Raw genomic sequence first — 56,780 nt, forward strand, 5'->3', positions numbered from 1 at the left:
TGACCCAGCAGCGCGTCCTCGACCCGGCCGGCGACCTCGGCGGAGACGTGCGCCAGCACGTCGGCCAGCGCGCACGCCCGCCGCTCGTCGATCTCCCCGGCGGCCAGCGCGGCGAAGGCGGCCGGCAGCTTGTCCCGCCAGGTCAACGCCCGCGCCACCTTGATCGCCGCGGTGCCGCGGCCCACGTTGAGCACCGTGGCCAGCTCCGCGGTGAAGAACTCACTCACATCGGCCGCGGGCTGGCTGGTCCAGCCCGGCCGGCGGGCACCCGGGGTGTCCGGCGGCGGGTCGGCGGTGGCCGGCCGATCGTCGGCCAGCGCGAGGATCAGCTCCGCCTCGTAGGCGCTGTCCATGGCGCGGCGCTGCTGCACCCGCTGCAGCTCGACGGCCTTCTCCTCGTCGGTCAGCCAGCCGACCGGTAGGCGCGGAGCAGCGACCTGGTGCTGCCACACCAGGTCGATCTCCAGCTCACCCGCGCTCTCGTGCCCGGATCGAACATGCGATCGACCACTGACAGTTCTCGCCGTGCGCCGGAACCGCCTCGGCCAAGGCATCCGGCGGATGGCTGCGGTCATCGAGTCGCCTCCGCGGCTGGCCAGGGAGCCAGCGAGGCGTCCTTTGAGGAGCTCGCGAGGTCCGGCGGGCGGCGGAACTGCACCTCTCTGTCGGTTGTCGCCGCTACGTTGCCCGCCATGTTGGACCACATCGGACTGCAGGTTGCCGACGTCGAGGCGTCCCTGGCCTTCTACCTCCGTGCCTTCGAGCCCGTCGGGATGCGGGAGGTCATGCGGTACCCGTCCGGCGAGTCGTTCGTCATCGGCCTGGCCGGTCCCGACGGCATGCCGGACTTCTGGCTCAGCCCGGCCGAGGGCGGCGAGACCCGGGAGATCCACCTGGCGTTCCGGGCGCCGGACCGCGCTGTCGTGGACGCCGTCCACGAGGCCGCTCGGGCCGCGGGAGCGGAGGTGCTGCACGCGCCGCGGGAGTGGCCCGAGTACCACCCCGGCTACTACGGCGTCTTCCTCCGCGACCTCGACGGGCACAACGTCGAGGCCGTCCACCACGGTGAGGGCGGCTGAGGGGTCAGGACGGCGGGCGGGGGCGCCAGCGCTTCCAGTGCGCGACCGCGCCCGCCCGTGGCTTGCCGTCCCAGCGCAGCTCGACCTCGACGGTCATCGCCGACTCGTCGGCCGACGTGACCACCGCGACCAGGGACAGCGGCTCGCCCAACGGCGCCGGCCGCAGGAAACGGACGTCGAGGCCCGCCGTCACGTAGGGCAGCGCGGCGCCGGTCAGCGGGCTCCATCCGCGGCGCTCTGCCTCGTCGAGCACGGCAGCCGCGGAATGGCAGTCCAGCACCGTGGAGATGATCCCGCCGTTGAGGTAGCCCAGCCCGTTGTCGTGCTCGGGCCACGGCGTGAACACCGCGGTCGTCCCCTCCTCGCCGGAGAAGCTGCGCAGCTGCAGCCCGCGCGGGTTGGCCGGGCCGCAGCCGAAGCAGGTAAGAGCAGGGACCAGGCGCTCCTGGATGCTGGGCCCGGCCGTGGCGGAGGTCATGCCGGGCAGCATGCCGGTCACGTCCAGTCGGTGCGCCGCAGCGGCGGCTGCTCGCCGCCGGTGCGCTGGAGCAGCACCTGGGCGACGCCCATGTGCCCGGCCTCGAAGGCCAGCGCGCAGGCCGCCATGTACAGCCGCCACACCCGGGCCCGCCCCTCGCCGGCCACCGCGACGGCGCCCTCCCAGTTCTCCTCGAGCCGCTGGACCCACGCCCGCAGGGTGAGTGCGTAGTGCCGGCGCAGCGACTCCACGTCGAGCACCTCGAGGTCGGGGGACTCCAGGACACCGACCATCTCGCCGAGGCCGACCAGCTCGCCGTCCGGGAAGACGTAGCGGGCGATGAACGTGTCGGGGTCCCACGTCTTCGTCCCGGCGTTCCACGCGATCGCGTGGTTCAGCAGCCGGCCGCCCGGACGCAGCAGGTCACGGAGCCGGGCGGCGTACTCGGGCAGGTGGGCCCGGCCGACGTGCTCGGCCATGCCGATGGAGCTGATCGCGTCGAACGGACCGTCGTCGACGGTGCGGTAGTCCTGGACGCGGATGTCCACGCGGTCGGTCAGCCCGGCCTCCGCGACCCGCTTCGCGGCCCGCCGGGCCTGCTCCCCGGACAGCGTGATGCCGACGACGGTGGCGCCGTACCGCTGCGCCGCGTGGATCGCCAGGCTGCCCCACCCGCAGCCCACGTCCAGCAGGCTCGAGTCCTCGGTCAGGCCGAGCTTGCGGCAGACCAGGTCGAGCTTGGCCTCCTGGGCGGCGTCCAGGCCGGTCTCCGGGGAGGCCCACACCGCGCAGGAGTAGACCATCGACGGGCCCAGGACGAGCTCGTAGAAGTCGTTGCCGACGTCGTAGTGGTGCGCGATCGCCGCCGCGTCCCGCCGCCGCGAGTGACGCAGCCCGCGGCCGAGGTCGGCCTCCTCGGCCGGCGGGGCCGGTTCCGGGCCGACGGCCCCCAGCCGCAGCGCGAGGCCCAGCAGGCGCAGCCGCTCACGCGGCGTGGGCGCGGCCATCGGGCCGGTGCCGGCCAGCCGGCCGGCCGAGCTGAGCGCCGCGAAGGTCGCGAAGACGTCGCCCTCCACGTCGATCTCGCCGGCGACGTACGCGCGGCCGAGCCCCAGCTGGCCGGGTGACCACAGCAGCCGGCGCAGCGCCTGCGGGGAGCGGACGTCGAGCACCGGGGCCCCCACGGGTCCGGCCTGCGAGCCGTCCCACCCGCGCAGCCGCAGCGGGACGTCCGGCGTCCCGAGCACGACCCCCAGGGTCGCGGTCAACTGGTCGGCGACCGTCCGCTGCGGACTCATCCCACGCTCCTCGTCTCGGGCGCAGCCCTCCGCCCGGGTGCCGGGAACAGGTCAGCACCGCCGGGCGAGCAGATGATCATCCCGCGGCGGGAGGGAGTTGGGGAGGGGGCGCGGTACGGCGTCAGGAGGACGCCGCGGCGTCCTCGTCGTCCTCGGCCAGCGCGACGGAGGTGATCCGGTGGACGGCGAAGGTGCGGTTCTCCCCGCGCCCCTCGTCGTAGCCCTGCAGGAACCCGCCCACCAGCGACACCGGCTGCACGATCCGCTGGCTGCCCGAGCCCTGGGCGTCCACGTAGCCCAGCCAGACCGACAGCCCCTCGCGGACCGCCCTGGACAGCAGCTCCAGCGTGCCGGCGGTGGTCACGCCCGGCACCTGGCGCACCGGCTCGGTCCGGCGGGCGGCCAGCGCGGCGTCCCCGGCCCGGATCTCCCGCACCGTGGCCGCGACGTCGTCCGGGCCGAGCGGGCGCGGCCCGGACGCGGAACCCCCGACCCGGAGTGCCCGGCCGGCCGCGCGGGGCGGCGCCGCCGGCCGGGTGAGCACCGCGCCGCCGGCGTTCTCGCCGGCCGGTGCGTACCCGGCCGCGCGCAGCACGGTGAGCACCTCCTCCGGCGGCAGGCCGCTGACCAGCACCCCGGGAGCCAGCCGGCGCAGCTCGGCGTTGGCGGTGCGCCGGTCGCTGAGGACCTGGGACACGAGGCCGTGGTCGTCGGAGCGCACGTAGCACTCGATCGCGCCGACCCGCAGCCGGCCGTGCTGGCGGGCCACGTCGTCGACCAGGTAGTCCAGGGCCTGCGGCACCGGGGTGCGGGAGGCCCGGGTGAAGAAGTCGTGCAGGTCGGTGGCCGACCACCCGGCGTCCAGGGCGCGGCGGATGCTGCCGTCGGACACCCGGTACACCGTCGCCCCACCGGAGGACTCGACGTCCGCGACCAGGGCGAGGGTGCCGGCCAGGTCGGCGACCAGCGGGCCCGGCGCGATCAGCGAGAGGTCCGGCTGGGCCAGCACGTGGTCCAGCGGCTCCGGCAGCAGTCCGCGCATCCCGTCGGCGGCGGCGTCCTCCCCGCCGGTGAGCAGTCCGCGCCCGCCGGTGCTGAGCACGCCGCGGACGGCGATCCCCAGCCGCTCGGCCTCGGCCATCAAGGCGGGCACCGGCGACAGCCGGTCCGCCCGCCGCGGGGTGCGCCAGCGCAGCAGCGCCACCAGCTCGTCGGCGGGCAGCCCCTGCCCGGGCGGGTACTCGGCCAGCACCATCAGCGCCGAGCGGCGCAGCGCCGGGGCGGTCTGCCGGACGACGTCGGGGGACAGGACGTTCACCGCCTTGCCCGCCACGTCCCGCTGGCCGACCAGCGAGAGGAGCCGGGTGCTGGTCAGCCAGCCGTCGGCGAGCACCGCCCAGCGGTCGGGGAGGTCCTGCTCCCGCCACGCGTCGTAGGCGCGGGTGGGCAGCCACTCGTCGCGCTGCGCGCCGCCCACGTCGAGCAGGCCGGCGACGTGCGCCACCTCGATGAGGAACGCGACGTCGGCCTCGCCGACCCGCAGCTCCTTGGCCAGTCGCTTCTGGTCGCGCACCCCCAGGCCGCCGCTGCGCAGCAGTCCGGCCGGCTCCTCCTCCAGCGCGGTGAGCAGGTCGGCGACCCGGCCGAGCACCTCCAGAGCGGCACCGGCGGCCTGCTGGTCGACGACGGCGGGCTCGCGTTCGGTGACCGGGGGCTCGGGCCGCACCCGGGGTGGGCCGAGCGGCTGGTCCCCGCGCAGCGCCAGGCCGATCTCGCGGGGCAGCTCGACGTTCACCGCGTCGACGCGGGCGAGCATGCCCCGCTGCAGCAGCCGGCGCGCGGGACCGGCCGGACCCGCCGCGGTGGTGTCCGGGAGGTGGCCGACCGGCCGGTCGCCGGACAGCCGCTCCAGCACCGCGCGCTCGTCGGCCGCCAGCTCACCGAGCGCCTCCGGCAGGTCGGCGGGCAACGGGACGCGCAGGTCGGCGGCCCGCCGGCCCAGCCCCGCCGGGTAGCGGACGGCGCGGCGCACCGGCTCGGGGGCGTGCAGGACGTCGTCGCCCCACAGCAGCGCGCGGGTGGTGAGCGTGTCCAGGCCCGCCTCGAGCACGTCGCGCGGCACCTGGGGCAGCAGCTCGGGCAGCTCACCCCGGGCCACGCCGTCGGTGGGGGAGAGCAGGACGGCGTCGAGCACCTGGAGGGTCGCGGCGTCGAGCTCGTCCAGGGCGCGGTCGACCGAGACCGGGACCGCCAGCCGGGTGGCCAGCCCGACGACGTCGGAGGGGGCAGGGCGCGCGACGTCCGGCCGCGCCGCGAGCAGCGCACCCAGCTCCTCGTCGGAGCGGGTCCGCAGCCAGGCGGCGAGCGTGGCGGGCTGGTCCGGAGGCATCCGGTCCACGTTACGTCGGCGCGGCACGGTGGCGTCCCCCCGGCCGGGGAGGACCGCCCGACCGGACGACGGGCTCTGCCACGATCGGGAGGTGTCCGCCCTCGACGACCCGCAGACCCGCACGGCCCTGGCCGCCCACCGGGTCGGCGCGCTGCGCTGGCTGGGCGGCGGGGTGTCGGCGATCGTCCTCGGGTTCCTCCTCGCGGCCGCGGTCGTGCGGATAGTCCGCGACACCGGGGTCCGGCCGCCGTTCGGAGGCCTGCTCGTCGTCGTCCTCGTCGTCGTCGGGCTGTGCGCGGTGCTCGTCGGCGCGGGCGCACTGGTCCGCACCCAGCGGTGGGCCCGGGCGCTGGCCGGCACGTCCTGGCGGCGCGGCGTGCTGCGCGTCGCCAGCCCGGCGGACCTGCACGTGGAACCGGCGGGCTACGACGAGCTGACCGACGAGCCGCTGCGGCTGCGCCTGCTCTCGACGGCCGTGTGGCGCACCCGGGCCGTCGAGCAGCTGGCCGACGCCGAGGTGTCCTACGCGCCGGCCGGCGGCCGGGAGTGGCTGCTCACCGCGGACGGCGCCGGCACCGTCTACGGCGCGCGTGAGGTGCGCCGCCGCTGACGGCCGGGCCGCTGCGTGCGACACCACTGGTGTGCGATGCGTGTCACTGCCAGGGTGCACGGGAAGATGACCGGTGAACGCCCCGGCGGACCGAGCCGGGCGCACCGCACACGGAGGCGACAGTGGCCAAGCGCAACGAGAAGCACGCCCACCTGGTGGAGCCGACCTGGGGCCGGATGACCGATGGCGCCCCGCCGGTCACCGAGTTCGCCAGCGACGTCGCCGGCGGGCTGTCGCCGTTCGGCGAGGACCACGACTTCCCGATCCCGGCGGACCGGCTGCGCTACGCCCACCCGACCGACAAGCCGAACCGCGCCGGCCTGATGGCGGGCGAGGGGCGGTGACACACCCCGCGCTGCCGTCGTACAGCAGCGGCACCTCCACGGTGCCCCTGCTCGGCGACACGATCGGGGCCGACCTCGACCGGACGGCAGCGCGGGTCGGCGACCACGAGGCGCTCGTCGAGTGCGCCACGGGCCGCCGCTGGACCTATCCGGAGCTCGTCGCCGACGTCGACGCCTGCGCGCTGGGCCTCGACGCGCTCGGCGTGGAGAAGGGCGACCGGGTCGGCATCTGGGCGCCGAACTGCGCCGAGTGGGTCTTCGTGCAGTACGGCACGGCGAAGCTCGGCGCCGTCCTGGTGAACATCAACCCCGCCTACCGCACGCACGAGCTGTCCTACGTGCTGCGCCAGGCGGGCATCTCCGTGCTGGTCGCCGCACCGCAGTTCAAGACCAGCGACTACCGCGCGATGGTCGAGGAGGTCCGGCCGGAGGCCCCGGCGCTGCGCGAGGTGGTCTTCCTCGGCGACCCGGAGTGGGAGCAGCTGATGGCCACCGGCCGCGCCGCGGACCGCGGGCGGCTGGTCGAGCGGGCGGCCCTGCTCTCGCCGGACGACCCGATCAACATCCAGTACACGTCGGGGACGACGGGCTTCCCGAAGGGCGCCACCCTCACCCACCACAACCTGCTCAACAACGGGTTCTTCGTCGGGGAGGGCTGCGGTTACACCGAGGCCGACCGGGTGTGCATCCCGGTGCCCTACTACCACTGCTTCGGCATGGGGATGGGCAACCTCGGCTGCACCTCGCACGGGGCCACCATGGTCATCCCGGCCCCGGCGTTCGACCCGGCGGCGACGCTGCGCGCGGTCCAGGAGGAGCGCTGCACGTCGCTCTACGGCGTCCCCACCATGTTCATCGCCGAGCTCGCCCTGCCCGGCTTCGCCGACTACGACCTCTCCAGCCTGCGCACCGGGATCATGGCCGGCTCGCCGTGCCCGGTCGAGGTGATGAAGCGGGTGGTCGGCGAGATGGGCATGACCGAGGTGACCATCTGCTACGGCATGACCGAGACCTCCCCGGTCTCCACCCAGACCGGCGCGGACGACGACCTGGACCGGCGCACCTCCACCGTCGGCCGGGTGCACCCGCACCTGGAGGTCAAGGTCGTCGACCCGAACACCGGGCTGACCGTTCCGCGCGGCACGCCGGGGGAGTTCTGCACCCGCGGCTACTCGGTGATGCTGGGCTACTGGGACGAGCCGGAGAAGACCGCCGAGGTGCTCGACGCGGCCCGCTGGATGCACACCGGCGACCTCGCGGTGATGGACGACGAGGGCTACCTGAACATCGTCGGCCGGATCAAGGACATGGTCATCCGCGGCGGGGAGAACGTGTACCCGCGGGAGGTCGAGGAGTTCCTCTTCACCCACCCGGACGTCGTCGAGGCGCAGGTGATCGGCGTGCCCGACGAGCGCTTCGGTGAGGAGCTGGTCGCCTGGGTGCGGCTGCGGGAGGGCGCCGATCCGCTGACCGCCGAGGCGCTGCGGGCGTTCTGCACGGGCAAGCTCGCCCACTTCAAGATCCCGCGGTACGTCAGGATCGTCGACTCCTTCCCGATGACGGTCACGGGCAAGGTGCGCAAGGTGGAGATGCGCGAGGTGTCGATCGACGAGCTGGGGCTGCAGGCCGTTGCCGCGGTGCGCAACGCCTGACCTCAGCGCAGCCGCGTCAGCAGGTCGGCGGCCAGCCCGCAGACGGCGACGAGGACGACGAGCGCGGTGGCCAGCGCGGCCGAGCGGTGGGCGCGGGCGTCGCCGGCCGCCGCCGCGGCAGCTCGGCCGGCCCGGTGACGGCGGGGCACCAGCACGCCCAGGACGAGGAGTCCGGCGAGCGCGGCCACCGCGGTCGGCACGACCAGCAGCAGGTCCTCCGCGAGCACGGTGCTGCGCGCCAGCAGCCCGGCGACCAGGAGCATGCCCAGCCCGGTCCGCTGCCAGGCCAGCGCGGTGCGGGCCGGCTGGGTCTCGACCGGCGGCGTCACCCCCGGACGACCTCGGCGACCACCAGCACCAGCAGCGCCACGACCAGGACGGCGACCAGGCCGGTCACCCACCGGGCGGCCACGCTGGGCGGCAGCGGCTGGTCCGCGGCGATCGCCCGCTCGTTGCGGACGTAGCGGCGGTACCCGGCCAGCGCCGTCCCCAGGCCGGCCAGCAGCAGGCCGACCGACACCACCGACCCGCCGGCGGGGAAGCCGAGCTCCGGCACGAACTGCGTCATCGCCACCCCGCCGGCGACGAGCGCCAGCCCGGTGCGCAGCCAGGCGAGCAGGGTGCGCTCGTTGGCCAGGCTGAAGCGGTAGTCGGGGTGCGTCGGGGGGCCCGCGGGGGACGGCACGGCGGTCAGCGTAGGGCGAAGATCAAATGGGCGGCGGACGGCGCCGGGCGGCTACTAGCCTGGGGGTGAGGCGGCCGGCGACCGGCCGCCGGGACCGTGACGAGTGACTGAGGGATCGACGTGCCCAGCGGCAAGGTGAAGTGGTTCAACGCGGAGAAGGGCTTCGGCTTCCTGGCCCGCGAGGGCGGTCCGGACGTGTTCGTGCACAAGGACGCGCTGCCGGCCGGCACCGCCGAGCTCAGGCCCGGTCAGCGCGTCGAGTTCGGCATCGTCCAGGGCCGCCGCGGTGACCAGGCGCTGCAGGTGCAGGTGCTCGACCCGCTGCCCTCCGCCGTCGCCGCCAGCCGGAAGGAGCCGGACGTGATGGTCCCGATCATCGAGGACCTCATCAAGCTGCTCGACTCCACCTCGGCGAGCCTGCGCCGGGGCAGGTACCCGGACCGGCAGGTGGCGGGCAAGGTCGCCGCGGTCCTCCGCGCGGTCGCCGACGACCTGGACGCCTGAGAGGACCCCGCTGCCGCCCCACCGCTCGCAGGCTCGCGGCGGGGCCCTGCAGCAGGGCCGTCAGGGCGTGGTCGGGGCGCCCGTGGGGGCGCGGATGAAGCCGACCGGCCAGGCGCCGGCCAGGCCGCTGCACTCCTCGGTGTCGGCGTCCTCGACGACCACCAGGTAGAAGGTCGGCGGGACGACGTCGGAGCTGGTGATCCCGTCGAACTCCGCCGCGCCCCGGTCGACGTCGACGTCGCCGATCTTCTCCTGCAGCTGCTCGTCGAACACCTGGACGCCCCAGCCGGCCTCGGCGACCGACTCCGGCACCCGCAGCTCGATGGGGGTGTCCGGGGCGACCTCGATGATCGGCGGCGTGACCTGGTAGCGCTGCCCCTCCCCGGACAGGCAGTACTGGGTCGGGTCGACCTCGGTCTCGTCGCCGCCGGCGCGCACGGTGACCGGCGGCGCCGTCGACTCCGCCGAGCCGGCGCCCCCGCACCCGGTGAGCACCGCCAGCCCGCCGAGCAGCGCGAGCGCGGTCGCCGTCCTCACGTCCGGTCCTCCCGGTCGTTCGTGGTCCGCGACCGGTGGCTGCGCAGGCTCACCAGGACCAGGCCGACGACGAGCGCGAGCAGCGCCGCGGCGACGGTGAAACCGAGCCAGCCGGTGGGGGGCAGGGCCACCCCGAGCGCCCCGCCGGCGACCCAGGCCAGCTGCAGCCAGGTCTCCGAGCGGGCGAACGCCGACGCGCGCTGGGCGTCGGGCACCTCCCGCTGGACGATCGCGTCGAGTGCCGCCTTGCCCAGCGCGTTGGCGACCGCTGCCACCCCGGCCACGAGCGCGGCCATCGGCAGGCTGAAGAAGAAGGCCGCGACGACGGTGACCACCGCGGCGGCCCCCGCCGCCATGAGGACCACGGCGTCGGGGCCGGCGGTGTGCAGCCGGGAGCCGATCGCGGTGCCCAGCAGGCTCCCCGCGCCCGCGGCGGCTGCGATCGAGCCCAGCGCGAGCGTCGCCGGCCAGCCGCCGGACACCGTCGCCTGGACCAGGAACGCCGAGAAGATGGTCAAGAACCCGCCGAGGCCGCGCAGCGCCGCGGTGGCGCGCAGCGCCGTGACGACGTGCCGCGTGGTGGAGCGGCGTCGTCCGGGCGTGCCGATCGGCGCCGTGCGCAGCACGTCGACCGGCTCCTCGCCGACGGCGACGTCCACGTGCGCGGGCAGCCGGACGGCGAGGACGGCGGCCGCGGTGAACAGCGCGGCGGTGGCCCCCAGCTCCCAGCCGAAGCCGAGCAGCGCGGCGACCCCCGCCGCGAGACCGCCGCACACCCCGCCCGCGGCCAGGCCGAACACCGAGAGCCGGGCGTTGGCGGAGGTCAGCGACATGGCGGAGGGCAGGACACGGGGCACCACCGAGCCCCGCAGCACGTTGAAACCCTTGCTGAGCACCAGCACGCCGAGCGCGGCCGGGTACAGCGCGAGGCCGTCGTGGTGGACCGCCATCACCACCGCCAGCGCGGCACGCCCGGCGAGGCTCCCGGCCAGTGCCCAGCGCCGGCCGCGCTGCAGCCGGTCCAGCGCCGGGCCGATCACCGGGGCCACCACGGCGAACGGCACCATCGTCACCAGCAGGTAGAGGCTGACGTTCCACCGCTGCGCGTCCGCGGCCGCGGCGAAGAAGAGGGTGCCGACCAGGGACACGGCGATCATCGCGTCGCCGGCCATGTGCAGCGCGTTGACCCACAGCAGCCCGGACAGGCCGCTGTCCCCGGCGCCGTCGGCCCGGCCCGCCGCGCGGACCCGGCGCACCGCCGCCCCGGTGAGCTCGCGGCTGCGGGCGGCGGCGACCCGGGTGACGGTCACCTTCGGCGGGCGCGCACCCAGACCAGGGGCCCCCTGGTCAGCGGGCCCGGCCGCGGCGGTCCCGGGCACGGGCAGCGGCCGGGTCTGCGTGCGCCGGATGCCCATCGGGGAGGTCTCCACCCCGGGGTCGGCCGCGCCCCGCGCGGGCCGCCGGCGCAGGAACACGCGGGGACCGGGGGAGGCGGGCACGGCGACCATGGTGCCGCAGCAGGCTGTGCGACCGGGCCGGCGCGGTGTCCCGGACGGTCGCCGGTGCGCGGGCGAGGGCATCGAGGATGATGGGTGCCGTGTCCGACTCCGCCTTCGCCGCTGCCCCTGGCTCCACCCCGGACGACGTGCTGGCCGCGGCGGTCGAGCAGGCCCGGGCCGCCGCCGTGGACGTGGCCGCGGACCCCGCCGCCGTCGGCCCGCACCTCGGGGTGACCGCGGAGCCGCTCACCGATGAGGGCCCGGCCGGCCCGGAGCTCGGCCTCGTCGCCACCCACTCCTTCGCCGCCGCGCTGCCCGGCTACGACGGCTGGCACTGGGCGGTCACGCTGGCCCGCGCGCCGGACGCGGACGACGTCACCGTCGACGAGGTCGTGCTGCTGCCCGGCGACTCGGCGCTGCTGGCGCCGGCATGGGTGCCGTGGCACGAGCGGCTGCGCCCGGGTGACCTGTCGGTCGGCGACGTGCTGCCCTCCACCGAGGACGACCCCCGCCTGGTGCCCGCCTACCTGGCCGACGACGACTCCGCCGACGACCCGGCCGGCCGGGTCGTCGCCGAGGAGCTCGGCGTCGGGCGCGAGCGGGTGCTCTCCCCGGAGGGCCGGGCCGCGGCGACCGAGCGCTGGCGGGACGGCGACTTCGGTCCCCGCTCGGCGATGGCGCGGAACGCCCCCGGCCCGTGCGCCAGCTGCGGTTTCTGGGTCCCGCTCGCCGGGTCGCTGCGGCTGTCCTTCGGCGTGTGCAGCAACGCCTACACCCCGGCCGACGGGCACGTCGTCACCGCGGACTTCGGCTGCGGCGCCCACAGCGAGGCGACGCTGGAGCGCAGCACCGGCGGGCCCGCCGAGGTCGTCACGTCCGCCCGCTACGACACCGCCGACTTCGACGTGCTCTGAGCGGGTGCCCCGCCGCCCGGCCCGGGGTCAGCGGGGTCGCCACCGCCGGCGGACGGTCCACACGAGCGGGCCCGCGGCCAGCACCGCGCACCCGCCCACGGTGGAGGCCGGCGGGAGGCTGACGGCGACGACGAGGCAGCCGATCAGGCCGAGCACGGGAACGAGCCTGGTGCCGCGGTCCCGGCCGAGGGTCAGCGCCGAGGCGTTCGCGATGGCGTAGTACGCCAGGACGGCGACCGAGGAGAAGCCGATCGCGCCGCGCACGTCGGCGACCAGGACGACGGCGGTGACCACGACCCCGACGGCCAGCGTCGCGCGGTGCGGAACGCCGTGGCGGGGGTGGACGGCGTCGAGCAGACCGGGCAGGTGCCGGTCCCGGGCCATCGCGAACGCCGTGCGGGACACCCCGAGGACCAGGGCGAGCAGGGAGCCGAGCGCGGCGACCGCAGCCCCGGCGCGGACCACCGGAGCCAGCCAGTCCCACGGTGTGGCCTGCACGACGGCGACCAGGGGAGCGCTGGTCCCGGCAGTGCCGTCCGGGCCCAGGACGGCGAGCACGACGACCGCGAGGGCGGCGTAGACGACGAGCGTGATGCCCAGCGCCAGCGGGATGGCGCGGCGGATGGTGCGCGCCGGGTCGCGGACCTCCTCCCCGAGGGTGGCGATCCGGGCGTAGCCGGCGAACGCGAAGAACAGGAAGCCGGCTGCCTGCAGCACCCCGGTGATCCCGTGCCCGGTCGACGGGGACAGCTGCGCGGCCCGCGGGTGCCCTCCCGCCCATCCGGCGACCACGACCGTCGCCAGGACGGCGAGCACCACACCGACGACGAGCCGGGTGGCCCGGGCGCTCCGGTGCACCCCGCAGTGGTCCAGCGCGGTCACCCCGGCCACGGCGGCGACCGCGATCGGCCGGGCCAGGCCGGGAGCGGTGTGGTACCCGACGGTCAGGGCCACCGCCGCGCAGCTGGCGGTCTTGCCCACGACGAAGCTCCACCCGGCCAGATGGCCCCAGAACTCGCCGAGCCGCTCACGGCCGTACACGTAGGTGCCGCCGGACCGCGGGTAGAGGGCGGCCAGGCGCGCCGATGAGGTCGCGTTGCAGTAGGCGGCGGCGACGGCCAGCCCGAGCAGCAGCCCGGCACCGGCGACCTCCGCGGCCGGCGCGAAGGCGGCGAAGACGCCGGCGCCGAGCATCGACCCGAGGCCGATGACCACGGCGTCGCCGACCCCGAGCCGGCGGGCCAGCGGAGCCGGTCCCGCAGCGGCGGGCGGTGACGGGCGTGGAGCGGGCCCGGCGCCGTCCGGGCGGGGGCTCGGTTCGTCCATCGGATGGTCCTCGCGCTCTCGGTCCCGGCTCTCAGCGGCCCGCGGGCCGGGTGTCCAGCCGTGGGCCGTGATGCATCAATCCATCTTGATGCACTGGGTCCGGCGGCGGTACCGTCCGGTGCATGGCGCCCCCCGGGCTCCCCGCCGCTCCACCGGTCTTCGTGCGACTGGCCGCGCACCCGCTGCGCTGGCGGTTGCTCGCCGAGCTCGCGTGCAGCGACCTCCGGGTCCGCGAGCTGGTCGCCCAGGTCGACCAACCGCAGAACCTGGTCTCCTACCACCTGCGGCTCCTGCGCGACGGCGGCCTGGTCACCGCCACGCGCAGCAGCTCCGACGGCCGGGACAGCTACTACCACCTGGACCTGGACCGCTGCGCGGAGGAGCTGACCGCCAGCGGGGCCGCGCTGCACCCCGCGCTGCGCGGGCCCGGGGCGCCGCCGAGCCAGCCGGCGCCCCGACGTCGTGCCGTGCTGTTCGTCTGCACCGGCAACAGTGCCCGTTCGGTCACCGCCGAGGCACTGCTGCGCCACCACACCGACGGCACCGTGGTCGCGGCGAGCGCCGGAACCCGCCCCAGGCCGGCCCTGCACCCGCAAGCCGTCCGGGTGCTGCGCGAGCGGTTCGGCATCGACGTCGCCGACCAGCGACCCCGCCACCTGGACGACCTGGCCGGGCGCGCGTTCGACCAGGTCATCACCTTGTGCGACAAGGCCCGCGAGGCGTGCCCGGAGCTCCCTGGCCACCCGCGGCGGGCCCATTGGAGCGTTCCCGACCCGGCCGCGGCCGAAGACACCGGCGATGCCGGCCGGGCCGTCTTCGAGCGCACCGCCGCGGACATCGACACCCGCGTCCGACACCTGCTGTCCGTCCTCGCCGTCCCCGCCACCAGGAGGAACCGTCGTGACCCCACCTGAGCAGTACGCCAGCGTCCGGTACCTCGTCACCGACGTCCAGGCGGCGATCGACTTCTACACCGGCCACCTCGGGTTCACCCTCAACGGTCGCGGCGGGTCCGCCTTCGCCGACGTGGTCCGCGGCCCGCTGCGGCTCCTGCTCTCCGGACCCGCCAGCTCGGGCGCCCGCGCCACCCCCGACGATGCCGCGACCGCGGGCCGCAACCGCATCCACCTCGTCGTCGACGACCTGGACGCCGCGATCGAGCGGCTGCGCGACGCCGGTCTGCCCTTCCGCAGCGACGTGGTCACCGGCCCCGGGGGGCGCCAGGTCCTGCTCGCCGACCCCGACGGGAACCTGGTCGAGCTGTTCCAGCCCGCCCGACCAGCCACGACGTGACCACACCGACGTGAGCATGCCGACGTGAGCGACCCCGGCAGGTGCGACCGCCGTGCCCAGGCGGGCGCGCCCGGTCAGGCCGCGGCAGCCGGTCGGCCGGGCATCAGCGGTGGCCCTGCCAGCGCATGAGGCCCAGCCCCAGCCCGGCCAGCACGATCGCGCAGACGCAGGTCCAGGTCCACACCCGGTCCACGCGGTCACCCAGCACGAGCAACACCACCAGGGCCACCGCCCACAGCAGGGCGCCGAGCTGCACCACCCGGGCGGTGTCGACCTGCAGCGGCGGCGGCGAGGGGCGGGACGGCGCGGGCACGACCCGACCCTAGGCCCTGCGGCGCAGGTCACGGCGCTGCGACAGCTGATCTTCCTCCTCCTGTGTGGCACGCTGTCGCCGCTCGCAGCCACCCACGCCGGGCGGTCGGCCGGTGCCCGAGGCCCCGCGCCCACCCCGGCCGCGTCCCGAGGGGTCACCCATGCCCGACAGGTCCCGTCCCCACCGACCGTCCCCGTCGGGAACGCAATCGGCCGGCGACACCAGCGGCGAGGCGGTGCTCGACTCCTCGGCCCCCCGGCGCAGCCCCGGCCCGACGATCCGGCCGAAGAACGGCCTGGACCGCTACTTCCAGATCAGTGCGCGGCGGTCGACGGTCACCCGTGAGGTCCGCGGTGGGCTGACCACGTTCTTCACGATGGCCTACATCGTGGTGCTGAACCCGATCATCCTGTCCGGCGCGGACATCAACGGGACGACGCTGTCCTTCGCCTCCGTGGCCGCCGTGACCGCCGTCGTCGCCGGTGTGCTGACCGTGGCGATGGGCGTGATCGGCCGCTACCCGCTCGCCCTGGCCACCGGGCTGGGCATCAACGCGGTGGTCGCCGTCTACGCGGCGACCCAGCTGTCCTGGCCGGAGATCATGGGCCTGGTCGTCCTCGAGGGCCTGCTGATCATGGTCCTGGTGCTCACCGGTTTCCGGCGGGCCGTCTTCGAGGCCATCCCGCCCCAGCTGAAGACCTCCATCGCGGTGGGCATCGGTTTCTTCCTCACCATCATCGGGTTGGCCGACGCCGGGATCATCCGCCCCGGCAACCCGCTGATCAGCTTCGGTGACAACGGCGTGCTGGCCGGCTGGCCGATGCTGACCTTCGTCGTCGGCCTGCTGCTGACCAGCGTGCTCGTGGTGCGCCGGGTCAAGGGCGCCCTGCTCATCGGGATCATCGCCACCACGGTGTTCGCGATCGTCGTCGAGGCGATCGCCGGGGTCGGCCCGCGCTTCGGCGCCGACGGGGCGACCAACCCGCGGGGCTGGGCGCTGCAGGTGCCCACCTGGCCGGACACCTGGTTCGCCCTGCCGGACCTGTCCCTGATCGGGCAGTTCTCGCTGTTCGGCGGCTTCGACCGGATCGGCGTCATCGCGGCGCTGCTCATCGTCTTCTCGATCATGATCGCCGACTTCTTCGACACCGTCGGCACGGTCACCGCCGTCGGCGCCGAGGCCGGTCTGCTGGACGAGAAGCGCAACCTGCCCCGCTCCCAGCCGGTGCTGGTCGTCGACTCGCTGGCCGCGGCGGCCGGTGGCGCCGCGAGCGTCTCGTCCAACACCACGTACATCGAGAGCGCCGCCGGTGTCGGTGACGGTGCGCGCACCGGGCTGGCCAGCGTGGTGACCGGCATCGTCTTCCTGGTCGCCGCCTTCTTCACCCCGCTGGTGCAGGTCGTGCCCTCCGAGGCGGCCGCACCGGTGCTGGTGATCGTCGGCGCGATGATGATCAGCCAGGTGCGCGAGCTGGTCCTGGACGACATGTCCCTGGTCATCCCCGCGTTCCTGACGATCGCGCTGATGCCGTTCACCTACTCCATCACCAACGGCATCGGGGCCGGGATCGTCAGCTACGTGCTGCTGCGCGTGGCCACCGGACGCGGCCGGGACGTGCACCCGCTGATGTGGGTGGTGGCGGCCGTGTTCGTCGTCTACTTCGCGCTCGACCCGATCCAGCAGCTCTTCTGAGGAAGGACCCCCTGCCCGCCCCGGAGGAGCGGGGCGGGCGGGGGGCCGGTCGTTAGGTAGGCTACGGAGCGTGGGCAGGACGACGCTGGACACCGCGGTGCTGGCCCATGACCTCCGGCTGGCCGTCATGCGGTTCTCCCGACGGCTGCGCAACCAGCGCGTCGACACGTCGGTGACCCTCACCCACCTGGCCGCGCTCTCGACGCTCAAGCGGCACGGGCCGATGAGCCCCGGTGAGCTCGCCGGCCACGAGCGGGTGCAGCCGCCGTCGATGACCCGCGTGGTGGTCGCGCTGGAGTCCAAGGGCCTGGTCACCCGGACGCCGCACCCGACCGACGGCCGGCAGGTCGTCATCGACCTCACCCCGGCGGCCGAGGAGCTGCTGGTCGAGGAGGTCCGCGCCCGGGAGGCGTGGCTGACCGGCCAGCTGCAGCAGCTGACCGCCGAGGAGCGCAGCACCCTGCGCGAGGCCTCGACGATCATGGACAAGCTCGCCAGTGGGTGACCCCCACGCCCGCTGAGCCACCACCCCGGCGGACCGGCATGTTCCGGTCGCTGAGCGTCCCCAACTTCCGGCTCTACGTCTCGGCCAACCTGGTCAGCCAGATCGGCACCTGGATGCAGCGCATCGGCCAGGACTGGCTGGTGCTGCAGCTGTCCGAGGACAGCGGCGTCGCCCTGGGGGTGACCACGGCGCTGCAGTTCGGTCCCACCCTGCTGTTCAGCTTCTACGGCGGCGTGCTCGCCGACCGGTACGACAAGCGCCGGATCCTGCTGCTCACCCAGACCGTGATGGGCCTGCTCGCCCTGGGGCTGGGCCTGCTGGTCGCCGCGGACGCGGCCGCGCTGTGGCACGTGTACGTGCTGGCCGCGGCGCTCGGCGTCGCCTCCTCCCTCGACACCCCGGCCCGGCAGTCGTTCGTCTCGGAGATGGTCGGCCCCGAGCACCTGGCCAACGCCGTCAGCCTCAACTCCACCGCCTTCAACGCCGCCCGGCTGATCGGCCCCGCGGTGGCCGGCGCGCTGATCGCGGCCTCCGGCGGCGACACCGCCCCGGCCTTCCTGGTGAACGCGGGCAGCTTCGCCACCACGATCACCGCGCTGCTGTGCATGCGCACCGCCGACCTGCGGCCCAGCGCGCCCGTGCCGCGGTCCCGGGGGCAGCTCCGCCAGACCGTCGCCTACACCCGGCAGCACCCCGACCTGCTGCTGGCCATGCTGCTCGCGTTCACCGTGGGCACCTTCGGCTTCAACTCCCAGATCACCATCGCGCTGATGGCGCGCGAGGTGTTCGACCTGGGCGCCGGGGCGTTCGGCCTGCTGTCCACCGCGTACGCCGTCGGGTCGCTCAGCGGCGCGCTGCTGTCGACCCGGCGCAGCCGGCGGCCCCTGCAGCGCTTCCTGGTCGTCTCGGCCGTCGTCTTCGGCGTGCTGCTCGTGGTCAGCGGGCTCATGGGCACCTACTACGCGTTCGCCGCGGTGCTCGTCCCCACCGGCGCGGCCGCGCTGGTGTTCAGCGTGGCCTGCAACAGCTTCGTCCAACTGGGCGTCGAGCCGCAGATGCGCGGCAGGGTGCTCGCGCTCTACTTCATGTGCTTCATGGGCGGCACACCCGTCGGTGCGCCGCTGATCGGCTGGGTCTCCGAGCAGTTCGGCGCCCCGTGGGGCCTCATCGGTGGCGGGCTGGTCTGCGTGGTCGTGGCGGCCGGCGCCGGCGCGGTCCTGTCCCGCGGCCGGCACGTGCGGCTTGAGCTGCACGTCGTCCCGCCGAGCCTGCAGCTGCACGTCGCCCCGGCGGGTCCGGACGGCGCGACGGCAGCCCTGGCCGACGAGGCCGACGGCGAGGTCCCGGGCGAGCAGCCGTCCCGTGACCGGGTGCGCCGACCCGCGAGGTGACCGGTTGCGTTGAGCCGGTCACGTTGTGATCAAGGTCCCGGGAGTCGTACGGTCCACCCGTGCCCTCGGGAGGGTGGGTCTCCGCGGACGTCGGGACGTCGCTGCTGCGTCTCGGCGGTTCTGGCGCGCTCGTGATCGGCGGCTGCGCGGTGCTCGTGCTCGTCCTGCGGTGGCTGACCGGTGAGCTGCTGCGCCAGTGGGCGCGCCGGCGCCGCCGTCGCTCCCTGCCTCGCCACCCCGAGCGCCACCCGTCGCCCGCGCTCGCCCAACGCCGCGCCCGGCACCCCTCCGCGCACCACTCGACCGGTCCGCAGCCGGTGGCCCCTCCGCAGACCGGCCCGCGGCCGGTGTCCCGGCCGCGCCGCCCCATCGAGGTCGTCGCCGCCGACCTGCGCCGGCTCACCCGCGAGCTGGCGGTCGTGCCCGGCGGCGGACCGATGACACGGCGCAGCGGGCTGCTGGCCGCCTACGACGACGTGCTCGCCGAGGCCGCCGAGCTCCTGGAGGTCGCCGAGCAGCTCAGCACCTCGCCCCCGGCCGCGCGGGAGCCTGAGCGGCGCCGGCTGCTCGCCCTGCTGTCAGCCCGCGGGCTGGTGGTGGGCGACTGAGCAGCTCCGCCGTCCCGGCGTCGGCGGGCCGGCTGTTCCTCGCCGTCGACCCCTCGCCGGCGGCGGTGGCGGCGCTCGACTCCGCGCTGGAGCCGCTGCGCGCCGTGCCCGGTGGTCCGCGCTGGACCCCGCCGGAGCGCTGGCACCTCACCCTGGTCTTCCTCGGCGACGTCCCGGCGGCGGCGCTCGAGCCGCTGGTGGGCGCGGTCGCCCCGGTGGTCGCGGCGACGCCGCCGCTGGCGCTGCGGCTCGCGGGGGGTGGGCGCTTCGGCTCGCGCCGTCGTCCGGCGGTCTTCTGGGCCGGGCTGGACGGCGACGTGCGGCTGCTCGCCGACCTCGCCCGCCGCCTCGCCACAGCGGTGCGGGGCGTCGGCCTGCCGGTGGAGGAGCGGCCGTTCCGGGCGCACCTCACGGTGGGCCGCTGGCGCCCGGGGCGGCCCGCGGACGGCGACCTGCCCGAGCGGCTGGCCGGCACCCGCGGACCGGCATGGCCGGTGACCGAGGTGGTGCTCTGGCGCAGCCGGCTGGGCCCGGCGCCCCGCTACGACCGGGTCGCCGCCTGGCCGGTCGGCTGAGTCGTCTAGGACCAGTCGCCCAGGACCGAGTCCTCACGGCTGGTCTCCCAGCCGGCGTCGATGGTGCCCAGGCACAGCCGGGCGACGGACAGCCCGCTGCGCCCCGGGTGCGGCTGGTCCAGGGGGCGAGCCTGGCACCCTGTCCGTCGTGCCGCAGACCGCCCCGTCCACCGCGTTCGACACCGCCACCGCCGTCACCCGCTCCGCGGGCGGAGGGCTGGTCGCGGAGCTCGACCCGGGCTGGGACGTCGGCGGCGGCGTGCTCAACGGCGGATACCTGCTCGCCGTCGCCGCCCGGGCAGCGGTGCTCGAGTCCCCGCACGTGCACCCGGTCGCGCTGTCGGCCAGCTACCTGCGTGCGCCGTCGGCCGGGCCCGCGTCGCTCACCGTCGTCCCCGGCCCCGCCGGCCGCACGCTGGCGCACGCCTCCGTCGTCCTGTCCGACGCGGCCGGCCCGGCGCTGACCGTGCAGGCGACGACGGCGACGCTCGGGGACGACGCCCCGTCGTACGCCGCGCCGATGCCGGCGGCCACCCCGGTCGAGCAGTGCGTCTCGATCGCCGGCAACGCGCACCTGGCGCCGTCCGCCGTCAGCGTCCCCGGGCTGTCCCGCCGGGTGGAGACCCGGCTGGACCCGCTGACGTCGGGCTGGGCCGTCGGCCGGCCGGGGGAGGAGCCGCTGATGCGGGCCTGGCTGCGCTTCGCCGACGACCGGGAGCCCGACCCGCTCGCGCTGGTGACCTTCGCCGACGCGCTGCCGCCGACGAGCTGGGCGCTGGGCCGGTTCGGCTGGGCGCCGACGGTGCAGCTGCAGGTGCTGGTGCGGGCGCTGCCGGCGGCGGGCTGGTGCCTGGTCGAGGCCCGGGCGGGGGAGATCGCCGGTGGCTGGCTCGACGAGGACTACCGGATCTGGGACGCCACCGGCCGGCTGGTCGCGCAGAGCCGACAGCTCGCCCGGGCGCCGCGGTCCTGACCGGGGTCGGGCCGGTCCGCGGGCGAGGTCAGGAGCGCACCGGCTCCGGCCGGCCGGCCGGCGAGGGCGCGCTCTCCCAGGTGCCCGCCGCCGGGTGAGGGCCGGCGAGCCGCCGCGCGAGGACCAGGGCGGACACGAAGAGCCCGAGGGCGAAGGTCAGCTCCGGCCACTCGCCGAAGGTGACGACCGGCCCGATCTCGACCGAGGACACCCAGATGAAGCGGATCGCCCGGTAGGCGAAGAGCAGCCCGAAGCAGGTGGTGACGAACAGCGGCGGGGACAGCAGCCGCAGCACCCGGGCGCGCACCAGCGGCCGCTCCGTGCGGGTCAGCCACGGCAGCACGAGCCCCGCCGCGCCGAGGACCAGCTGCAGCCAGTTGCCGATCCGCTGCACCGGGAACGCGGTGATGTTGTGGAGGTTGGTCTCGTTCTGGTGGTTCACCGCGGCCAGCTCGCTGGGCGTGCTCCAGTCGAAGATCCGCTGTCCCCAGGAGATCTCCTCACCGGCGATGCCGAAGATCCCGAGCGCGCCGATGGCCAGCAGCAGGCAGCCGACCCGGTCCCCGCGCCGGGCCGACCGCCAGCCGGCGACGGCGAAGAGCACCGAGGCCAGGGCGAACAAGGTGACCTGGACCCACTCGAGGGGCCCGTCCTCCCGCACGAGCCCGGTGAACAGCGGGCGGTGCAGGAGGGTCGCCGCCACGACGACGGCGCCGACGACCGGCAGCCAGAGGACCGACCGGGAGATCCGCCGGTCCACCCCTTCGACCCGGGCGTCGCGGTCGACCTCCCGCAGGGTCGTGTGGGTCAGCGTGGCGATGCTCGTCACCGGTGGTCTCCTCAGGTCCGTGCCACCCGGAAAGCGTCGTGTGCATCGAGCAGCGCACAAGGATGTCCACCGGCGATCCGGCGGGAGAAGTGCTGCCCGGTCCACGCCACCCGCCCGGGTGATCGGCGGGGACCCGGCAGGAGGAGCGCCCCTCAGGCGTCTTGGCGCAGGACGGTGGCCGGGTCGGCCCGGTCGGCGGCGCGCTGCGCGTAGAGCGCCGCGAGCGCCGCGACGGCGAGGACGACGACGGCGCCGCTCGCCACGGCCGCCTCCGGCAGGTCGAGCAGCGGGGTCGGCGGCCGCAGCAGGTCGACGTCCAGCCGCCGGTACACCAGCGTCACCGCGGCGGCGGCGAGCACGTTCCCGAGCACCAGCCCGGCGACCGCCACGCCGGCGAGCTCGGCTCCCAGCGACCGCAGGTGCGCGGTGCGGGCCAGCCCCATCCGGCGGGCCATCACGTAGCCCGAGACCCGGCTGCGGGAGCGCGCCTCCAGGTACAGCAGCAGCCCGCCGACGGCGATCACCCCCACGAACACGGCCAGCGCCGAGAGGTAACCGAAGGTCCAGGTGATGCCGAGGAAGTTCGCGTTGGTCTGGACGAGCCCGGGCTCGATCTGCCGGCTCACCCGGCCGCCGGCGTCGACCAGGGCGTCGATCGCCGGCCCGGCCGGGCCGTTGGTCCAGATCTCGGCGACCGGCGCGGCCCCGGCGGTGCGCTGCACCTCCGGCAGGCGGTCGGCCGCGACCAGCACCACCGGCCCGGCGCCGCGGTCGCCCGGCAGCACGCGGGCCCGCGCGACCACCTCCGCGGGCACCGGCAGCCGGCCCAGCCGCAGGTCCGGATCGCCGGCGGGCAGGCCGGCGGCGACCACGGGGACCCGGCCGTCCACCGCCGGGCCGTCGAGGGCGGCGGCGAGGTCGGTCAGCGGCTCGTCGGCGAACGAGTCGTCCCAGAACGCGGTCCCGGCGAACGTGCCCGGGTCGACGGCGAGCACCTGGACGTCGGTCCGGCGCCCCTCGACGGCCGCGCTGCCCGCGTAGCGGACCACGTAGGTGCCCACCGCGGGGACGGCCGGCGGCGGCGCGAACCGGGAGACCGAGGTGACCGCCCGGGCGGCCCCGATCTGCACGCCGACCTTGGCGTCCAGCGTCGCCCGGGAGCTCGTCGTCAGGGTCGCGGTGTACCCCAGGACGGCGACCGGCAGGGTCACCGCGACCAGCAGCGTCGCCGTGGCCAGGCGGGCGGCGGCCAGCCGGTTGACGGCGAGGAAGACCGCGGGCGAGCGGCGCCCGGCCCACCGGCGCAGCCGCGGGAGCAGCGCGGTCAGCAGCCGGCCCAGCAGCACGGCCGCCCCGGCCGTGGCCAGCAGCGGGAAGGCGACCAGCAGCCCGTTGACCTGGGCGACGCCGCCCTCGCTGACGACGGCGTCCCGGTCCTGCAGGAGCACCCAGCACCAGGCGGCCGCACCCAGCAGCGCCAGTTCCCAGGGCACCCGGGCCGGCCAGTGCGGGCCGTGCCCCAGCGGCCGCTCGGCCGTGCTGCGGGCCCGGAGCCCGGCGACGACGGCGGCGGCCCCCAGCCCGACGACGAACGCGGCGACCCCCGCCCAGGCGGCGGCCGTCGTCGCGGAGGGGTCGAGGTCGTCGGCCGGGCCAAGGGCCGCGATCAGCAGCCGGGACCCCGCCCAGCCCAGCGCGGCGCCGGCCAGCGCGGGCAGCCCGAGCTCCAGCGCCGCCTTGCCGGCCAGCGGCACCGGCCCGACGCCGCGGGCGGCCAGCAGCCGCACCTCGGCGGCCCGGCGGTCGGCCCAGAAGCTGCCGGCCGCCGCCACGAGCACCAGGGCGAGCAGTGCGCCGGCCACCGCGACCGGGACGACCGGCCCGCGCAGCCCGGACTCGATCCGCTGCCCGCCGTCCAGGGCCGCGGCGAGCCGGTCGTCGACCCCGCCGCCGGTCCAGGTCGGCGGGGGAGCGGCGGTCGCGGCGACCAGCGCCCGGTCCGCCTCGTCGAGCAGCTCCCGGGTGCGGGCGGCGGTCAGGGACGCGGCGTCGGTGGGCACCTGCTCGAACACCGTGAGGAACCCGGCGCCGACGGCGACGCGGGAGAACGTCGCCTCGTCGGTGGCCAGCGCCAGGGCCGGCGGGGGGACGTCGCTCGAGGCCCGGTTGAGGAAGAGGTCGTCCCAGTCGCACCAGTAGGCGCCCGGGTCGGTCTCGAACAGGTCGGTGTAGATGCCGGTGACGGGGACCGGCACCCCGGACAGGGTGATCTCCTCGCCGACGGCGGCGTCGGCGGCCGTGGCGTAGGAGGCCGGCAGCCACACGCCCGGGCCGGGCGTGGAGTCGAGCACCTCGACGTGGCCGGGGACGTCGGGCCGCCACAGCAGGGTGGCCGGCTGGCTCACCGCCTCGCCGGTCGGCGACCGGACGAGCATCCCCGACTGCTGGTTGCCGCTCACGCCCAGCGACCGGTCGACGAGCAGCACGCGCCGGCTCTCCCGGCCCTGCGCGGCCCAGCCCCGCCGCAGCACGTCGGCGTCGGCGGCGACCTGCTCCGGGGACCGGCCGGCCAGGTCGCTGAGGCTCCCGCCGGTCGTCCGCCAGCCGGCCTCTGCGCACTGCGGCGCGAGCTGCTGCTGCAGCGCGGCGGAGCGGGCCGAGGAGAGGAAAAGCGGCGCGGACGCCAGCGCGCAGGCGAGGATCGCGGTGGTCACCACGACCGCGACCACCGCGGCCGGCTGCCGCAGCCCGAGCAGCGGCGCGCGGGTCCAGGGCGCCAGCCGCCACAGGGCGGCCCGCCGTCCTGCCGACCCCGCCGTCGTCCCGCTCCGCCGCGAGCGGGTCAGCTCGCTCACCGTGGTGGGCCCTCGGTGATCCGCCCGTCGCGCATCGACAGCACCCGGTCGGCGCGCGCCCAGGCGATCTCGTCGTGCGTGGCGACCAGCACGGCCGCGCCGTCCCGGGCGGCGGCGACGACGGCGTCGAGCAGCCGGTCGGCGGAGTCGCGGTCCTGGTGGGCGGTGGGCTCGTCGGCCAGCAGCACGCCCGGGCGCAGCAGCAGCGCGCGGGCGACCGCGGCCCGCTGCTGCTCGCCGAGTGAGGCCTGGGAGGGGTAGCGGTCGGCGAGGTGGTCGAGGCCGAAGTCGGCCAGCAGGGCGGCGGCGCGTCCCTGCTCCGCGGCGGCGGTGCCGCGCAGCCGGGCCGGGAGCAGCACGTTGTCCAGCAGGCTCAGCTCGGCGACCAGGCCCAGCGCCTGGGGGACGAGCGCCAGCTCGGGCCAGCCGAGGGTGTCCGGACGGCGGTCGGCCGGCAGCCCGGAGTACGCCAGCCGTCCCGCGTCGGCGGTCTCCCAGCCGCACAGCAGGGCCAGCAGCGTGCTCTTGCCCGAGCCCGACGGCCCGACCAGCGCGACGAGCTCCCCGGCTGCCACGGTCAGGTCCACGCCGGCCAGGGCATGGACGGTCTCGGCGTCGCGCCGGTACCGCTTCACCAGGCCGGTGCCGGTGAACCCGCCGGTCACCCCTCCACCAGCCGGCCGTGGTCGAGGCGGACGAAGCCGTCGGCGATCGCCATCACCCGGGGGTCGTGCGAGGACAGCACGAAGCCGACGCCGCTCGCCGCGAGGTCCTCCATCGCTCCCAGCACCCGCTCGGCGGCCGCGGTGTCGAGCTCGGCCGTCGGCTCGTCGGCCACCACCAGCGCCGGGTCGCCGACCACGCCGCAGGCCACGGCGAGGCGTTGCTGCTCGCCGCCGGAGAGCTGGGCGGGGTGGTGGTCGGCCCGGTCGCGGAGACCCAGCCGGTCGAGCAGCGCCAGCGCCGCGTCGGGGCCCACCGGTGCGCCGCGCAGCTGGGCCGCCACGCGGACCTGGGCCACCGCGTCGAGGTAGGGGAGCAGGTTGTCCCCGGGCCGCTGGAACAGGTAGGCCACCTCGCGCCGGCGCAGTCGGCGGCGCGCCCGCGCGCGCAGCCGGTCGACCCGCTGCCCGGCGACGAGCACCTCGCCCCGGTCGGGGGAGTCGATGCAGGCGAGCAGGCGCAGCAGCGAGGACTTGCCCGAGCCGGACGGCCCGACCACGACGGTGACCCGGGCCCGGGGGACGGCCAGCGTGACGTCGTCGAGCGCGGTCACCGACTCGGTCGCCGTCCGGTAGGTCTTCCCGACGCCCCGGCACGCCGCGGCCGGGGTCAGGTCGGCCGGAGCGGTGAAGACGGGGGCGGCCAGCGGGTCGTCGGCCAGGCGGAACCCCTCGGGACCGGTCATCGAGCGGAGCTTAGGGCCCGCCGAGCCACGTCCCGGGGCACCTCGACCCGCCGGTCCCGGCACTGCCGGGACGAGCCGGGTCCGTCAGCGCAGGGCGGCCGCGAGCGCCGAGCCGAGGGCGTCGCCGGACCGCCAGGCCCCCTCCACCTTCGACGGCGCGGACCAGCCGTCCCCGCAGAGGCCGATGCCCCCGTCGAGCGCGAACGGCGCCTCCCGGGGCGCCGTGGGGCGGGCGTGGCTCCACCGGTGCACGTGGGTCCAGGCCGGCTCCTCGGCGATCCCGAGCATCCGGCGCACCGCTCCGGCCACCTGGGGCCCGGCGGCACCGGGGTCGTCGAGGTGCCGGGCGGCGAACGCGGCGGTGGTGTGGGCCACGAGCACGGGCGCGCCGTCCCCGCGCCGGTCGCCGTCGTCGGCGACCCACTCCAGCACCGGGTGGTCGTGCACGAAGGCGCCGTGCAGGTCCGCGGGCCACTGCCGGGCCGGCCAGCCCAGTGCGACGGCCAGGGCCGGCTGCCAGGAGCCGGGGTCCAGCGCCCGGGCCACGGGGGCGCCGGGTGCGAGCAGCCGCGCGGCCTGCGGGTCGGGCATCGCGAGGACGACCGCGCCGACCGGCTCCGCGTCGACGGCGGGGCCTGCGGTCACCGTGGTCACGGCGCGTTCCTGTTCGACGTCCAGTTCCCGCGCGAGGTCGACGACCAGCGTGCGCAGCCCGCCGGGCGTGCCGAAGCGCAGCGGGCCGGTCGTGGTCCGCTCCAGCCCGTCCGGGCCGGCGACGGCGAACGTGTCGGTCCAGGGGGCGGCCAGCCCGCGCCGGACCCAGTCCGCCACCACCGCCTCGAACGGGGAGCCCGGGGAGGCGGTCAGGTACGAGGCGCCGAGGTCGACCGGCCGCCCCGCCAGGGTCCGGCCGCCCATCCGGCCCCCGGGGCGGCGGCCCCGGTCGACCACCCGCACCGGCACCCCGGCCGCCCTGAGGGCGCGGGCGCAGGCGACGCCGGAGATGCCGGCGCCCACCACGGTCGTCGTCTCGTCGCCCACGGCTCCGATCCTGCGGGTCCCCGTCCGGTACCGCCCGCCGGGCGACCGGGATGATCGTCGGCGTGCCCGTCGAGCCCGAGCTGATCACCGACCCGGCCGACGAGCGGGTCGCCGACTTCCGCGACCTGGTGGCCGGGGACCGCCGTCCCGGCACGGAGCGGGGCACCGGACCGGTCATCGTGGAGGGCGTGCCGGCCGTGCAGCGGCTGCTGGCCTCGCCGTACCGGGTGCGCGCGGTGTTCGGCGTCCCCGGCCGGGTGGCCGCGCTGGACCTGCCCGACGGCGTCCCGGCCTACGAGGCGGACAAGTGGGTGGTCTCCGACGTCATCGGCTTCCGGCTCACCCGGGGCGTGGTGGCCTCGGCCGACCGCCGCCCGCCCGCCGACCTGGACGCGCTGCTCACCGGGCCGGACCCCGCCGCACCGCGGCGACTGGCCGTGCTCGAGGCGCTCAACGACCACGAGAACCTCGGCTCCATCGCCCGCTCCGCGGTCGCGCTGGGGGTCGACGGGCTGCTGCTGGACCCGCAGTGCGCCGATCCGCTGTACCGGCGGGCGGTGCGGGTCTCCATGGGGCACGTCCTGGCCCTGCCGTTCGCCGTCCTGCCGGACTGGCCGGGCGGTCTGGCCCGCCTGCACGCGGCCGGCTACCTCACCGTGGCGCTCACCCCGGCCGAGGACGCCGTCGACCTGGCCGCGGTCGACCCGGTGGCGCACCCGCGCACCGCCGTCCTGCTCGGTGCGGAGGGGCCGGGGCTGACCCCTGAGACCCAGGCCGCCGCGCGGGTGCGGGCGCGGATCCCGATGAGCAGCGGCGTGGACTCCCTCGGTGTGGCCGCCGCCGCCGCGGTCGCCTTCGCCGCCCTGCGGTCGTGACGTGCTGGAGCGGCCCCCTTGCAGGGTCCCGCCGCGAGCGTGCGAGCGGTGGGGGGCAAGGGGGTCCTTCATCAGCCGCGGAGCGAGAGCCGGGCGAGCGCGGCGCGCGCCTGCTCGGCGAACTGCGGGTTGCACATCAGGTCGTAGCGGGCGGCCACCACCTGGCTGGTGCTGGTGAAGTCGCGCCGGCCGCGGGTGGCCGAGTAGCCGACGGCGCCGAACACCGCGCCGAACACCAGACCGATGAGCAGGCCGGTGACGACCGACCCCACCCAGCTGCTGCCGTCGGGGGCGAAGATGCCCAGCAGCAGGCCGACGAACAGGCCGAACCAGGCGCCGCTGGCGGCACCCGCGCCGATCGCCCGGCCCCAGCTGAGCCGGCCGGTGACCCGCTCGACCATCCGCAGGTCGCTGCCGATGATCGTGACGTTCTCCACCGGGAACTTCTCGTCGGACAGGAAGTCGACCGCTCGCTGGGCTCGCTGGTAGTCCTCGTAGGAACCCACCTGCACGCCACCGAGGGGCATGGACACCGAAGCTGACACGTCCGTCTCCGTTCGCAAGGGTCTGGCGGGACGACCGGAGGACCCGGCCGTCGCCCTGCCACCTGGAACGACCACCGGGAAGGCGCTGTTCCACCGGCTCCTACAGCCGGGTCGGTCGGCCTCCCTGCAGGGTCCCGCCGCGAGCGTGCGAGCGGTGGGGGGCAAGGGGGCCTTCCTCAGACCAGGCTGTCGACCCAGGCGCGGTGCAGGTCGGCGAACCGGCCGCCGCCGCCCACCAGCTCGGCCGGCGGGCCGTCCTCGACGATCCGCCCGGCGTCCATCACCAGCACCCGGTCGGCGATCTCCACGGTGGACAGCCGGTGCGCGATGATCAGCGCGGTCCGGTCGGCCAGCAGCGTCTGCAGCGCCCGCTGCACCAGCCGCTCGCTGGGCACGTCGAGGGAGCTGGTGGCCTCGTCCAGCACCAGCACGGCCGGGTCGGCGAGGAACGCGCGGGCGAAGCCGACCACCTGCCGCTGCCCCGCCGACAGCCGCCCGCCGCGCTTGTGCACGTCGGTGTCGTAGCCGTCGGGCAGCGCCCGGATGAAGGTGTCCGCGCCGATCGCCCGCGCCGCGGCCTCGATCTCCGCGCGGCCGGCGTCGGGCCGGCCGAAGGAGATGTTGTCCGCGACGGAGCCGGTGAACAGGAAGCCCTCCTGGGTCACCATCACCACGGCCCGCCGCAGGTCGGCGTCGGCGATCCGGTGCAGCGGGACGCCGTCGAGCCGGACCTCGCCCTCCAGCGGGTCGTGGAAGCGGGCCGCCAGCCGGGCCAGGGTCGACTTGCCGGCCCCGGTGACGCCGACCAGCGCCACGGTCTGCCCGGCCGGGATCCTCAGGTCCAGCCCCGGCAGCACCGTCGCCCCGCCGTAGCCGAACCGCACGCCGTCGAAGACCAGCTCGCCGGCCGCGTCCCGCACCGGCACCGGGTCGGGGGGCTCGGGCACCGTCGAGCGCTCCTCCAGCACCCCCGACAGCTTCTCCAGCGCCGCGTTCGCCGACTGGTAGCTGTTGTAGAAGATCGCGATGTCCTGCAGCGGGTCGAAGAACCGGCGCAGGTACAGCAGGAACGACACCAGGACGCCGACCGCCAGGTCGCCGTCCATCACCCGCAGCGCGCCGTGGCCGAGCACCGCGACGGTGACCAGGTTGCCGATCAGCGTCACCGCCGGCATGAACACCGCCACCAGCCAGAAGGCCCGGTGGTGGGCCTGCCGGTTGTCCTCGTTCAGCGCGGCGTGCAGCTGGTCGTTGCGGCCCTCCCGGCGGAACGCCTGCACGGCCCGGATGCCGCCGAAGGTCTCGGTGAACTGCACGATCAGCGCGGCCACGGTCTGCCGGGTGCGCCGGTAGGCGACCGTCGAGCTGCGCTGGAACCAGCGGGCGAGCAGGAACAGCAGCGGGAAGCCCAGCAGCGCGACCAGCCCCAGCGGCAGGTCGAGCACCAGCAGGACGACGCCGATCGCGAGCACGCTGAACAGCGCGGTCAGCAGCCCGTCGAGCCCCTCGTCGAGCAGCTCGGCGAGCGCCTCGACGTCACTGGTCAGCCGGCTGATCGTCTTCCCCGAGGTGTACCGCTCGTGGAAGGACAGCGGCAGCTGCTGCACGTGCCGGAACACCCGCCGCCGCAGGGTCAGCAGCACCTCCTGACCGACCCGGCCGGAGCCCATCAGGAACACGTAGCGGAGCCCGGTGTCGGCCAGCGCGGCGCCGACCATCGCCAGGGTCACCCAGACCAGCGGCCCGGCGTCCCCGGCCAGCAGCGCCGGGACGGCGGAGTCGATGCCGACCCCGACGAGGAACGGGCCGGCCAGCCAGGCCAGGTTCTGCGCGGTCAGCACGGCCAGCAGCGCCCACAGCGCGCGGCGGTGCGGGCGCAGCAGCTCGCCGAGCAGCCGCCGGGACCGGCCGCGCAGGAAGGAGCTCGCCGAGGCGCTGAGCTCGTCGGCGTCCTCGGTGGCGACGCCCCGCCAGTCGGCGTGCGCGTCGGCCGGCGCGCCGTGCCCCGTGGTCCCGGCCGCTCCGGAGCCGGGCGTGGTCATCCCCGTCCTCCCTCGCCCGCGCCGGCCAGCTCCGACTGCGACGCCAGCAGTTCCCGGTAGACCGGCACCTCGGCGAGCAGGTCCGGATGCCGCCCGACCGCGGTGATCCGGCCGTGCTCCAGCAGGGCCACCCGGTCGGCGAGCAGCACCGTGGAGGCGCGGTGGGCGACCACCAGCGCGGTGGTCGCGGCGAGGACCTCGCGCAGCGCCCGCTCGACCAGGGCCTCGGTGTGCACGTCCAGCGCCGACAGCGGGTCGTCGAGGACCAGCACCGACGGCCGGCCGAGGACCGCCCGGGCCAGCGCGAGCCGCTGGCGCTGACCGCCGGACAGCGACAGGCCCTGCTCGCCGATCCGGGTGTCCAGCCCCCAGGGCAGCTCGTGCGCGAACTCCGCCTGGGCCACCCGCAGCGCCTCGGCGACCTCCTCCTCGGTCGCGTCCGGCCGGCCGAGGGCCACGTTCTCCCGGACGCTCATCGAGAACAGCGTCGCGTCCTCGAACGCCGTCGCGACCACGCTGCGCAGCTGGGCGAGCGGCAGGTCGCGGACGTCGTGCCCGTCGAGCGTGACCCGCCCACCGGTGACGTCCTGCAGCCGGGCGACCAGGGAGGTCATCGTCGTCTTGCCCGAGCCGGTGGCGCCGACCAGGGCGACCGTCTCACCGGGGGCGACCTCGAGGTCGACGTCGGTGAGCACCGGGGAGCCCGCGCCGGGGAAGCGGAAGCCGACGTGCTCGAAGCGCAGCCGCGCCGGGGTGCCGACCGGCCGGGGCACCGCGCCGGGACGGTCGGTGACGGTCAGCGGGGCGTCGAGCAGCTCCCCGATCCGGTCGCAGGCGCTGGCGGTCTCCTGCGCCTGGGCGAGCAGGAAGCCCAGCGACAGGATCGGCCACAGCAGCACGGTGAAGAGCGCGACGAAGCCGACCAGCCCGCCGACGGTCAGCGCTCCGCTGCCCACGGCCAGCGAGCCGCCGACCAGGATGACCGCCAGCGTGACCTGCGGGTGGAACTCGAACAGGCACCAGATGAGCGCCAGGGTGCGCACCTTGCCGAGCTCGAGCTCGCGCAGCCGGACCGCCTTGCGGTCGTACCGCCCGAAGACCAGCCCGCTGCGGCCCAGCGACCTGACCACCCGGACGCCCTGGACGGCCTCCTCCACGTCGGTGGCGAGGTCGCCCTGCTCGTCCTGCACCCGCCGGGACTGCTCGTTGTACCGCGCCTCCCAGCGCGACCCGACGAGCACCAGCGGGAGGCTCGTGGCCAGCACCGCCACGCCCAGCGGCCAGTGGGCGAGCACCAGCATCGCGCTCACGACGACGCAGGTGACCAGGTTGACCACGAGGAAGACCGCGCCGAACCCGACGAACCGCCGGACGGTGGTCACGTCGGAGGTCGCCCGGGACAGCAGCTGCCCCGAGGACCAGCCGTCGTGGAAGGCGACCGGCAGCCGCTGCAGCCGCCGGTACAGGGTGTCGCGCAGGTCCCGCTCGATCTGCAGGCAGCTGACGTTCATCGCCCAGCGGCGCAGGAAGAACAGCGCCGCCTCGGCCAGCCCGAAGACCAGCGCCAGCGCCAGCAGCGGGACCAGGCCGGCGCGGTCGCCGTCGGCGATCGGCCCGTCGACGACCGCCTCGGTGACCAGCGGGACGACCAGCTGGGCCAGCGTGGCCAGCAGCGCGCCCAGGAAGGTGAGCAGCAGCAGGCCGCGGTAGGGGCGGGCGAACGGCCAGAGCCGCGCCAGCGCCGAGAGCCGCCCCCGCACCCTTCCCGGCGGGGCGGCGGTCTCGGTCATGGTCAGCCGAGGCTAAGCCGGGGGAGGCGACGGTCCGAACGAATTACGCCGGTGGCCTCCCTGCAGGGGCCCGCCGCGAGCTTGCGAGGGGTGGGGAGCAGGGAGGTCCTTCAGCGGTGGCGACGCACCCCGAAGACGATGTCCTCCCACGCCGGGATGCGGGCGCGGGGGTCCTCCTCCTCGACGTCGGAGAGCCGGCCGAGCACCACGGTGTCCTGGGTGTCCGGGTCGACGCCGTCGTAGGGGGAGCCGTACGGGTCGGGGTGGTCGAGGCCGCCCTCGGCCGGCTCGACCGGGGTGCCGTCGGAGGGGACGACGTCGGTCACGTCGTCCGCGGAGCCGAGCTCCTCCTCGACGAGGTCCCCGGCCTCGGTGACCTCGGCCGGCGCGCCCAGCACGGAGATGCCGCGCCGGTGGACCGGGGCGGCCGGCAGCCCGGCGGGGACGTCCGGGACCACCCGGACCAGCCGGGTGCCCTCGGCGAAGTCGGACGTCGTCGCGTCGATCGGCGTGACGGTCTTGGCGGGGATGTCGTAGCTCCAGCGGGTGGTGCCCGACTTGTGGCCGCCCCGCCAGGCCGCGCGCACGTGCCAGGTGCCGTCGTCGCTGCGGTGCGCGTCCCAGCTGACGGCGTCGAGGTCGGCCCCGAGCAGCCGCAGCCGCTCGGCCATGAACTGCTCCAGCGGGACGCCGGGGGTCCCCTCGCTCAGCCGCACCCGCGCGTCGCGGGCCTGCTCGGCGACCCGCTCGCGCTCCTGCAGCACCGGGTGGGCGAAGCGCATGATCCGCTCGACGCTGGTGCCGGACGCGGCGGCGACCTGCTCGGGGGTCTCACCGGCGCGGATCCGGGCCTGGATCAGCCGCGGCGGCAGCGCCTCGCTCGACTCCGGGGAGGGCCGGCCGGGCTTCGGGTCGACGCGCAGGGTGGTCCGCAACCGGTCGTCGACGGGCAGCTCGAACCGCTCGCCGTCCTCGTCGGACCCGGGCTCGTCGAGGGTCAGCACCAGGCGCCGGCCGTCGTCGGAGAGCGCCACGAGGCGCAGAGCGCGCATGAGCGGGCGACCTCCAGCAGTGGCTCGGTGCGGACCGGGAAGGCGGACCAGCGCCCACGCTATCGGCGCGCCGTCGACCCGGGCGGCCGACACGCCCGGTGCGGCGCGTCGGCTCGACAACGGGCGCCCCGCCGTGCCGGACGCCGGGCGAGCGCGCGGTCGCACGGCGTGCGGGCTCCCGAGACAATGGCCACCTCCGGTCCCCGGGACAGGCCGGAGGTCACGTGCCGGAAACACCCACGGTGGATGGTGGGACCGATGTCCGGCGCAGCGCGGCGCCGCACCAGGACGAGGAGGAGTGCTCGTGTGCGGCATCTCCGGTGAGATCCGGTTCGACGGCGGCGTCGCCGACATGGCCGCCGTCGCGGCGATGTGCGACCAGCTGCAGCGGCGCGGACCCGACGGCTCCGGCGGGTGGCAGGCCGGCCCGGTCGCGCTCGGCCACCGGCGGCTCAAGATCATCGACCTGACCGACGCCGGCGCCCAGCCGATGGTCGACGCCGAGCTCGGGCTGACCATGGTCTTCAACGGGATCATCTACAACTACAAGGAGCTGCGGGCGGAGCTGCAGGGCCTCGGCTACCGCTTCTTCTCCACCTCCGACACCGAGGTTGTGCTCAAGGCCTACCACCGCTGGGGCGCCGCCTGCGTCGAGCGCCTGCTCGGCATGTTCGCCTTCGTCGTGGTGGAACGGGCCACCGGCCGGGTGGTCCTGGCCCGCGACCGGTTCGGCATCAAGCCGCTCTACCTCAGCCGGGGCCCCGGCCGGCTGCGCTTCGCCTCCTCGCTGCCGGCGCTGGTCCGCGCCGGCGGCGTCGACACGAGCATCGACCCGGTGGCGCTGCACCACTACATGTCCTTCCACGCCGTCGTCCCGGCGCCGCGGACGATCCTGCGCGGCGTCGGCAAGCTGCCCCCGGCGACGGTGCGCACGTACGAGCCCGACGGCCGGGAGTCGAACTGGGAGTACTGGCGCCCGGTGCACGAGCGGCGTCCCGACCTCGCCGGCCTCGACCCGGTCGAGTGGCAGGAGCGGGTGCTCGAGCAGCTGCGGATCGCGGTGCGCCGGCGGATGGTCGCCGACGTCCCGGTCGGGGTGCTGCTGTCCGGCGGCCTGGACTCCAGCCTCGTCGTCGGGCTGCTCGCCGAGGAGGGGCAGCGGGGCCTGGCCACCTTCTCCATCGGCTTCGAGGCGGTGGGGGAGCGGTCGGGCGACGAGTTCGTGTACTCCGACGTCATCGCCGAGACCTTCGCCACCGACCACCACCGGCTGATGGTGCCCAGCGCCGACGTGCACGCCGGACTCGACGGCGCGATCGGCGCGATGAGCGAGCCGCAGGTCAGCCACGACGCGGTCGCCTTCTACCTGCTGTCCCAGCAGGTCAGCCAGCACGTCAAGGTGGTGCAGAGCGGCCAGGGCGCCGACGAGGTGATGGCCGGGTACGACTGGTACCCGCCGCTGGACGGCGTGCCGGTCGAGCGGGCGGTCGACGCCTACACGGAGGTGTTCGTCGACCGCCCGCACGACGTGCTGGCCGGCATCCTGTCCGACCGGTGGCTGACCGGGGAGGACGTCAGCCGGCAGTTCGTCGCCGAGCACTTCGCCCGGCCGGGCGCCGAGACGACGCTGGACAAGGCGCTGCGGCTCGACTCCACGATCATGCTGGTCGACGACCCGGTGAAGCGGGTCGACAACATGACGATGGCGTGGGGGCTGGAGGCGCGGGTGCCGTTCCTCGACCACGAGTTCGCCGAGCTGGCGGCCGCCGTCCCCCCGGAGCTCAAGCTGGCGCACGGCGGGAAGGGCGTGCTCAAGGACGCCGCCCGCGCGGTGATCCCGGCCGACGTGATCGACCGGCCCAAGGGCTACTTCCCGGTGCCGGCGATCATCGACCTGCAGGGCGACTACCTGGAGACGGTGCGCGCGGCGCTGCACGCCCCGGAGGCGCAGGAGCGGGGCCTGTTCCGCGCCGACTACGTCGAGCGGCTCCTGGCCCAGCCCAACGCCCACCGCACCACGCTGGGCGCCAACCAGCTCTGGCAGATCGGGCTGCTCGAGCTCTGGCTGCAGCGGCACGGGATCCGCTGACGTCGACAGTGCCGGGGCGGACCTGTCAGGCTGCCGCGCCACACTGCCGATCCCGACGGACGACGACGTCCTCCCGAGGGCTCGTGGGCCCATCCCGAGACGAGGAGGTGCCATGACCGACCTGGTGGCCGACCACCCGACCTCCGCCGCGCGCGCCGCCGGGCTGTCGATGGAGGTCCGCCTCGCGATCGCCGAGATCGCCGGCGCCTCCGGCGCCTGGTGCCCCACCCTGGCGCCCACCGGCGACCGGGTCGCCTACGTCAGCGACCGGTCCGGGCTGCCCCGGCTGGAGCTGGCCACGCTGGAGCAGCAGACCCCGCCCGCGGTGCTGTCCGGACCGGACGAGGAGGTCGTCTCGGTCGCCTGGTCGCCGGACGGCGAGTGGCTGGCCTACCTGGTGAGCCCCGGTGGCTCGATCTGCGCGCAGCTGTGGGCGGTGCGCCCCGACGGCAGCGACCGGCACCTGGTGGCCGGGGCGGACCCGCGGGCCACCGTCTTCGCCGGCGGCTGGACCGCGGCCCCCGGCCACTACGTCTGCTCGATCGCTCCCGGCGACGGGCCCGACGCCGACGTCGTGCTGGTCGACGTGGCGAGCGGGCGCCAGCGCACGCTGGCGTCGGGCGGCTTCCTCGCGGTCACCGCCGTCTCCGCCGACGAGCGCACCGTCCTCGCCCGCCGCGGGACGCGGGGGCACCGGCACGTGGTGCTCATCGACGTCGCCACCGGGGAGCAGCGGCCGGCCATCCCGCCGGGCGCCCCCGGCGGAGCGGCGTCCGAGGACGGCCGGTTCGCCCCCGACCTGCGCTCCCTGTTCCTGCGCGCCGCACTGCCGGCCCGGCCCGGCCTGCCCGGCAGCGACCGGGCCGGGCTGGTGCGGGTCCCGCTGGACGAGCACCGGGTGCCGGGACCGGCCGAGACGCTGGTGTCCCGCCCGGACGCCGACCTCGACGCCTACGCGGTCCGCGCCGACGGCACGGTGCTGTGCGTGTGGAACGCCGGCGGCGTCACCGAGGTGGAGGTGCGGGACCTGGCCGACGGGTCGCTGCGGCACGCGGTCCCGCTGCCGCAGCCGGTGATGCCCGGCTGGTCGCTGTCCTCCGACGGGCGCACGCTGCTCGCCGAGCTCACCGGACCGGGCGCGCCGCGGGCGCTGTGGCCGGTCCCGCTGGACGACGCCGGAACCAACCGCGCCCCGCTGCCCTCGACCCCGCGCTGGCCCGACCCCCGGCTGCTGGTCACCCCGCGGTTGAAGCGGTACGCCGCGCACGACGGCACCGAGCTGGAGGGCTGGCTGTACACCCCGCCCGGGGTCCACGGGCCCAACCGCACGGTGGTCACGTTCCACGGCGGACCGGAGGGGCAGGAGCGGCCGGACTTCCACCAGGTGGCCCAGTCGCTGGTCGCCGCCGGGCTCACCGTCTTCGGGCCCAACGTGCGCGGCTCGGGCGGGCGGGGCCGCGCGTTCATGGCCGCCGACGACCTGGCCGCGCGGGAGGGGTCGTTCACCGACGTCGTCGCCACCGTCGAGCACCTCGTCGCCGCGGGCATCGCGCTGCCCGGCCGGATCGGTGCGCACGGCTGGTCCTACGGCGGCTACCTCACCCTGGTCGCGCTGACCCGCTGGCCGGACCTGTTCGCCGCCGGCGCGACCCTGGCCGGGATGAGCGACCTGCGGACGTTCTTCGCCGGCACCGAGCCGTGGATGGCCGCCGCGTCGGTGACCGAGTACGGCGATCCGGTGACCGACCGGGATCTGCTCGCCGGGCTGTCGCCGATGACCACCCTGGACCGGATCACCGCGCCGGTGCTGCTCACCCACGGCGACCGGGACACCAACGTGCCGGTCCTGGAGTCGGTCCAGGCCCACCAGTCGCTCGCCGCCCGCGGCGCTCCCGCCGAGCTGCTCCTCCTGCGGGGGGAGGGCCACACGATCGTGGGACGCGAGAACCTGCTCGCCCTGTCCGAGCGGGTCGTCGAGTGGTTCGATCGCTGGTTGTGACCCCTTCGGCCCGATCGCGATGACCGACGCGGCCGGTGTCTTCGCCCGGTATCCGGGCGCCGCCCGCGACGAGGCCGTCGACGCCGACGGCCGGGTCCGCGCGGCCTACGGGCCGGTGGCCCGGGTGCTCCAGGAGCTGGGCGGGGTCGGCCTCACGGCGACGTCCGGCGCGATGGCCCAGGAGCGCCGGGTCCGCGGGGTGGTCTTCGGCTCCTTCGTCGACGGCCGGATGGTCGAGCGGGCCTTCCCGCTCTGCCCGGTGCCCCGCGTGGTGCCGGCCGAGGACTGGGCGCACCTGTCGGCCGGGGTCGAGCAGCGCACCCGGGCGCTGAACGCGTTCGTGGCCGACGTCTACCGCAAGGGCGGACGGCGGCGCACCGACCCGGACCCGCACGCGGACATCGTCCGGGCCGGGCTGGTGCCTGAGCGGGTGGTCACCGCCAGCCCCGGCAACCGGCCGGCCGCCGTCGGGTTCGCCGGGCCGGGGCAGCAGCGGATCACCGTCGCCGGGCTGGACCTGCTGCACGGGCCGCGGGGGTGGGTGGTGCTGGAGGACAACCTGCGGGTCCCCTCCGGCATCGGCTACGCGCTCGCCAACCGGGACAGCGGCCGGGCGGCGTTGCCGCAGCTCTACGGTCCGGCCGAGGCCGCGGGCCTGGTCGACCCCGGTGAGGCGGTGGCGCTGCTGCGGGCCGCGCTCGCCGACGCGGCGCCTCCCGCGTGCACGGGCACCCCGCAGGTGGCGCTGCTCAGCGACGGCCCGGGCAACACCGCCTGGTTCGAGCACCGGCTGCTCGCCGAGGCGATGGGCGTGCCGGTCGCCACCCCGTCGACGCTGTGGCCCACGCCGAGCGGCGGGCTGGCCGTGCAGGTGGCGGGGGAGCGGCTGCCGGTCGACGTCCTCTACCGGCGCTTCGACGAGGCCGACCTGGCCGCGCACCTGACCCCGCTCGGAACGCCCGTCGACGTCCTGCTCGCGGAGGCGGTCCGGGCCGGCCGGCTGGCGGTGGCCAACGTCCCCGGCAACGGCGTGGCCGACGACAAGGCGGTCTACCGCTACGTGCGGGAGATGATCCGCTTCTACCTCGGCGAGGAGCCGGTGCTCGCCGACGTGCCGACCTGGGTGCTGGCAGACGACGGTGACCGGGCCGAGGTCGCGGACCGGCTGCACGAGCTCGTGGTGAAGCCCGTCGACGGCTACGGCGGCGCCGGGGTCGTCTTCGGGCCGCACTGCTCCGCCGCCGAGCTCGCCGAGCTGCACGCCCTGGTCGCGGCGACCCCGCACCGGTTCGTGGCGCAGGAGCCGGTCGACTTCTCCACCGTGCCGACCGTCGTCGACGGGGTGGTGGTGCCGCGGCGCGCGGACCTGAGGGTCTTCGCCGTCGCCGGGCGGACGGCGACGCGGGCCCTGCCCGCGCCGCTGACCCGGGTGGCGTTGGAGGAGGGCTCGCTCCTGGTCAACTCCAGCCGCGGCGGCGGCAGCAAGGACACCTGGATCCTGCCCGGGTGAGGAAGGACCCCGTCCTCCTCATCCCTCGCAAGCTCGGGACGAGCCTCGGGACGGGGCCTTACAGCTTGCCGACGACGTGCTCGATGCAGGCGGTCAGGGCGCTGACGTCGTCCGGGTCGACCGCCGGGAACATGCCCACGCGCAGCTGGTTGCGGCCGAGCTTGCGGTACGGCTCCACGTCGACGACCCCGGCGGCGCGCAGCGTCTTCGCGACCAGCGCCGCGTCGACGGTCTCGTCGAAGTCGATCGTCCCCACGACCAGGGACCGCTGCGCCGGGTCGGTCACGAACGGCGTCGTGTACGCGGTCTTCTCCGCCCACTCGTACAGCCGGCCGGAGCTGTCCTGGCTGCGGGCGACCGCACCGGAGAGCCCGCCGAGTCCGAGCATCCACTCGATCTGGTCGGCGAGCAGGAACAGCGTCGCCACCGCGGGGGTGTTGTACGTCTGGTCCTTGCTGGAGTTGTCGACGGCGATCGACAGGTCGAGGAACCCCGGGATCCACCGCTCCGACGCCTTGATCTCGGCGACCCGCTCGAGCGCCGCCGCGGACATCAGCGCGACCCAGAGGCCGCCGTCGGAGGCGAAGGACTTCTGCGGGGCGAAGTAGTAGGCGTCGGTCTGCGCGACGTCGACCGGGAGCCCGCCGGCGCCGGAGGTGGCGTCGATGAGCACCAGGGCGTCGCCGTCGGCCCCGGCCGGGCGGACGACGGGCGCCATGACCCCGGTGGAGGTCTCGTTGTGCGCCCAGGCGTAGACGTCGACGCCGGCCTCCGCCTCGGGCAGCGCGAGCGACCCCGGCTCGGCCTTGGCGACCACCGGCGACTCGAGGAACGGGGCCTCGGCGACCGCGGAGGCGAACTTGGCGGAGAACTCGCCGTAGCTGCCGTGCGCGCTGCGCCGCCGCACCAGCCCGATGGTCGCGGCGTCCCAGAACGCGGTGGACCCGCCGTTGCCGAGCACCACCTGGTACCCCTCGGGCAGGTCGAACAGCTGGGTCAGGCCCTCGCGCACGCGCCGGACCAGGCCCTTCACCGGCGCCTGGCGGTGGGAGGTGCCCATCAGCGCGGCGCCGTCGGCCGCGAGGGCCTGCAGCGCCTCGGGCCGGACCTTGGACGGGCCGCACCCAAAGCGCCCGTCCTTCGGCAGCAGGTCGGTGGGGATGGTGATGCTCATGGGGGGTTGCCTCTCGATTCGTCGGCCCCACTGCAGGGGCCCGCCCCGAGCTCGCGGGGGGTGGGGGCAGGGGGTCCTCTGTCAGGCGGGGGTGGGCGCGCCGACCGGGTGGGTCCCGATCGTGTCCCAGCCCGGTACGTCCTGCGGTGCGCGGGGCGGCGGTCCGACGTAGCGGGCCGAGGGCCGCACCAGCCGCCCGGTGTCCTTCTGCTCCAGGATGTGCGCGGACCAGCCCGCGGTGCGCGCGCAGGCGAACATCGCGGTGAACATCGAGGTCGGCACATCGGCGAAGTCGAGCACGACCGCGGCCCAGAACTCCACGTTGGTCTCGATCGGCCGGTCGGGACGGCGCTCGCGCAGCTCCTCCAGCGCCGCCTGCTCGAGGGCGAGGGCCGCCTCGAAGCGGGGTGCGCCGAGCTCCCGCGCGGTGCGGCGGAGCACCCGGGCTCGCGGGTCCTCGGCGCGGTACACCCGGTGGCCGAAGCCCATCAGCCGTTCCCCGCGGTCCAGCACGTCCCGCACGTACCGCGTCGGGTCCCCGCCGCGCTCGATCCCGTCGAGCATGTGCAGCACCCGGGACGGCGCGCCGCCGTGCAGCGGGCCGGACATCGCGCCGGTCGCGCCGGAGAGCGCGGCGGCGACGTCGGCGCCGGTGGAGGCGATCACCCGGGCGGTGAACGTGGAGGCGTTCATGCCGTGCTCCGCGGCGGAGGTCCAGTAGGCGTCGACGGCGGCGACGTGGCGCGGGTCGGGCTCGCCGCGCCAGCGGACCAGGAACCGCTCGACGATCGTCGCTGCCTCGTCCACCCGGTGCTGCGGGACCGCCGGGACGCCGAGGCCGCGCGCGGACTGCGCGACGTAGGACAGCGCCATGACCGAGGCGCGGGCCAGCTCGTCCCGGGCCTCCTCGGCGGAGATGTCCAGCAGCGGCCGGTAGCCCCAGATGGGGGTGAGCATGGCCAGCGCTGCCTGCACGTCGACCCGCACGTCGCCGGTGTGCACCGGGATCGGGAACGGCTCGGCCGGGGGCAGACCCGGGCAGAACGCGCCGTCGACCAGCAGCGCCCAGACGTTGCCGAACGGGACCCTGCCGACGAGCTCCTCGATGTCGATCCCGCGGTAGCGCAGCTGACCGCCGTCCCGGTCCGGCTCGGCGATGGTGGTCTCGAAGGCGACCACGCCCTCCAGACCCGGGATGAAGTCGTCGGCCATCTCGCAGGCTCCTCTGCGCGCGGTGGGGCGGACGCTCGTCAGCGCATGACGGAGCACAACTTAGGCGCACGCCCGCGCCGGCTCCCAGCCGGGCGGCGGCTGTGACGGGCGCCACGTCCCGCCGGTCGCGGCGCGGCGACCGGCGGCGCGGTGTCAGGATCAGGCCGTGCCCGACCTGATCCGCATGCGCAGGGACTACGACGCCGAGGGCTTCTCCGAGGCGACGCTGGCGCCGACCTGGGTGGAGCAGTTCGACCGCTGGTTCGCCGACGCCGTCGCCGCCGAGCTGCCGGAGCCGAACGCCATGGTCGTCGCCACGGCCGACGCCGACGGGGCGCCGGACGCGCGCATCGTGCTGATGAAGGGGTACGACGCCGACGGCCTGGTGTTCGGCACCAGCTACGCCTCGGCGAAGGGCGCGCAGCTCGCGGTGAACCCGCGCGCGGCCCTGGTGTTCCCGTGGCACGCGCAGCAGCGGCAGGTCCGGATCACCGGCTCGGTGGAGCGGATCGGCCCCAGCGCGTCGGACGCCCTCTGGGACCCCCGGCCGCGCGGCTCGCAGCTCGCCGCGGCGGCCTCGCTGCAGTCGACGGTGGTCGACGGCCGGGAGGAGCTGGTCGAGCGGGTGCGGCTGCTGGACGCCGAGACCCCGCCCGGTCCGGTGCCCCGTCCGGCCTCCTGGGGCGGCTACCGGGTGGTGCCGGGGCGGGTGGAGTTCTGGCAGGGCGGGCACGACCGCCTGCACGACCGGCTGGTGTTCGTGCGCGATGACGAGGAGGGCGGCGGCTGGATCGTGCAGCGGCTCGCCCCGTGAAGAAGGACCCCGCGGAGCCGGAGCGGGTGCGCGGCCGACGCGGCTGGGCGCTGGACACGACGCCGCTGCGCAACCGTGCCTACCGCCGCATCTTCGGTGGCGTCGCGGTCACCATGCTCGGCCAGCAGATGACGCTGGTCGCCGTCCCGTACCAGGTCTACCAGCTGACCGGCTCGTCGCTGATGGTCGGCGTGACCTCCATGGTCGCGCTGGTGCCGCTGGTCGTCTTCGGCCTGCTCGGCGGGGCGATCGCCGACGCGATGGACCGCCGCACCCTGATGGTGGTCACCTCGGTGGGCGCCGCGGTCACCAGCGCGCTGCTGGCGGTGCAGGCGCTGCTGCCCGGCGACGGGAACCTCGCGGTGCTCTGGGTGCTGGCGGCCGCGGTCTCGGGTTTCGCCGCGGTCAACCAGCCGGCCCGCAGCGCGGTGATCCCGGCGATCGTCGGCCAGGCCGGTGTCCCGGCGGCGAACGCCCTGGCGATGACCGTGCGGCAGGCGGGCGTCATCGTCGGCCCGCTGCTGGCCGGGCTGCTGATCGGCCTGGGTGACCTGACGATCCTGTACACGATCGACGCGATCGGCTTCGTGGCCGCGGTGTTCCTGCTGCGCGGGCTGCCGCCGCTGCCACCGGAGGGGGTCACCGGCCCCCTGCGGCTGGGTGCCGCGGTGCGCGGGGTCGGGGAGGGGTTCGCCTTCCTGCGCACCCAGCCGGTGCTGCTGATGACCTTCGTCGTCGACGTCATCGCCATGCTCTTCGCCTGGCCCCAGGCGGTGTTCCCCGAACTCTCGCAGACCACGTTCGCCGGGGACGCGAACAGCCTGGGCTGGCTGTTCGCCGGCGTCTCGATCGGCTCGCTGCTGATGGGGCTCACCTCCGGCTGGGTGAGCCGGGTCGACCGGCAGGGCGCCGTGGTCCTGGCCGCGATCGCGGTGTGGGGTGTGGCCATCGTCGGGTTCGGGCTGGCGTCGTCCCTGTGGTTGGCGGTGCTGTGCCTCGCCGTGGCCGGCGCCGGGGACATGGTCAGCGCGGTGCTGCGCTCGTCGATGCTGCAGACCGCCGCCCCCGACGAGATGCGCGGCCGGATGCAGGGGGTGTTCATCGTGGTCGTCGCCGGCGGCCCGCGGCTGGGCGACCTGCGCGCCGGTGTCATGGCCAGCAGCCTGGGCGTGACGACGGCGATGGTGTCCGGCGGTGTGGTGATCGTGGTGGCGATGGCGGTCGTGGCGCTCGCCGTCCCGTCGTTCTCCGCCTTCCGCGCCTCCCGGTCGGCGGAGGTCGCCGAGGCCGCCCGGGCCCGGCTGGCGCAGGAGTCCGCCACCGACTGACCGACGGTTGCCGCTTGGACCACTGCTGAGCGGGTAGCCGGGGTGCATGGCGCTGCCCCGGGTCCTCGTCCTCGTCCTCGCCGGTGGTCAGGGCGGCCGCCTCGAACTGCTGACCGAGACCCGGGCGAAACCCGCCGTCCCGTTCGCGGGGGTGTACCGGCTCGTCGACTTCCCGCTGTCCAACTGCCAGCACTCCGGCATCGCCGACGTCTGGGTGTCGGTGCAGTACCAGCCGACGTCGCTGTCCGAGCACCTCGCCAACGGCCGGCCCTGGGACCTCGACCGCACCACCGGCGGGCTGATGGTGCTGCCGCCCTTCCAGGCCACCAGCGAGCGGGCCGGCTTCACCGAGGGCACCGCCGACGGGCTGTGGCGGCAGGCCGAGCTGATCCGCGGCCACGGCCCCGACGCGCTGGTGGTGGTCAGCGCCGACGCGGTCTACAAGCTGGACTACCGGGCGGTCGTCGACGCGCACCTCGGCTCCGGGGCCGAGGTCACCATGGTCACCACCGAGGTCGCCGCCGACGACGCCGCCCGCTACGGGGTCGTGCAGGTGGACGGCGACCGGGTGACCGACTACGCCTACAAGCCCGACGAGCCGGCGACGACCACGGCGACCAACGAGGTCTTCGTCTTCTCACCGACCCCCACGCTCGACCGGCTCGAGGCGCTCAGCCGCGAGGTGGGGGAGGACGGGCTGCAGGACCTCGGGCACCACCTGCTCCCGGCGCAGACGGCGGAGGGCCTGGCCCGGGCGTACCCGCTGGAGGGCTACTGGCGCGACGTCGGCACGGTGCCGGCGTACTGGCAGGCGCACCGCGACTTCCTGTCCGCGGACCCGCCGATCGACCTGGACGAGCGGTCCTGGCCGATCCACACCCGCGGCGGCCGGCACAGCGCCGCCCGGGTCCTCGACGGCGCGGTGGTCGACGGCAGCCTGGTCTCCGGCGGCACCCGGGTCGCCGGGCAGGTCAGCGGCTCGGTGCTCTCGCCCGGGGTGGTGGTGGAGCAGGGGGCGACCGTCGTCGACTCGGTGCTGCTGCCCGGCGTCCGGGTGCGCGCGGGGGCCACCGTCACCCGCGCCGTCCTGGACGACGGCGTGGAGGTCGGGAAGGGCGCCACCGTGGGCGGGGACGGCGACATCACCCTGGTCGGCCGGCGGGCGCAGGTGGCCGAGGGCAGCGAGCTCGCCCCGGGTGGACGGCTGCCGGAACCCGAGCGCTGACCTTCCTAGGGGCAGAAGTGGCCACTTCTGCCCCCGGAGGGGTCAGGCGAGGGCGCGGGCGACCACCTCGAGGTCGGCGACGAGCGCGTCGTAGGCGGCCTGCCGTCCCTCGTCGGGGGTGCGGAGGACGGCGGAGGGGTGGGTCGTCGCCAGGACCCACGTCTGGTGCGGCGCGTCCTCGTCCTGGTCGGCCTCGGGCAGGTCCGCCTCGGCGGCGGGTACGCCTGGCGGGGTCCACGGCATGAGCTGCCCGTGCTCCCGGGTGATCCGGAAGGACGGTGAGATGAGCGCCTTGGCCGCCACCGCGCCCAGGCAGACCACCACCTCCGGCTGCAGGACGGCGAACTCGGCCTCCAACCACGGCCGGCAGGCCCGCAGGTGCTCGGGGCCGGGGGACTGGTGGATCCGCCGCTTCGGCGTCGGCGTGAAGCGGAAGTGCTTGACCGCGTTGGTGACGTAGGCGTCCCGCCGGTCGATGTGGGCATCGGCCAGCGCCCGGTCCAGCAGCCGCCCGGCCGGGCCGACGAACGGCTCGCCCTTGCGGTCCTCCTGGTCGCCGGGCTGCTCGCCGACGAGGACGACGCGGGCGGTCTCGGGACCCTCGCCGAAGACGGTCTGGGTGGCCGGTTCCCACAGCTCGCACGCCCGGCACCCGGCCGCGGCCTCGCGCAGCCCGGCCAGGCCCACTCCTCCCGGCGGCTGGGCCGGGTGGCTCTCGCTGGTCATGTCGCGATCCCACCGGATCTCCGGTTTGTCCGCAGCCTGGGACCTCACTCCGTCGGGTCCAATTGGCCCTGCGTGACGACGCGCGCGCGGAAAGTCTCTTGACGAGATGGAAAGTCATGGTGCACTCTTTCCGCAACGGAAAGTGACGCAGCGACCCAGCGGAGGGGTAGTGCTCGAGATCGACGACCTGCACAAGGCCTACGGAGACAACCAGGTGCTCAAGGGGGTCAGCTTCACCGTCGCGCCCGGGCAGATGTTCGGCTTCTGCGGGTCCAACGGTGCGGGCAAGACCACCACCATGCGCATCGCGATGGGCCTGGCCCGTCCCGACGCCGGCCAGGTGCGCTGGCAGGGCCGGCCGGTCGACGACGACGTCCGCCGCCGGATCGGCTACATGCCCGAGGAGCGCGGCCTCTACCCGAAGATGAAGGTCGGCGAGCAGCTCGCCTACTTCGCCCGGCTGCACGGCATGGGCGGCGCGGCCGCCACCCGGGCCGCCGCCACCTGGGCCGAGCGCCTGGGCCTGGGCGAGCGCCGCAACGACGCGGTGGAGAAGCTGTCCCTGGGCAACCAGCAGCGCGTCCAGCTGGCCGCCGCGCTGGTCAGCGAGCCCGACGTCCTGATCCTCGACGAGCCGTTCTCCGGCCTCGACCCGGTCGGGGTCGACTCGCTGGCCGCGGCGCTGCTCGAGCAGTGCCGCCGGGGCGTCCCGGTCGTCTTCTCCAGCCACCAGCTCGACCTGGTCGAGCGGCTGTGCGACGCGGTCGGGATCCTCGCCCGCGGCTCCATCGTGGCCAGCGGCACGGTGACCGAGCTGCGGTCGGCGGCCGCCGGCCGGCAGCTGCGCGTCGTCGTCCCCGACGCCGCCACCGGTTGGGCGGACCCGCTGCCCGGCGTCCGGGTGGTCTCCTACCAGCGGGGCGACACGGTGCTGGAGCTCGGCTTCGGCGCCGACGACCAGCAGGTGCTCGCCGCCGCGCTGGCCACCGGCCGGGTCACCCACTTCGCCTGGCGGGAGCCGACCCTCGTCGAGCTGTTCCGCGACGCCGTCTCCACCGCGCCGGAGGTGGCGGCATGACCACGACCCAGAGCCCGCAGGGCACGGCCACGACGGAGGACACGGTGCAGACCGCAGACACGACCAGGCCCCCCTCGTCGGGTGCCCTGGTGCGCCTGGTGGCCGGCCGCGAGATCTCCACCCGGGTCCGGGACAAGGGCTTCCTGATCGGGTCCGCCGTCCTCGTCGTGCTGATCCTGGGCATGCTCGTGTTCCAGGTCGCCATGAACAGCGGCGGCGACGAGACCGACATCGCCGTCGTCGGCGGCGACGCCGCCGTCGAGCAGGCGCTGGTTGCGCAGGGCGAGGCGTTCGGCACCGACGTCACCGTGGTGCCCTTCGGCGACGAGCTCGCCGCGCGGGCCGCCGTGGAGGACGAGGACGTCGACGGCGCCCTCATCGACCCCTCCGGCGCGCAGCCCCAGCTGCTGCTGAAGACCGAGACGGCGGGCGCCCAGTCGCTCGTCCAGGGGGCGCTGACCTCGCTGTCGACCGCCCAGCAGCTCGCGGACGCCGGGGTGCAGCTGCAGCCCGGGCCGCAGGTGCAGCTCGTCACGCTCGACCCGGACACCGAGGACCGGGTGCAGGCCACCGTCGTCGCGGTGGTCGGCGTCATCGTCCTCTACAGCCTGATCATCCTGTTCGGCCAGTTCGTGGCGCAGGGCGTGGTCGAGGAGAAGTCCAGCCGGGTCGTCGAGCTGCTGCTGTCCACCATGCGGCCCTGGCACCTGCTCGCCGGCAAGGTGATCGGGCTGGGGCTGCTCGGGCTGGCGCAGATCCTCGCCATCGCGGTGATCGGCGTGGTCGGCGCGCTCGCGTTCGACGTGGTCGACCTGCCCGGCGACGTCATCGGCCCGGTGGTCACCGTGATCGCCTGGTTCGTCCTCGGCTACGCCTTCTACGCGGCGGTGTTCGCCGCGGCGGCGTCGCTGGTCAGCCGGCAGGAGGACCTGGGCAGCGTGATCACCCCGGCGTCCATGCTGCTGGTGGTCGGCTTCCTCATCGGCATCCAGGCCGCGCAAAGCCCGGGCGGGACGCTGGCCCGGGTCACCTCGCTCATCCCCGGGATCTCGCCGATGGTGATGCCCGTGCGCCAGGCGGCCGGCGAGGCGGCCTGGTGGGAGGTCGGCGTGGCCATCGTGCTGATGCTGCTGGCGATCGCCGTGGTCATCCGGATCGGCGGCCGGGTCTACTCCGGGGCGCTGCTGCGCACCGGCGGCAAGGTCTCCTACCGCGAGGCGCTGCGCGCCGAGCGCTAGGAGGACCCGTCCTCGGGACGAGCACAGGGACCCCCGGACCGCGTCAGCTGGTCCCGGGGGTCCGCTGCGTCGAGACCGGGCCGCGGTAGGGGAACGCCGGCGGCCCCGCCACCCCCGGCCGCGCGGTGAACAGCCGGCCGGCGTCGGGCTGGGCCGCCCGCGCCGCGTCGTCCAGTCCCTGCCGGGAGGTGGAGACGACGAGCACGTCCCGTCCCGGACCGGCGAAGCAGCAGCTGCTCGTGTTCTCCGCGGGGACGTCGACCACCGCGAGCAGCTCGCCGTCCGGCGACCAGCGGCGCACCGCGCCCCCGCCCCACAGCGCGGTCCAGACGCAGCCCTCGTCGTCGACGGTGAGCCCGTCGGCGACGCCGTGCGAGCCGTCGAAGCGCAGGAACTCCCGCTGCTGCGAGAACTCCCCGGTCGCCAGGTCGTGGTCGAATGCCCACACCACCGCGTCGCCGGAGTCGGACAGGTAGACGGTGCGGTCGTCGGGCGACCAGCCGAGGCCGTTGGAGACGGTGAGCCCGTCGAGCACGGTGGTGACCGTCCCGTCGGTGTCCAGCCGGTAGAGGGCGCCCGCGCCGGGCCGCTCGTCGAAGGCCATCGTCCCGGCGTAGAACCGGCCGGCCCGGTCGCACGCGCCGTCGTTCATCCGGGTGCCCCCGGTCTCGGCGGAGCCGCCCTCACCGGCCAGCTCCACCAGCACACGCGCCTCACCGTCCGGGGTGAGGTGCGTGAAGCCGCCGCCGGCGCCGAGCAGCCAGCCACCCGCGGTGGCCGGGACGACCACGCCCACCGTGTCCCCGCCCCGGTGCGCGGCCCGCTCGGTCACCGCGCCGTCCGCCGACACGCTGCCGCGCCGCACCAGGCCCGCGGTGATGTCCACCCAGAGGAGCTCCGCACCGTCCCAGACCGGCCCCTCGCCGTGCTCGGCGGGCGCGGGGTCGGCGGCGGTCGCCTGCATTCTCAGCACGGCGGCATCCTCCCCAGGCCGACCGGCCGTCACACCCGCCCCCGCACCTTCCTAGGACCGCATCAGTACGGCTCTGTGCCTCAGCGGCGAGCAGGTTCCTCAGATGCTTGTGCTCTGAGTCGCCCGGCGACTCAGAGCACAAGCTTCCACGGCTCCACCCTGAGGAGGACGGATTCCCTCAGGAGCGGGCGGCCTCGATCGCTTCGGCCAGCCGGCGCACGCCCTCGTCGACGTCGCCCGGCTGGACGGCGGAGTAGGCGAGCCGGAACGCGTTCTCCCCGCCCTCCAGCAGGAAGTCGGTGCCCGGCACGATCGCTACCCCGCGCGCGGCGGCCTCCTTGGTGATCCGCCGGACGTCGTGACCCTCGCCGGCGGGCAGCGTCACCCACAGGAAGTAGCCGCCGTCGGGACGCCGGAAGGTCGCCTGCGGCAGGTGCTCGCGCAGGGCCCGGTCGAGCAGGCCCACCCGCTCGGCCAGCGCCGACTTCACCGTCTCCAGCGCGCCGGCGAACCGCGGCCCGGTGACGAACTGGTGCACGGTGCCCTGGGCGACCATGTTCGGCGCGATGTAGGTGTTGGTGGCCCGCACCCGGATCCGGTCGATCAGCGCCGGCGGCCCGACCAGGTAGCCGACCCGGATCCCCGGGCAGACGGTCTTGGAGAACGAGCAGGCGTAGACCACCGTCGTGCTGTCGGCGCCGCCGTCGAGCTCCAGCATCCGCGGCAGCGGCTCGCCGCTGAACCGGACGTCGACGTACGGGTCGTCCTCGAACAGGACGAACCCGAACTCGCGGGCGAGCTCGAGCAGCCGGTGCCGCTTCTCCAGCGACAGCGTGTACCCCGCCGGGTTCTGGAAGTTCGGGATGACGTGCGCCAGCACCGGCCGGACGCCGCCGCGCAGCAGCGCCTCCACCTCGTCGACGTCGATCCCGTCCTCCTGCAGCGTGACCAGGTGGACGTTGGCGCCGCGGTTCCGCAGCCCGAGCAGCGTGCGGTCGTAGGTCGGCCGCTCGGTGACGACCGCGCTGCCGGGGGTGACCAGCTCGTCGAAGAGGAAGGCGTCGGCCTGCATCGACCCGTTGGTGACCAGCACGTGGTCCTCGGGGACGCCGTGCTGCCCGGCGATCCACCGGCGCAGCGGCACGTAGCCGATCGCCGTCCCGTAGCCGGTCATCCCGGCGGGGTCGGCGTCGAACGCGGCGACGGCGGCCTCCTTGAGGCCCTGCACGTCGACGATGTCCGTGGAGGGGGCGCCACGGGCGAAGGAGATGGTGGTGACCGCCGGCTTCGGAGCCGGGTCGGTCTCGGGGGTCTGCTCGGTTGTGGGACCGCTCACCTCGACGAGTCTGCCGTACCGGGGGTCAGCGGGGCCCGGTGGCCGGAGGGCGGTACCGGTGGGTGGCCAGCCAGACGCACCAGCCGAGGACGGCGGTCAGGAAGCTGCCCAGCAGCACGACCGCCCCGACGGCCAGCAGATCGGTGCGCACCCGGCGCCGCAGCTCGCCCTCGTGTTCGGGCGTCAGCCTCCCTGTGCCGCGGCCGCCCGGCGGACGGCGGCCAGCAGCGCCTCCCTCTCGTGGATGGTGGTGCGGGCCCGGCCGTGGCTGGCGCCGAGCGCGATCTCCGCGGCGTCGATCGCCTGCCAGTCGGGCAGCAGGACCGGGTGCTCGAGGCGGTCGACCCAGTCGCCGGCCCGGGTGGCGGGCCGCAGCGCGCCGGAGGCGACGTCGGCCAGCAGCGACGCGACGGTCTCCCGGGCGTCGTGCTTGTTGGTGCCGACGACGCCGGTCGGCCCGCGCTTGATCCACCCGGCGACGTACTCGCCGGTGCTGACCGCGCCGTCGCGCAGCACCCGGCCGGCGTCGTGCGGCACGGTGCCCCCGTCCATCGGCAGCCCCGGCAGCGCGTGCCCGCGGTACCCGACCGAGCGCACCACGAGGTCGGCGGGCAGCACGTCGAGCTCGCCGGTGCCGACCGCCCGGCCGTTCTCGTCGACCGTCGTCCGCTCCACCTCGACCCCGGTGACCCGGTCGGTGCCAAGCAGCCGCACCGGTCGGGCGTGGAAGCGCAGCCGGACGGTGGCCCGGCCCGGCTCGGCGGTGTGCCCGGCGAACTCGCGCAGCACCGCGAGGTTGCGGGCCACGTGCCGGTCCTCGGCCGCGAGGGCCTCGGTCGCCGGGTCGGGGGCCAGGTCCACGGGGTCGACGAGCACGGTCGCCGCGGCGAGGTGGCCCAGCTCCTTCAGCTCCTGCGTGGTGAACGTGGCCTGTGCCGGTCCGCGGCGGCCGAGGACCGTCACCCGCTCGACGGGGGCGGCGGCCAGGGCGTCCAGCACGTGCTGGGGCATGTCGGTGGCCTCGAGCTCGGCGGGGGAGCGGGCCAGCACCCGGGCGACGTCGAGGGCGACGTTGCCGACGCCGACCACGACGACGTCCCGCGCCCGGGTGACGGCCGCCTCCACCCCGGCCCGGTCGGCGTCGGGGTGCCCGGTGTACCAGGCGACGAGCTCGGTGGCGGCCAGGCTGCCGGGCAGCTCCTCGCCGGGGATGCCCAGCCGCCGGTCGCCGGCGGCGCCGTAGGTGTAGACGACGGCGTCAACCGAGCGGCGCAGCTCGTCGAGCTCGAGGTCCCGACCGATCTCGACGTTGCCGACGAACCGCACGTGGTCGTTGTCCAGCGTGTTCCGCAACGTCTCGCGCAGCGCCCGCATCTTCAGGTGGTCCGGGGCGATGCCGTACCGGACCAGGCCGAACGGAGCGGGCAGCCGGTCGACCAGGTCGACCGCAACCGGGACGGCGTCCTGCCCGGCCAGCGCCTCGGCGGCGTAGATCCCCGCCGGTCCGGCGCCCACCACGGCGACCCGGAGCGGTCTGGATTCCGTCGGACCGGGTTCCGCCACGACTGGCATCGTGGTGCACCCGGGGGCCGCGCGCCAGGTTCCGCCGCGTCCGGTCACCCGGCGCTCAGGCCGCCTGGCAGACCGGGCACCAGTAGAGGTTGCGGCCGACCATCTCCTGGGTGCGCACCTCGGTGCCGCAGAGCCGGCAGGGCAGGCCGGTGCGCCGGTACACGTAGTGGGCGTCGGCGAGCTCGGCCGGACCCCGCTTGCGCCGCCGGTGGGCGCGCTCGGTGGTGACGATCCGCCCCTCCCGCACGCCGGCCCGCATCAGCTTGACCAGGTCGGCCCACATCGCGGCCCAGCAGTCGGCGTCGACGTCCCTGCCCAGCCGGAACGGGTTCACCTGGTGCCGGAAGAGGATCTCCGCGCGGTAGACGTTGCCGACGCCGGCCAGCACCTCCTGGTCCATCAGCAGCGCGCCGATCGGGGTGCGGCTGCGGCTGATCCGGGCGAACGCCCGGCCCGGGTCGGCGCGGCGGCGCAGCGGGTCGGGGCCGAGCCGGGCCAGGACGCTGCCGACCTCGTGCTCGGTGAGGACCTCGCAGACGGTCGCCCCGCGCAGGTCGGTCCACACGCCGTCGCCGTCCGGCCCGGGGCCCTCCCAGCGCATCCGCAGCGCGCCCTTCGGCTCGGGTGGCGTGCCGGTGCCGGTCGTGTACGTGCCGTACAGGCCGAGGTGCACGTGCAGGCTGTCGCCGCCGAACCGGGCGAACAGGTGCTTGCCGTAGGAGGTGACCTCGTCGAGCACCCGTCCGTCGAGCAGCGCCGCGCCGGCGGCGAAGCGCCCCTGCGGGCTCGTGACGTGCACCGGCCGGCCGGCGAACAGCTCGTCCTGCTCCCGAGCCAGCCGGAACAGGGTGTGGCCCTCAGGCACGGGCGGCTCGCTGCGTCATGACGCCAAGGGTGACCTGCACCGACGGGGTACGCCACGCGCGGCGCGTCCGTCCTCAGCGCACACGGTGGTACCGGTCCAGGGCGACCTGCCGTTCGGCGGCGTGGTCGACGATCGGCTCGGGGTAGCCGGCCGGGACGCCGGTGGGCGCCGTCCACGGCTCGTGCACGTACCGGGGGTCCAGGTCGCGCAGCTCCGGCACCCAGCGCTTCACGTAGCTGCCGTCCGGGTCGAACTTCTTGCCCTGGGTGACCGGGTTGAAGACCCGGTAGTAGGGCGACGCGTCGGTCCCGGTGCCGGCGACCCACTGCCAGCCGTGGTTGTTGCTGGCCAGATCGCCGTCGACCAGGTGGCGCATGAAGTACCGGGCGCCGCGGGTCCACTCCTGGTGCAGGTCCTTGACCAGGAACGAGGCCACGATCATGCGCACCCGGTTGTGCACGTAGGCTTCGCCGAGCAGCTGCCGCATGCCGGCGTCGACGATGGGGAAGCCGGTCCGGCCGGTCTCCCAGGCGCGCACCAGCTCCTCGGCGTCCGGGCCGGAGTCGTAGCCCATGGCCTGCAGCTCGGGCTTGAGGTACTCGCGGGCGGAGTCGGGCCGGTGCCACAGCACGTCGGCGTAGAAGTCGCGCCAGGCGAGCTCGTCGGTGTACCGGCGGGCGGCCTCGGAGTCGTCCCCCGCCAGGTCGGCGAGCAGCGAGCGCGGGTGCAGGCAGCCGTACTTCAGGTACGCCGACATCCGGCTCGTGCCGCCGGTGCCGGGGGTGTTGCGGCCCTCGGCGTAGCCGCTCAGCCGCTCGTCGCGGAAGCGGGCCCAGGCCTCGTGCGCGGCGGCCTCGCCGGCGGGCGGGAGGCGGACGCCGTCCAGGTCGGGCGCGGGCGGGGGGTCGTGGGAGGGGACGCCGGGCAGCCAGCGGACGTCGGCCGGGCGCTGGGCGGGGGAGTGCCAGCCGTGCTCCCGCCAGGCGCGGGCGAACGGCGAGAACACCTGGAACGGGGTGCCGTCGCGCTTGGTCACCCGGCCCGGGGCGACGGCGTACGGGGAGCCGGTGCGCACGAGCGGGACGTCGCCCAGGGCCTGCTCCACCGCGGCGTCCCGGCGCCGTCCGTAGGGGCCGGCGTCGGCGGTGACGTGCACGCTTCGGGCACCGACCTCGGTGGCGAGCTGCGGGACGACGCGCGCCGGGTCGCCGTGCCGGAGCACCAGCGCGCCGCCGGTGTCGGCGCCTAGGACGGCGAGGCAGTCGAGGAGGAACCGGCGGCGCGGCGCCCCCGACGGCCCCCAGAGCCGGTCGTCGAACACGAAGACGGGCAGCACCGTGCCGTCCGGGCCCGCGGCGTCGACGGCCGCGAGGAGCGCGGGGTGGTCGGCCAGGCGCAGGTCGCGGCGGAACCAGAGCAGCGCGGTCGGCACCCGGCCGACCCTAGGCAAGCGGGGCGGACCCCGCAGGATCAGCTCCGCGCGGTCTCCAGCCCGAAGGTGGCGCGGTCGCCCTCGGCGACGAGGTCGAGCTCCTCCGGGTGGTCGTGCAGGTACTTGCGGATGAAGGAGCAGTAGGGCAGCACGTGCAGATGGCGCTCGCGCGCGGCGGAGAGGACGTCACGGACGAGCCGGGTGCCGAGGCCCTGGCCCCCCATCGCCGGGTCGATCTCGGTGTGCGGGAGCGTCATCGCGCCGCCGTCCACGTGGTAGCTCGCCAGCCCGACCACCCGGTCACCGTCGCGAATCTCGAACCGACCGCGCTCCGGGACGTCCACCACCGTGATGTCCATCTGTCTCCACCCTCCCGTGCCGCCGGCATCGTCGCCGGGGGCTCGTTGCGTGCTCGGACAACGTAACGGTCTCGGATCGAAACTGCCTCCCTGTGTATCGACGCATCACACGACGGGGATGTTCCCGGGGCCCGGCGGCCGACCGCTAGCCTCGTGGCTGCACACCCCGGTCGACGGCCGCCGCGCGGCCGTCACGAGCCCCCGTAGCTCAGGGGATAGAGCATCGGTTTCCTAAACCGTGTGCCGCAGGTTCGAATCCTGCCGGGGGCACCGACAGGAGCTAACCGTTGGTCACCGAGCAGCTGGCCGGCGGTGACGTCTCCTCGGTGTCCAAGCGGAGCTGGCTCGTCGCGCCGGTGTCGGGCAGGCGACGCTGTGGCCGCTGCTGAACGGCAAGCTGTGGCCGCGCACCGACACCCTCATGCGGGTCGCGCAGGCCGCCGGGGTGAACATCGGCGTGCTCCAGCTGCAGTGGTTCATGACGTTGTCGTCGGGCACTGGCGGTAGGGCGGCCCCGCCGTCCCTTGTGCTGGAGCGGCGGGGCCTGACCGCGACGGCCCCCGCGGAAGCCGTTGCGGCTGCTCATGAGTCTCCGGAGGTGTGCGCAGCCGGGCGACTCGGGCTGTGGTCGGGCGCGTCAACCTGGCCGTGCGAACCACTTCCCCGGGGGGAGGTCCCCGGTGTGGACCAGCTCGTCGGCGATTGCGAACAGCTTGCGGTTGGTCTTCATCGACATCTGGGCCAGGACCTGGAACGCCTGGTCCGCGGTGAGCTGGTGGCGGTCCATCAGGATGCCCTTGGCCTGATCGATGACGCCGCGGGTCGCCAGGGCGGCCTGCAGGTTGTCGGCCCGGGCCCGGGCGCTCCGGAAGGCGTGCAGGTCGCCGGCGGCGACGGCGGCGTAGGGGCCGAAGCGGGTGGCCGCCGTTCGGCTGGCCTCGTCGAAGGCGTCCGGCTCGCGGGCGTAGATGTTGATGGCGCCGGTGACCTGTTCGTCGTCGTCGATGGCCAGCGGAACCGACAGGGAGCTCAGGGCGCCGCGCTCGGCGGCCCGGGGGGTGTAGTCCGGCCAGCGGCTGTCGGTGAGCATGTCGGCGATCTCGGTCAGCTCACCGGTACGGGCGGCGTGCAGGCAGGGCCCGTGGCCGCGTTCGTACTGCTTCTCGTCCAGGTCGAGGGCGAGTTGGCCGGTGGTGGCCACCGTGGTCGGGCGGTCTTTGACCACCAGCGTGACCGACGTCTCCGGGCTGCCCGGCATCACGGCCTTGGTCAGGTCGGCGACGGTCTGCAGCAGGTATTCCATCGACACCTTGCGCAGGGACAGCGAACCGAGGTGCTCGAGCGCCTCGGCGGCGGAAGTAGGTGTGGATGGCTGGTCACTGACCACGGCGGGCCTCCGGCTTGCTGACACCGGGGACGGGTCACCTCGGTCACGAAGCCCAATCTGGGGTTCGCGCGCGCTCTGTGCCGCTGGGGCGCAGCCTGGTCGCCCGGCGACGCCCGACGACTGACCCAGACGCTACGCGCTATCGCCCCGTGGGGATACGCCCCGACGCCGACCCCGGCACCCGACAGCGGAACGCAGCTCCGGACTGAGGCCTGGCACGTGGAGCCGGCACTCGTGTGACATCAACGTCCTGACACAGCACATCTAGCGCGGTTGTGCAGCCGACCGCGAAACGGTGAGGCCCCGGCCTCAGAGCGGCACCGTTACCGGCCCGCCGCCCAGGCCGCACCGTGGCCGACCCGCTGGCCCGCTGGGCAGTCGTGTTCGTGGCCGCGTCGCTGCTCGGCGGCCTGACGCCGAACACCGGCCTGCTGATCGCCGCCCGCGCCCTGCAGGGACTGGGCGCGGCGCTGGCCGCCCCGAACGCGTTGGCGCCAATCGCCACCACCTTCCCGGCGGGCAAGCCGCGCAACCAGGCGGTGGCCGCCTACGGCGCTATGTCCGCGGTCGGCATCGTCGCAGGCGTGCTGCTCGGCTGGGCGCTGACCGGCCTGCTCGACTGGCGGTGGGTGTTCTTCATCAACGTCCCCATCGGCCTGGCGGTGCTCGTCGGTACCGGCGCCCTGCCCGAGGGCGCGCGTGGCCGCGGCCGGCTGGACACCCCGGGCGCGGTGACCGGCACCGGCGCGATGATCGCGCTGGTCCACAGCATCACCCGCGCCGGCGAGTCCGGCTGGACCGACGCGCTGACCTTGGCCGCGTTCGCCGTCGCCGCGGTGCTGCTGGCCGTGTTCCTGGTGCGGCAGTCGCGCACCGCCCAGCCGTTGCTGCCGCTGGGCCTGTTCGCCGACCGCAACCGTGCCGGCGTGTCCGACCGCCTGCAGCCGAGCTGAGGCCAGCCACAGGTCGGCGTCGCCCCCACAGGCGGCATCCGGTCGACGGATGGGAGCGCCTCGCAGGTGCCCCACGCGCGATCGGGTGCCGCTCGCGCCGGGGCCCTCTCCGGCCAGCGTGTGAGAAGTCCGCCGGAATGTGTGAGAACTCCGTGGAAGCCGGTGCTCAGCCGCTGGTGCGAGCAACGTTCAGCACCCCCACCGAGCGAGGTGGTCGCCCGCGCACCGGGTCGGTGTCAAGCGGTCCGTCGAGCAGTCGGCGGGGCGGGCTACTCTCGCTACGAAATGAGGATCAGCCGACTACGCAAGGTGAGCTTGGTTGTCGCCGTGCTGCTCCTGGTGGTCACCGCGGTGCTCACCTTCCTGACCTGGCGGGTCAGCGAGCACAGCGAGCAGCGGCTGCTGAG

General features: G+C 75.5%; 53 protein-coding genes, 1 tRNA gene and 2 pseudogenes (1 of these 56 running past the window's edge). 26 read left to right on the forward strand and 30 right to left on the reverse strand.

The window, feature by feature from the left end; all coding sequences use genetic code 11:
* Positions 1-452, reverse strand: a pseudogene (locus tag HL189_RS00005) (HNH endonuclease); the annotation flags it as partial.
* A gap of 240 nt (positions 453-692) precedes the next feature.
* On the opposite strand from HL189_RS00005, the gene HL189_RS00010 reads away from it, so the two are divergent.
* Positions 693-1,079 carry a VOC family protein gene (locus HL189_RS00010; RefSeq protein ID WP_369131639.1) on the forward strand — a complete coding sequence of 129 codons (387 nt, stop codon included), beginning with the start codon at positions 693-695 and terminating at the stop codon, positions 1,077-1,079.
* Positions 1,080-1,083: 4 nt separating this feature from the next.
* Here HL189_RS00010 and HL189_RS00015 read toward each other — a convergent pair whose 3' ends face one another.
* From HL189_RS00015 to HL189_RS00025, 3 genes are all read right to left on the reverse strand, one after another.
* A complete protein-coding gene (locus HL189_RS00015) occupies positions 1,084-1,557 on the reverse strand; it encodes a PaaI family thioesterase (RefSeq protein ID WP_369131640.1) in 474 nt (157 codons plus the stop codon).
* 17 nt (positions 1,558-1,574) lie between these two features.
* Positions 1,575-2,855, reverse strand: coding sequence for a class I SAM-dependent methyltransferase (locus HL189_RS00020; protein ID WP_369131641.1), 1,281 nt, complete (start codon positions 2,853-2,855; stop codon positions 1,575-1,577).
* A 121-nt stretch (positions 2,856-2,976) separates the two neighbouring features.
* Positions 2,977-5,244 carry a helicase C-terminal domain-containing protein gene (locus HL189_RS00025; RefSeq protein WP_369131642.1) on the reverse strand — a complete coding sequence of 756 codons (2,268 nt, stop codon included), beginning with the start codon at positions 5,242-5,244 and terminating at the stop codon, positions 2,977-2,979.
* A gap of 91 nt (positions 5,245-5,335) precedes the next feature.
* On the opposite strand from HL189_RS00025, the gene HL189_RS00030 reads away from it, so the two are divergent.
* The 3 genes from HL189_RS00030 to HL189_RS00040 all read left to right on the forward strand — a co-directional run bounded on the left by HL189_RS00030 (position 5,336) and on the right by HL189_RS00040 (position 7,850).
* On the forward strand, positions 5,336-5,854 hold the full coding sequence (locus tag HL189_RS00030; protein WP_369131643.1) for a hypothetical protein: 519 nt from the start codon (positions 5,336-5,338) through the stop codon (positions 5,852-5,854).
* A 122-nt stretch (positions 5,855-5,976) separates the two neighbouring features.
* Positions 5,977-6,198 carry a hypothetical protein gene (locus HL189_RS00035; protein ID WP_369131644.1) on the forward strand — a complete coding sequence of 74 codons (222 nt, stop codon included), beginning with the start codon at positions 5,977-5,979 and terminating at the stop codon, positions 6,196-6,198.
* Positions 6,195-7,850: an AMP-binding protein gene (locus tag HL189_RS00040; protein ID WP_369131645.1), complete on the forward strand. Its 1,656-nt coding sequence runs from the start codon at positions 6,195-6,197 to the stop codon at positions 7,848-7,850. Before HL189_RS00035 ends, HL189_RS00040 begins: the two co-directional genes overlap by 4 nt.
* Before the next feature lie 2 nt (positions 7,851-7,852).
* On the opposite strand, the gene HL189_RS00045 is transcribed toward HL189_RS00040, so the two are convergent.
* Both HL189_RS00045 and HL189_RS00050 read right to left on the reverse strand, forming a co-directional pair.
* Positions 7,853-8,179 carry a hypothetical protein gene (locus HL189_RS00045; RefSeq protein WP_369131646.1) on the reverse strand — a complete coding sequence of 109 codons (327 nt, stop codon included), beginning with the start codon at positions 8,177-8,179 and terminating at the stop codon, positions 7,853-7,855.
* A complete protein-coding gene (locus tag HL189_RS00050) occupies positions 8,176-8,535 on the reverse strand; it encodes a YidH family protein (protein ID WP_369131647.1) in 360 nt (119 codons plus the stop codon). The genes HL189_RS00045 and HL189_RS00050 overlap by 4 nt, the downstream gene beginning before the upstream one ends.
* Before the next feature lie 120 nt (positions 8,536-8,655).
* Here HL189_RS00050 and HL189_RS00055 point away from each other — a divergent pair.
* A pseudogene (locus HL189_RS00055) lies at positions 8,656-8,847 on the forward strand (cold-shock protein); the annotation flags it as partial.
* Positions 8,848-9,099: 252 nt separating this feature from the next.
* On the opposite strand, the gene HL189_RS00060 reads toward HL189_RS00055, so the two are convergent.
* Entirely contained in the window at positions 9,100-9,576 is a 477-nt protein-coding gene (locus HL189_RS00060; protein WP_369131648.1) for a DUF2771 family protein, read from the reverse strand.
* Positions 9,573-11,075 carry an MFS transporter gene (locus tag HL189_RS00065; protein WP_369131649.1) on the reverse strand — a complete coding sequence of 501 codons (1,503 nt, stop codon included), beginning with the start codon at positions 11,073-11,075 and terminating at the stop codon, positions 9,573-9,575. The genes HL189_RS00060 and HL189_RS00065 overlap by 4 nt, the downstream gene beginning before the upstream one ends.
* An 89-nt stretch (positions 11,076-11,164) precedes the next feature.
* Here HL189_RS00065 and HL189_RS00070 point away from each other — a divergent pair, with 89 nt between their 5' ends.
* Entirely contained in the window at positions 11,165-11,989 is an 825-nt protein-coding gene (locus tag HL189_RS00070; protein WP_369131650.1) for a DUF3027 domain-containing protein, read from the forward strand.
* 27 nt (positions 11,990-12,016) lie between these two features.
* Here HL189_RS00070 and HL189_RS00075 read toward each other — a convergent pair whose 3' ends face one another.
* Positions 12,017-13,315: an APC family permease gene (locus HL189_RS00075; RefSeq protein WP_369131651.1), complete on the reverse strand. Its 1,299-nt coding sequence runs from the start codon at positions 13,313-13,315 to the stop codon at positions 12,017-12,019.
* 122 nt (positions 13,316-13,437) lie between these two features.
* Here HL189_RS00075 and HL189_RS00080 point away from each other — a divergent pair, with 122 nt between their 5' ends.
* The gene (locus HL189_RS00080) at positions 13,438-14,229 is read left to right on the forward strand and encodes an ArsR family transcriptional regulator (protein ID WP_369131652.1); all 792 of its coding nucleotides are present in this window, start codon (positions 13,438-13,440) and stop codon (positions 14,227-14,229) included.
* The gene (locus HL189_RS00085) at positions 14,216-14,608 is read left to right on the forward strand and encodes a VOC family protein (protein ID WP_369131653.1); all 393 of its coding nucleotides are present in this window, start codon (positions 14,216-14,218) and stop codon (positions 14,606-14,608) included. Before HL189_RS00080 ends, HL189_RS00085 begins: the two co-directional genes overlap by 14 nt.
* 103 nt (positions 14,609-14,711) lie before the next feature.
* Here the strand turns inward: HL189_RS00085 and HL189_RS00090 are convergent, their stop codons facing one another.
* Positions 14,712-14,921: a DUF2530 domain-containing protein gene (locus HL189_RS00090; protein WP_369131654.1), complete on the reverse strand. Its 210-nt coding sequence runs from the start codon at positions 14,919-14,921 to the stop codon at positions 14,712-14,714.
* A 160-nt stretch (positions 14,922-15,081) separates the two neighbouring features.
* Between HL189_RS00090 and HL189_RS00095 the strand changes: the two genes are divergently transcribed.
* From HL189_RS00095 to HL189_RS00120, 6 genes are all read left to right on the forward strand, one after another.
* Positions 15,082-16,614 carry an NCS2 family permease gene (locus HL189_RS00095; RefSeq protein WP_369131655.1) on the forward strand — a complete coding sequence of 511 codons (1,533 nt, stop codon included), beginning with the start codon at positions 15,082-15,084 and terminating at the stop codon, positions 16,612-16,614.
* Positions 16,615-16,684: 70 nt separating this feature from the next.
* Positions 16,685-17,119 carry a MarR family winged helix-turn-helix transcriptional regulator gene (locus HL189_RS00100; RefSeq protein WP_369131656.1) on the forward strand — a complete coding sequence of 145 codons (435 nt, stop codon included), beginning with the start codon at positions 16,685-16,687 and terminating at the stop codon, positions 17,117-17,119.
* Positions 17,120-17,157: 38 nt separating this feature from the next.
* Positions 17,158-18,510 carry an MFS transporter gene (locus HL189_RS00105; protein WP_369131657.1) on the forward strand — a complete coding sequence of 451 codons (1,353 nt, stop codon included), beginning with the start codon at positions 17,158-17,160 and terminating at the stop codon, positions 18,508-18,510.
* A 59-nt stretch (positions 18,511-18,569) separates the two neighbouring features.
* Positions 18,570-19,118: a hypothetical protein gene (locus HL189_RS00110; RefSeq protein ID WP_369131658.1), complete on the forward strand. Its 549-nt coding sequence runs from the start codon at positions 18,570-18,572 to the stop codon at positions 19,116-19,118.
* Between the two features lie 32 nt (positions 19,119-19,150).
* Entirely contained in the window at positions 19,151-19,693 is a 543-nt protein-coding gene (gene thpR / locus HL189_RS00115) for an RNA 2',3'-cyclic phosphodiesterase (protein ID WP_369131712.1), read from the forward strand.
* 148 nt (positions 19,694-19,841) lie between these two features.
* The gene (locus HL189_RS00120) at positions 19,842-20,666 is read left to right on the forward strand and encodes an acyl-CoA thioesterase (RefSeq protein WP_369131659.1); all 825 of its coding nucleotides are present in this window, start codon (positions 19,842-19,844) and stop codon (positions 20,664-20,666) included.
* A gap of 28 nt (positions 20,667-20,694) precedes the next feature.
* Here the strand turns inward: HL189_RS00120 and HL189_RS00125 are convergent, their stop codons facing one another.
* From HL189_RS00125 to HL189_RS00145, 5 genes are all read right to left on the reverse strand, one after another.
* Entirely contained in the window at positions 20,695-21,495 is an 801-nt protein-coding gene (locus HL189_RS00125) for a hypothetical protein (protein ID WP_369131660.1), read from the reverse strand.
* A gap of 152 nt (positions 21,496-21,647) precedes the next feature.
* On the reverse strand, positions 21,648-24,350 hold the full coding sequence (locus HL189_RS00130; protein WP_369131661.1) for a hypothetical protein: 2,703 nt from the start codon (positions 24,348-24,350) through the stop codon (positions 21,648-21,650).
* Positions 24,347-25,015 (reverse strand): ABC transporter ATP-binding protein, encoded by a 669-nt coding sequence (locus HL189_RS00135; protein WP_369131662.1) that lies wholly within the window; start codon positions 25,013-25,015, stop codon positions 24,347-24,349. Before HL189_RS00135 ends, HL189_RS00130 begins: the two co-directional genes overlap by 4 nt.
* Positions 25,012-25,758, reverse strand: coding sequence for an ABC transporter ATP-binding protein (locus HL189_RS00140; protein WP_369131663.1), 747 nt, complete (start codon positions 25,756-25,758; stop codon positions 25,012-25,014). Before HL189_RS00140 ends, HL189_RS00135 begins: the two co-directional genes overlap by 4 nt.
* 84 nt (positions 25,759-25,842) lie before the next feature.
* Positions 25,843-26,799, reverse strand: coding sequence for an NAD(P)/FAD-dependent oxidoreductase (locus HL189_RS00145; RefSeq protein WP_369131664.1), 957 nt, complete (start codon positions 26,797-26,799; stop codon positions 25,843-25,845).
* A gap of 62 nt (positions 26,800-26,861) precedes the next feature.
* Between HL189_RS00145 and HL189_RS00150 the strand changes: the two genes are divergently transcribed.
* Positions 26,862-27,674, forward strand: coding sequence for a TrmH family RNA methyltransferase (locus HL189_RS00150; protein WP_369131665.1), 813 nt, complete (start codon positions 26,862-26,864; stop codon positions 27,672-27,674).
* Between the two features lie 71 nt (positions 27,675-27,745).
* On the opposite strand, the gene HL189_RS00155 is transcribed toward HL189_RS00150, so the two are convergent.
* From HL189_RS00155 to sepH, 4 genes are all read right to left on the reverse strand, one after another.
* Positions 27,746-28,219 (reverse strand): general stress protein, encoded by a 474-nt coding sequence (locus tag HL189_RS00155; RefSeq protein WP_369131666.1) that lies wholly within the window; start codon positions 28,217-28,219, stop codon positions 27,746-27,748.
* A 176-nt stretch (positions 28,220-28,395) separates the two neighbouring features.
* Positions 28,396-30,261 carry an ABC transporter ATP-binding protein gene (locus HL189_RS00160; RefSeq protein ID WP_369131667.1) on the reverse strand — a complete coding sequence of 622 codons (1,866 nt, stop codon included), beginning with the start codon at positions 30,259-30,261 and terminating at the stop codon, positions 28,396-28,398.
* Positions 30,258-32,051, reverse strand: a complete 1,794-nt coding sequence (locus HL189_RS00165) for an ABC transporter ATP-binding protein (protein WP_369131668.1) — start codon at positions 32,049-32,051, stop codon at positions 30,258-30,260. The genes HL189_RS00160 and HL189_RS00165 overlap by 4 nt, the downstream gene beginning before the upstream one ends.
* 110 nt (positions 32,052-32,161) lie before the next feature.
* Positions 32,162-33,103 carry a septation protein SepH gene (gene sepH / locus HL189_RS00170; RefSeq protein ID WP_369131669.1) on the reverse strand — a complete coding sequence of 314 codons (942 nt, stop codon included), beginning with the start codon at positions 33,101-33,103 and terminating at the stop codon, positions 32,162-32,164.
* A gap of 304 nt (positions 33,104-33,407) precedes the next feature.
* On the opposite strand from sepH, the gene HL189_RS00175 reads away from it, so the two are divergent.
* From HL189_RS00175 to HL189_RS00185, 3 genes are all read left to right on the forward strand, one after another.
* Entirely contained in the window at positions 33,408-35,192 is a 1,785-nt protein-coding gene (locus tag HL189_RS00175) for an N-acetylglutaminylglutamine amidotransferase (RefSeq protein ID WP_369131670.1), read from the forward strand.
* 112 nt (positions 35,193-35,304) lie between these two features.
* On the forward strand, positions 35,305-37,191 hold the full coding sequence (locus HL189_RS00180; protein WP_369131671.1) for a prolyl oligopeptidase family serine peptidase: 1,887 nt from the start codon (positions 35,305-35,307) through the stop codon (positions 37,189-37,191).
* A 19-nt stretch (positions 37,192-37,210) separates the two neighbouring features.
* Positions 37,211-38,701: a circularly permuted type 2 ATP-grasp protein gene (locus HL189_RS00185; protein ID WP_369131672.1), complete on the forward strand. Its 1,491-nt coding sequence runs from the start codon at positions 37,211-37,213 to the stop codon at positions 38,699-38,701.
* A gap of 58 nt (positions 38,702-38,759) precedes the next feature.
* Here HL189_RS00185 and serC read toward each other — a convergent pair whose 3' ends face one another.
* Positions 38,760-39,875: a phosphoserine transaminase gene (serC, locus tag HL189_RS00190; protein WP_369131673.1), complete on the reverse strand. Its 1,116-nt coding sequence runs from the start codon at positions 39,873-39,875 to the stop codon at positions 38,760-38,762.
* 81 nt (positions 39,876-39,956) lie between these two features.
* A complete protein-coding gene (locus HL189_RS00195) occupies positions 39,957-41,087 on the reverse strand; it encodes a citrate synthase 2 (protein ID WP_369131674.1) in 1,131 nt (376 codons plus the stop codon).
* A gap of 166 nt (positions 41,088-41,253) precedes the next feature.
* On the opposite strand from HL189_RS00195, the gene pdxH reads away from it, so the two are divergent.
* Genes pdxH through HL189_RS00210 form a run of 3 tightly spaced genes read left to right on the forward strand, consistent with a single transcriptional unit; the run spans position 41,254 to position 44,454 of the window.
* Entirely contained in the window at positions 41,254-41,901 is a 648-nt protein-coding gene (gene pdxH, locus HL189_RS00200) for a pyridoxamine 5'-phosphate oxidase (RefSeq protein ID WP_369131675.1), read from the forward strand.
* On the forward strand, positions 41,898-43,229 hold the full coding sequence (locus tag HL189_RS00205) for an MFS transporter (protein ID WP_369131676.1): 1,332 nt from the start codon (positions 41,898-41,900) through the stop codon (positions 43,227-43,229). The genes pdxH and HL189_RS00205 overlap by 4 nt, the downstream gene beginning before the upstream one ends.
* Positions 43,230-43,275: 46 nt before the next feature.
* Positions 43,276-44,454 carry a glucose-1-phosphate adenylyltransferase family protein gene (locus HL189_RS00210; RefSeq protein ID WP_369131677.1) on the forward strand — a complete coding sequence of 393 codons (1,179 nt, stop codon included), beginning with the start codon at positions 43,276-43,278 and terminating at the stop codon, positions 44,452-44,454.
* A 42-nt stretch (positions 44,455-44,496) separates the two neighbouring features.
* Here HL189_RS00210 and HL189_RS00215 read toward each other — a convergent pair whose 3' ends face one another.
* Entirely contained in the window at positions 44,497-45,180 is a 684-nt protein-coding gene (locus HL189_RS00215; protein WP_369131678.1) for a UdgX family uracil-DNA binding protein, read from the reverse strand.
* Positions 45,181-45,349: 169 nt separating this feature from the next.
* Here HL189_RS00215 and HL189_RS00220 point away from each other — a divergent pair, with 169 nt between their 5' ends.
* Entirely contained in the window at positions 45,350-46,258 is a 909-nt protein-coding gene (locus tag HL189_RS00220; protein ID WP_369131679.1) for an ABC transporter ATP-binding protein, read from the forward strand.
* Positions 46,255-47,496, forward strand: a complete 1,242-nt coding sequence (locus HL189_RS00225) for an ABC transporter permease (protein WP_369131680.1) — start codon at positions 46,255-46,257, stop codon at positions 47,494-47,496. The genes HL189_RS00220 and HL189_RS00225 overlap by 4 nt, the downstream gene beginning before the upstream one ends.
* 43 nt (positions 47,497-47,539) lie before the next feature.
* Here HL189_RS00225 and HL189_RS00230 read toward each other — a convergent pair whose 3' ends face one another.
* The 7 genes from HL189_RS00230 to HL189_RS00260 form a co-directional block, all read right to left on the reverse strand.
* A complete protein-coding gene (locus HL189_RS00230; protein WP_369131713.1) occupies positions 47,540-48,460 on the reverse strand; it encodes an SMP-30/gluconolactonase/LRE family protein in 921 nt (306 codons plus the stop codon).
* A 187-nt stretch (positions 48,461-48,647) separates the two neighbouring features.
* Positions 48,648-49,805, reverse strand: a complete 1,158-nt coding sequence (locus tag HL189_RS00235) for a PLP-dependent aminotransferase family protein (protein ID WP_369131681.1) — start codon at positions 49,803-49,805, stop codon at positions 48,648-48,650.
* 25 nt (positions 49,806-49,830) lie between these two features.
* Complete coding sequence (locus HL189_RS00240) at positions 49,831-49,956, reverse strand: hypothetical protein (RefSeq protein WP_369131682.1); 126 nt, start codon at positions 49,954-49,956, stop codon at positions 49,831-49,833.
* A gap of 32 nt (positions 49,957-49,988) precedes the next feature.
* Positions 49,989-51,320: an NADP oxidoreductase gene (locus HL189_RS00245; RefSeq protein WP_369131683.1), complete on the reverse strand. Its 1,332-nt coding sequence runs from the start codon at positions 51,318-51,320 to the stop codon at positions 49,989-49,991.
* A gap of 112 nt (positions 51,321-51,432) precedes the next feature.
* Positions 51,433-52,242: an Fpg/Nei family DNA glycosylase gene (locus tag HL189_RS00250; RefSeq protein WP_369131684.1), complete on the reverse strand. Its 810-nt coding sequence runs from the start codon at positions 52,240-52,242 to the stop codon at positions 51,433-51,435.
* A gap of 73 nt (positions 52,243-52,315) precedes the next feature.
* Positions 52,316-53,674, reverse strand: coding sequence for a deoxyribodipyrimidine photo-lyase (locus HL189_RS00255; RefSeq protein ID WP_369131685.1), 1,359 nt, complete (start codon positions 53,672-53,674; stop codon positions 52,316-52,318).
* 38 nt (positions 53,675-53,712) lie between these two features.
* Positions 53,713-54,033, reverse strand: coding sequence for a GNAT family N-acetyltransferase (locus tag HL189_RS00260; RefSeq protein WP_369131686.1), 321 nt, complete (start codon positions 54,031-54,033; stop codon positions 53,713-53,715).
* A 197-nt stretch (positions 54,034-54,230) separates the two neighbouring features.
* Here HL189_RS00260 and HL189_RS00265 point away from each other — a divergent pair.
* Positions 54,231-54,303, forward strand: a tRNA-Arg gene (locus HL189_RS00265).
* 367 nt (positions 54,304-54,670) lie between these two features.
* Here HL189_RS00265 and HL189_RS00270 read toward each other — a convergent pair.
* Positions 54,671-55,336 (reverse strand): ANTAR domain-containing protein, encoded by a 666-nt coding sequence (locus HL189_RS00270; RefSeq protein WP_369131714.1) that lies wholly within the window; start codon positions 55,334-55,336, stop codon positions 54,671-54,673.
* Between the two features lie 434 nt (positions 55,337-55,770).
* Between HL189_RS00270 and HL189_RS00275 the strand changes: the two genes are divergently transcribed.
* Positions 55,771-56,373, forward strand: coding sequence for an MFS transporter (locus HL189_RS00275; RefSeq protein WP_369131687.1), 603 nt, complete (start codon positions 55,771-55,773; stop codon positions 56,371-56,373).
* A gap of 309 nt (positions 56,374-56,682) precedes the next feature.
* Positions 56,683-56,780, forward strand: the 5' portion of a protein-coding gene (locus tag HL189_RS00280; RefSeq protein WP_369131688.1) for a PP2C family protein-serine/threonine phosphatase. The gene runs 1,429 nt beyond the window's last position; the window shows 98 of its 1,527 coding nt (coding positions 1-98); it begins with the start codon at positions 56,683-56,685; its stop codon lies off the right edge, out of view.

The organism is Modestobacter sp. I12A-02662, from assembly GCF_041028325.1.
Classification (GTDB): domain Bacteria; phylum Actinomycetota; class Actinomycetes; order Mycobacteriales; family Geodermatophilaceae; genus Modestobacter.

Excerpts from the sequence above, each read along its gene's own strand:
- HL189_RS00140 (WP_369131663.1), bottom strand. The coding sequence starts at position 25,758 with ATGACCGGTCCCGAGGGGTTCCGCCTGGCCGACGACCCGCTGGCCGCC.
- HL189_RS00210 (WP_369131677.1), top strand. The coding sequence starts at position 43,276 with ATGGCGCTGCCCCGGGTCCTCGTCCTCGTCCTCGCCGGTGGTCAGGGC.
- HL189_RS00070 (WP_369131650.1), top strand. The coding sequence starts at position 11,165 with ATGGGTGCCGTGTCCGACTCCGCCTTCGCCGCTGCCCCTGGCTCCACC.
- HL189_RS00080 (WP_369131652.1), top strand. The coding sequence starts at position 13,438 with ATGGCGCCCCCCGGGCTCCCCGCCGCTCCACCGGTCTTCGTGCGACTG.
- HL189_RS00165 (WP_369131668.1), bottom strand. The coding sequence starts at position 32,051 with ATGACCGAGACCGCCGCCCCGCCGGGAAGGGTGCGGGGGCGGCTCTCG.
- HL189_RS00105 (WP_369131657.1), top strand. The coding sequence starts at position 17,158 with ATGTTCCGGTCGCTGAGCGTCCCCAACTTCCGGCTCTACGTCTCGGCC.
- HL189_RS00020 (WP_369131641.1), bottom strand. The coding sequence starts at position 2,855 with ATGAGTCCGCAGCGGACGGTCGCCGACCAGTTGACCGCGACCCTGGGG.
- HL189_RS00095 (WP_369131655.1), top strand. The coding sequence starts at position 15,082 with ATGCCCGACAGGTCCCGTCCCCACCGACCGTCCCCGTCGGGAACGCAA.
- HL189_RS00010 (WP_369131639.1), top strand. The coding sequence starts at position 693 with ATGTTGGACCACATCGGACTGCAGGTTGCCGACGTCGAGGCGTCCCTG.
- HL189_RS00230 (WP_369131713.1), bottom strand. The coding sequence starts at position 48,460 with ATGCAGGCGACCGCCGCCGACCCCGCGCCCGCCGAGCACGGCGAGGGG.
- HL189_RS00225 (WP_369131680.1), top strand. The coding sequence starts at position 46,255 with ATGACCACGACCCAGAGCCCGCAGGGCACGGCCACGACGGAGGACACG.
- HL189_RS00270 (WP_369131714.1), bottom strand. The coding sequence starts at position 55,336 with ATGGAATACCTGCTGCAGACCGTCGCCGACCTGACCAAGGCCGTGATG.
- HL189_RS00195 (WP_369131674.1), bottom strand. The coding sequence starts at position 41,087 with ATGGCCGACGACTTCATCCCGGGTCTGGAGGGCGTGGTCGCCTTCGAG.
- HL189_RS00015 (WP_369131640.1), bottom strand. The coding sequence starts at position 1,557 with ATGACCTCCGCCACGGCCGGGCCCAGCATCCAGGAGCGCCTGGTCCCT.
- HL189_RS00180 (WP_369131671.1), top strand. The coding sequence starts at position 35,305 with ATGACCGACCTGGTGGCCGACCACCCGACCTCCGCCGCGCGCGCCGCC.
- HL189_RS00215 (WP_369131678.1), bottom strand. The coding sequence starts at position 45,180 with ATGACCAGCGAGAGCCACCCGGCCCAGCCGCCGGGAGGAGTGGGCCTG.
- HL189_RS00260 (WP_369131686.1), bottom strand. The coding sequence starts at position 54,033 with ATGGACATCACGGTGGTGGACGTCCCGGAGCGCGGTCGGTTCGAGATT.
- serC (WP_369131673.1), bottom strand. The coding sequence starts at position 39,875 with ATGAGCATCACCATCCCCACCGACCTGCTGCCGAAGGACGGGCGCTTT.
- sepH (WP_369131669.1), bottom strand. The coding sequence starts at position 33,103 with ATGCGCGCTCTGCGCCTCGTGGCGCTCTCCGACGACGGCCGGCGCCTG.
- HL189_RS00185 (WP_369131672.1), top strand. The coding sequence starts at position 37,211 with ATGACCGACGCGGCCGGTGTCTTCGCCCGGTATCCGGGCGCCGCCCGC.
- HL189_RS00160 (WP_369131667.1), bottom strand. The coding sequence starts at position 30,261 with ATGACCACGCCCGGCTCCGGAGCGGCCGGGACCACGGGGCACGGCGCG.
- HL189_RS00025 (WP_369131642.1), bottom strand. The coding sequence starts at position 5,244 with ATGCCTCCGGACCAGCCCGCCACGCTCGCCGCCTGGCTGCGGACCCGC.
- HL189_RS00075 (WP_369131651.1), bottom strand. The coding sequence starts at position 13,315 with ATGGACGAACCGAGCCCCCGCCCGGACGGCGCCGGGCCCGCTCCACGC.